The organism is Roseovarius amoyensis (assembly GCF_003260265.1).
GTDB lineage: Bacteria > Pseudomonadota > Alphaproteobacteria > Rhodobacterales > Rhodobacteraceae > Roseovarius > Roseovarius amoyensis.
Genome location: NZ_QITQ01000014.1, coordinates 1 through 54,474 on the forward strand (window position 1 = coordinate 1; position 54,474 = coordinate 54,474).

General features: G+C 66.0%; 60 protein-coding genes, 1 tRNA gene and 1 pseudogene (1 of these 62 only partly in view). 36 read left to right on the forward strand and 26 right to left on the reverse strand.

Annotation, left to right across the window (positions count from 1 at the left end; translation table 11 throughout):
* The coding region (locus DL899_RS12445; protein WP_239494700.1) for a GTP-binding protein at window positions 1-126 on the reverse strand (126 nt) is incomplete at its 3' end.
* A gap of 128 nt (window positions 127-254) precedes the next feature.
* Window positions 255-890: a hypothetical protein gene (locus DL899_RS12450; RefSeq protein ID WP_204355305.1), complete on the reverse strand. Its 636-nt coding sequence runs from the start codon at window positions 888-890 to the stop codon at window positions 255-257.
* A 141-nt stretch (window positions 891-1,031) separates the two neighbouring features.
* Here DL899_RS12450 and DL899_RS12455 point away from each other — a divergent pair, with 141 nt between their 5' ends.
* From DL899_RS12455 to DL899_RS20280, 3 genes and pseudogenes are all read left to right on the forward strand, one after another.
* Window positions 1,032-2,402, forward strand: a complete 1,371-nt coding sequence (locus tag DL899_RS12455) for a cytochrome P450 (protein WP_239494695.1) — start codon at window positions 1,032-1,034, stop codon at window positions 2,400-2,402.
* Window positions 2,403-2,677: 275 nt separating this feature from the next.
* A tRNA-Thr gene (locus tag DL899_RS12460) sits at window positions 2,678-2,753 on the forward strand.
* Between the two features lie 96 nt (window positions 2,754-2,849).
* A pseudogene (locus DL899_RS20280) lies at window positions 2,850-3,082 on the forward strand (hypothetical protein).
* 111 nt (window positions 3,083-3,193) lie between these two features.
* On the opposite strand, the gene DL899_RS12470 reads toward DL899_RS20280, so the two are convergent.
* Genes DL899_RS12470 through DL899_RS12480 form a run of 3 tightly spaced genes read right to left on the reverse strand, consistent with a single transcriptional unit; the run spans window position 3,194 to window position 6,767 of the window.
* A complete protein-coding gene (locus DL899_RS12470; protein WP_111734688.1) occupies window positions 3,194-4,693 on the reverse strand; it encodes a heme biosynthesis protein HemY in 1,500 nt (499 codons plus the stop codon).
* Window positions 4,694-4,716: 23 nt separating this feature from the next.
* A complete protein-coding gene (locus DL899_RS12475; RefSeq protein ID WP_111734689.1) occupies window positions 4,717-5,985 on the reverse strand; it encodes a COG4223 family protein in 1,269 nt (422 codons plus the stop codon).
* A gap of 47 nt (window positions 5,986-6,032) precedes the next feature.
* Window positions 6,033-6,767: a uroporphyrinogen-III synthase gene (locus DL899_RS12480; protein WP_111734690.1), complete on the reverse strand. Its 735-nt coding sequence runs from the start codon at window positions 6,765-6,767 to the stop codon at window positions 6,033-6,035.
* A 73-nt stretch (window positions 6,768-6,840) separates the two neighbouring features.
* Here DL899_RS12480 and tsaD point away from each other — a divergent pair, with 73 nt between their 5' ends.
* The 10 genes from tsaD (at window position 6,841) to DL899_RS12530 (ending at window position 16,225) form a co-directional block, all read left to right on the forward strand.
* On the forward strand, window positions 6,841-7,938 hold the full coding sequence (tsaD, locus tag DL899_RS12485) for a tRNA (adenosine(37)-N6)-threonylcarbamoyltransferase complex transferase subunit TsaD (protein WP_111734691.1): 1,098 nt from the start codon (window positions 6,841-6,843) through the stop codon (window positions 7,936-7,938).
* Window positions 7,935-8,897, forward strand: coding sequence for an NAD(P)H-dependent glycerol-3-phosphate dehydrogenase (locus DL899_RS12490; protein ID WP_111734692.1), 963 nt, complete (start codon window positions 7,935-7,937; stop codon window positions 8,895-8,897). Before tsaD ends, DL899_RS12490 begins: the two co-directional genes overlap by 4 nt.
* Window positions 8,898-9,167, forward strand: a complete 270-nt coding sequence (locus tag DL899_RS12495; RefSeq protein ID WP_111734693.1) for a YciI family protein — start codon at window positions 8,898-8,900, stop codon at window positions 9,165-9,167. It begins immediately after the preceding gene.
* Window positions 9,168-9,169: 2 nt separating this feature from the next.
* Entirely contained in the window at window positions 9,170-9,595 is a 426-nt protein-coding gene (locus DL899_RS12500; protein WP_111734694.1) for an EVE domain-containing protein, read from the forward strand.
* Window positions 9,596-9,669: 74 nt separating this feature from the next.
* Complete coding sequence (locus DL899_RS12505) at window positions 9,670-10,062, forward strand: putative zinc-binding protein (RefSeq protein WP_111734765.1); 393 nt, start codon at window positions 9,670-9,672, stop codon at window positions 10,060-10,062.
* A 294-nt stretch (window positions 10,063-10,356) separates the two neighbouring features.
* On the forward strand, window positions 10,357-11,238 hold the full coding sequence (locus tag DL899_RS12510; protein ID WP_111734766.1) for a flagellar motor protein MotB: 882 nt from the start codon (window positions 10,357-10,359) through the stop codon (window positions 11,236-11,238).
* A gap of 86 nt (window positions 11,239-11,324) precedes the next feature.
* A complete protein-coding gene (locus tag DL899_RS12515; protein WP_111734695.1) occupies window positions 11,325-12,626 on the forward strand; it encodes a flagellar hook protein FlgE in 1,302 nt (433 codons plus the stop codon).
* A gap of 36 nt (window positions 12,627-12,662) precedes the next feature.
* Window positions 12,663-14,102: a flagellar hook-associated protein FlgK gene (gene flgK / locus DL899_RS12520; protein WP_111734696.1), complete on the forward strand. Its 1,440-nt coding sequence runs from the start codon at window positions 12,663-12,665 to the stop codon at window positions 14,100-14,102.
* A gap of 3 nt (window positions 14,103-14,105) precedes the next feature.
* Window positions 14,106-15,116, forward strand: a complete 1,011-nt coding sequence (locus tag DL899_RS12525) for a flagellin (protein WP_111734697.1) — start codon at window positions 14,106-14,108, stop codon at window positions 15,114-15,116.
* Complete coding sequence (locus DL899_RS12530) at window positions 15,113-16,225, forward strand: flagellar basal body P-ring protein FlgI (RefSeq protein ID WP_111734698.1); 1,113 nt, start codon at window positions 15,113-15,115, stop codon at window positions 16,223-16,225. The genes DL899_RS12525 and DL899_RS12530 overlap by 4 nt, the downstream gene beginning before the upstream one ends.
* A 249-nt stretch (window positions 16,226-16,474) precedes the next feature.
* On the opposite strand, the gene fliP is transcribed toward DL899_RS12530, so the two are convergent.
* Genes fliP through fliF form a run of 4 tightly spaced genes read right to left on the reverse strand, consistent with a single transcriptional unit; the run spans window position 16,475 to window position 19,738 of the window.
* The gene (fliP, locus tag DL899_RS12535; RefSeq protein WP_111734699.1) at window positions 16,475-17,209 is read right to left on the reverse strand and encodes a flagellar type III secretion system pore protein FliP; all 735 of its coding nucleotides are present in this window, start codon (window positions 17,207-17,209) and stop codon (window positions 16,475-16,477) included.
* A complete protein-coding gene (locus tag DL899_RS12540; protein WP_111734700.1) occupies window positions 17,206-17,505 on the reverse strand; it encodes a FliM/FliN family flagellar motor switch protein in 300 nt (99 codons plus the stop codon). Before DL899_RS12540 ends, fliP begins: the two co-directional genes overlap by 4 nt.
* Entirely contained in the window at window positions 17,505-18,104 is a 600-nt protein-coding gene (locus tag DL899_RS12545) for an ABC transporter ATP-binding protein (protein ID WP_162685572.1), read from the reverse strand. Before DL899_RS12545 ends, DL899_RS12540 begins: the two co-directional genes overlap by 1 nt.
* Entirely contained in the window at window positions 18,104-19,738 is a 1,635-nt protein-coding gene (gene fliF, locus DL899_RS12550; protein ID WP_111734702.1) for a flagellar basal-body MS-ring/collar protein FliF, read from the reverse strand. Before fliF ends, DL899_RS12545 begins: the two co-directional genes overlap by 1 nt.
* A gap of 124 nt (window positions 19,739-19,862) precedes the next feature.
* Between fliF and DL899_RS12555 the strand changes: the two genes are divergently transcribed.
* The 10 genes from DL899_RS12555 (at window position 19,863) to DL899_RS12600 (ending at window position 29,793) form a co-directional block, all read left to right on the forward strand.
* Window positions 19,863-20,363 carry a flagellar basal body-associated FliL family protein gene (locus tag DL899_RS12555; RefSeq protein WP_111734703.1) on the forward strand — a complete coding sequence of 167 codons (501 nt, stop codon included), beginning with the start codon at window positions 19,863-19,865 and terminating at the stop codon, window positions 20,361-20,363.
* A 12-nt stretch (window positions 20,364-20,375) separates the two neighbouring features.
* Entirely contained in the window at window positions 20,376-20,867 is a 492-nt protein-coding gene (locus tag DL899_RS12560) for a hypothetical protein (protein ID WP_111734704.1), read from the forward strand.
* On the forward strand, window positions 20,864-21,451 hold the full coding sequence (locus tag DL899_RS12565; protein WP_111734705.1) for a MotE family protein: 588 nt from the start codon (window positions 20,864-20,866) through the stop codon (window positions 21,449-21,451). Before DL899_RS12560 ends, DL899_RS12565 begins: the two co-directional genes overlap by 4 nt.
* Before the next feature lie 43 nt (window positions 21,452-21,494).
* Entirely contained in the window at window positions 21,495-22,364 is an 870-nt protein-coding gene (motA, locus tag DL899_RS12570) for a flagellar motor stator protein MotA (RefSeq protein WP_111734767.1), read from the forward strand.
* Entirely contained in the window at window positions 22,364-24,556 is a 2,193-nt protein-coding gene (locus tag DL899_RS12575) for a hypothetical protein (protein WP_111734706.1), read from the forward strand. Before motA ends, DL899_RS12575 begins: the two co-directional genes overlap by 1 nt.
* Before the next feature lie 119 nt (window positions 24,557-24,675).
* Window positions 24,676-25,407: a transglycosylase SLT domain-containing protein gene (locus DL899_RS12580; protein ID WP_239494696.1), complete on the forward strand. Its 732-nt coding sequence runs from the start codon at window positions 24,676-24,678 to the stop codon at window positions 25,405-25,407.
* Between the two features lie 3 nt (window positions 25,408-25,410).
* Window positions 25,411-27,492 (forward strand): flagellar biosynthesis protein FlhA, encoded by a 2,082-nt coding sequence (gene flhA / locus DL899_RS12585; RefSeq protein WP_111734707.1) that lies wholly within the window; start codon window positions 25,411-25,413, stop codon window positions 27,490-27,492.
* Window positions 27,489-28,259, forward strand: coding sequence for a flagellar biosynthetic protein FliR (locus DL899_RS12590; RefSeq protein ID WP_111734708.1), 771 nt, complete (start codon window positions 27,489-27,491; stop codon window positions 28,257-28,259). Before flhA ends, DL899_RS12590 begins: the two co-directional genes overlap by 4 nt.
* A complete protein-coding gene (locus DL899_RS12595) occupies window positions 28,259-29,344 on the forward strand; it encodes an EscU/YscU/HrcU family type III secretion system export apparatus switch protein (RefSeq protein ID WP_111734709.1) in 1,086 nt (361 codons plus the stop codon). Before DL899_RS12590 ends, DL899_RS12595 begins: the two co-directional genes overlap by 1 nt.
* A complete protein-coding gene (locus tag DL899_RS12600) occupies window positions 29,341-29,793 on the forward strand; it encodes a hypothetical protein (RefSeq protein WP_111734710.1) in 453 nt (150 codons plus the stop codon). Before DL899_RS12595 ends, DL899_RS12600 begins: the two co-directional genes overlap by 4 nt.
* Before the next feature lie 10 nt (window positions 29,794-29,803).
* Here the strand turns inward: DL899_RS12600 and DL899_RS12605 are convergent, their stop codons facing one another.
* The 9 genes from DL899_RS12605 to DL899_RS12645 are packed head-to-tail and all read right to left on the reverse strand — an operon-like array spanning window position 29,804 to window position 34,367.
* Window positions 29,804-30,280, reverse strand: coding sequence for a flagellar basal body-associated FliL family protein (locus tag DL899_RS12605; protein WP_111734711.1), 477 nt, complete (start codon window positions 30,278-30,280; stop codon window positions 29,804-29,806).
* A gap of 10 nt (window positions 30,281-30,290) precedes the next feature.
* Window positions 30,291-30,995 (reverse strand): flagellar basal body L-ring protein FlgH, encoded by a 705-nt coding sequence (flgH, locus tag DL899_RS12610; RefSeq protein ID WP_111734712.1) that lies wholly within the window; start codon window positions 30,993-30,995, stop codon window positions 30,291-30,293.
* Window positions 30,996-31,032: 37 nt separating this feature from the next.
* Window positions 31,033-31,458, reverse strand: coding sequence for a flagellar basal body P-ring formation chaperone FlgA (flgA, locus tag DL899_RS12615; RefSeq protein ID WP_111734713.1), 426 nt, complete (start codon window positions 31,456-31,458; stop codon window positions 31,033-31,035).
* Window positions 31,458-32,243 (reverse strand): flagellar basal-body rod protein FlgG, encoded by a 786-nt coding sequence (gene flgG / locus DL899_RS12620; RefSeq protein WP_111734714.1) that lies wholly within the window; start codon window positions 32,241-32,243, stop codon window positions 31,458-31,460. Before flgG ends, flgA begins: the two co-directional genes overlap by 1 nt.
* A gap of 24 nt (window positions 32,244-32,267) precedes the next feature.
* Window positions 32,268-32,984 (reverse strand): flagellar hook-basal body complex protein, encoded by a 717-nt coding sequence (locus tag DL899_RS12625; RefSeq protein ID WP_111734715.1) that lies wholly within the window; start codon window positions 32,982-32,984, stop codon window positions 32,268-32,270.
* A 1-nt stretch (window position 32,985) separates the two neighbouring features.
* Window positions 32,986-33,255: a flagellar biosynthetic protein FliQ gene (locus DL899_RS12630; protein WP_111734716.1), complete on the reverse strand. Its 270-nt coding sequence runs from the start codon at window positions 33,253-33,255 to the stop codon at window positions 32,986-32,988.
* A 3-nt stretch (window positions 33,256-33,258) separates the two neighbouring features.
* Window positions 33,259-33,549, reverse strand: a complete 291-nt coding sequence (gene fliE / locus DL899_RS12635; RefSeq protein WP_111734717.1) for a flagellar hook-basal body complex protein FliE — start codon at window positions 33,547-33,549, stop codon at window positions 33,259-33,261.
* Between the two features lie 26 nt (window positions 33,550-33,575).
* Window positions 33,576-33,968, reverse strand: coding sequence for a flagellar basal body rod protein FlgC (gene flgC / locus DL899_RS12640; RefSeq protein ID WP_111734718.1), 393 nt, complete (start codon window positions 33,966-33,968; stop codon window positions 33,576-33,578).
* Between the two features lie 12 nt (window positions 33,969-33,980).
* On the reverse strand, window positions 33,981-34,367 hold the full coding sequence (locus tag DL899_RS12645) for a FlgB family protein (protein ID WP_204355307.1): 387 nt from the start codon (window positions 34,365-34,367) through the stop codon (window positions 33,981-33,983).
* A gap of 85 nt (window positions 34,368-34,452) precedes the next feature.
* On the opposite strand from DL899_RS12645, the gene DL899_RS12650 reads away from it, so the two are divergent.
* The gene (locus DL899_RS12650) at window positions 34,453-35,871 is read left to right on the forward strand and encodes a FliI/YscN family ATPase (RefSeq protein WP_111734720.1); all 1,419 of its coding nucleotides are present in this window, start codon (window positions 34,453-34,455) and stop codon (window positions 35,869-35,871) included.
* Between the two features lie 68 nt (window positions 35,872-35,939).
* Here the strand turns inward: DL899_RS12650 and DL899_RS12655 are convergent, their stop codons facing one another.
* The 6 genes from DL899_RS12655 to DL899_RS19885 all read right to left on the reverse strand — a co-directional run bounded on the left by DL899_RS12655 (window position 35,940) and on the right by DL899_RS19885 (window position 39,658).
* Window positions 35,940-36,734 (reverse strand): DUF1217 domain-containing protein, encoded by a 795-nt coding sequence (locus tag DL899_RS12655; RefSeq protein ID WP_239494697.1) that lies wholly within the window; start codon window positions 36,732-36,734, stop codon window positions 35,940-35,942.
* Window positions 36,734-37,138: a flagellar biosynthesis repressor FlbT gene (gene flbT / locus DL899_RS12660; RefSeq protein WP_111734722.1), complete on the reverse strand. Its 405-nt coding sequence runs from the start codon at window positions 37,136-37,138 to the stop codon at window positions 36,734-36,736. Before flbT ends, DL899_RS12655 begins: the two co-directional genes overlap by 1 nt.
* The gene (flaF, locus tag DL899_RS12665; RefSeq protein WP_338049658.1) at window positions 37,135-37,500 is read right to left on the reverse strand and encodes a flagellar biosynthesis regulator FlaF; all 366 of its coding nucleotides are present in this window, start codon (window positions 37,498-37,500) and stop codon (window positions 37,135-37,137) included. The genes flbT and flaF overlap by 4 nt, the downstream gene beginning before the upstream one ends.
* A gap of 98 nt (window positions 37,501-37,598) precedes the next feature.
* Complete coding sequence (locus tag DL899_RS12670; protein ID WP_111734724.1) at window positions 37,599-38,813, reverse strand: flagellin; 1,215 nt, start codon at window positions 38,811-38,813, stop codon at window positions 37,599-37,601.
* Between the two features lie 208 nt (window positions 38,814-39,021).
* A complete protein-coding gene (locus DL899_RS12675; protein WP_111734725.1) occupies window positions 39,022-39,375 on the reverse strand; it encodes a hypothetical protein in 354 nt (117 codons plus the stop codon).
* Complete coding sequence (locus DL899_RS19885; RefSeq protein ID WP_420820979.1) at window positions 39,365-39,658, reverse strand: rod-binding protein; 294 nt, start codon at window positions 39,656-39,658, stop codon at window positions 39,365-39,367. Before DL899_RS19885 ends, DL899_RS12675 begins: the two co-directional genes overlap by 11 nt.
* 115 nt (window positions 39,659-39,773) lie before the next feature.
* On the opposite strand from DL899_RS19885, the gene DL899_RS12685 reads away from it, so the two are divergent.
* Together DL899_RS12685 and DL899_RS12690 are read left to right on the forward strand one after the other, a co-directional pair.
* Window positions 39,774-41,195 carry a flagellar hook-length control protein FliK gene (locus tag DL899_RS12685; RefSeq protein WP_111734727.1) on the forward strand — a complete coding sequence of 474 codons (1,422 nt, stop codon included), beginning with the start codon at window positions 39,774-39,776 and terminating at the stop codon, window positions 41,193-41,195.
* A 27-nt stretch (window positions 41,196-41,222) separates the two neighbouring features.
* Window positions 41,223-41,897 carry a flagellar hook capping FlgD N-terminal domain-containing protein gene (locus tag DL899_RS12690; RefSeq protein ID WP_111734728.1) on the forward strand — a complete coding sequence of 225 codons (675 nt, stop codon included), beginning with the start codon at window positions 41,223-41,225 and terminating at the stop codon, window positions 41,895-41,897.
* 22 nt (window positions 41,898-41,919) lie between these two features.
* Here the strand turns inward: DL899_RS12690 and ubiB are convergent, their stop codons facing one another.
* Both ubiB and ubiE read right to left on the reverse strand, forming a co-directional pair.
* A complete protein-coding gene (gene ubiB / locus DL899_RS12695) occupies window positions 41,920-43,452 on the reverse strand; it encodes a 2-polyprenylphenol 6-hydroxylase (protein WP_111734729.1) in 1,533 nt (510 codons plus the stop codon).
* 4 nt (window positions 43,453-43,456) lie between these two features.
* A complete protein-coding gene (ubiE, locus tag DL899_RS12700; RefSeq protein WP_111734730.1) occupies window positions 43,457-44,200 on the reverse strand; it encodes a bifunctional demethylmenaquinone methyltransferase/2-methoxy-6-polyprenyl-1,4-benzoquinol methylase UbiE in 744 nt (247 codons plus the stop codon).
* A gap of 96 nt (window positions 44,201-44,296) precedes the next feature.
* Between ubiE and mutM the strand changes: the two genes are divergently transcribed.
* From mutM to gyrB, 10 genes are all read left to right on the forward strand, one after another.
* The gene (gene mutM / locus DL899_RS12705) at window positions 44,297-45,148 is read left to right on the forward strand and encodes a bifunctional DNA-formamidopyrimidine glycosylase/DNA-(apurinic or apyrimidinic site) lyase (protein ID WP_111734769.1); all 852 of its coding nucleotides are present in this window, start codon (window positions 44,297-44,299) and stop codon (window positions 45,146-45,148) included.
* A gap of 65 nt (window positions 45,149-45,213) precedes the next feature.
* Window positions 45,214-45,990 (forward strand): enoyl-CoA hydratase, encoded by a 777-nt coding sequence (locus tag DL899_RS12710; protein WP_111734731.1) that lies wholly within the window; start codon window positions 45,214-45,216, stop codon window positions 45,988-45,990.
* A gap of 379 nt (window positions 45,991-46,369) precedes the next feature.
* Window positions 46,370-46,633 carry a 30S ribosomal protein S20 gene (rpsT, locus tag DL899_RS12715; protein ID WP_111734732.1) on the forward strand — a complete coding sequence of 88 codons (264 nt, stop codon included), beginning with the start codon at window positions 46,370-46,372 and terminating at the stop codon, window positions 46,631-46,633.
* Between the two features lie 537 nt (window positions 46,634-47,170).
* Window positions 47,171-48,541 (forward strand): chromosomal replication initiator protein DnaA, encoded by a 1,371-nt coding sequence (dnaA, locus tag DL899_RS12720; protein ID WP_111734733.1) that lies wholly within the window; start codon window positions 47,171-47,173, stop codon window positions 48,539-48,541.
* A 166-nt stretch (window positions 48,542-48,707) separates the two neighbouring features.
* Window positions 48,708-49,826: a DNA polymerase III subunit beta gene (gene dnaN / locus DL899_RS12725; RefSeq protein WP_111734734.1), complete on the forward strand. Its 1,119-nt coding sequence runs from the start codon at window positions 48,708-48,710 to the stop codon at window positions 49,824-49,826.
* 56 nt (window positions 49,827-49,882) lie between these two features.
* Complete coding sequence (gene recF, locus DL899_RS12730; protein ID WP_111734735.1) at window positions 49,883-50,998, forward strand: DNA replication/repair protein RecF; 1,116 nt, start codon at window positions 49,883-49,885, stop codon at window positions 50,996-50,998.
* Window positions 50,995-51,426, forward strand: a complete 432-nt coding sequence (locus tag DL899_RS12735) for a GFA family protein (protein WP_111734736.1) — start codon at window positions 50,995-50,997, stop codon at window positions 51,424-51,426. The genes recF and DL899_RS12735 overlap by 4 nt, the downstream gene beginning before the upstream one ends.
* Window positions 51,427-51,443: 17 nt before the next feature.
* A complete protein-coding gene (locus DL899_RS12740) occupies window positions 51,444-51,875 on the forward strand; it encodes a VOC family protein (protein WP_111734770.1) in 432 nt (143 codons plus the stop codon).
* Entirely contained in the window at window positions 51,872-52,492 is a 621-nt protein-coding gene (locus DL899_RS12745) for a LysE family translocator (protein ID WP_111734737.1), read from the forward strand. The genes DL899_RS12740 and DL899_RS12745 overlap by 4 nt, the downstream gene beginning before the upstream one ends.
* Window positions 52,493-52,590: 98 nt before the next feature.
* Window positions 52,591-54,474, forward strand: the 5' portion of a protein-coding gene (gene gyrB, locus DL899_RS12750) for a DNA topoisomerase (ATP-hydrolyzing) subunit B (RefSeq protein WP_111734738.1). Its footprint extends 534 nt past the window's final position; the window shows 1,884 of its 2,418 coding nt (coding positions 1-1,884); its start codon is at window positions 52,591-52,593; the stop codon falls past the right edge of the window.

The following is a 54,474-nucleotide window of genomic DNA, read 5'->3' on the forward strand; positions in this document are numbered from 1 at the left end:
ATACGCCTTGAACTCACCAAACTGCTTGGTGATCGCCGCCGTCAGCGTCGTCTTGCCGTGGTCAACATGCCCGATCGTGCCGATGTTCACGTGCGGTTTCGAGCGGTCAAACTTTTCCTTTGCCATGTCTCAAGGCGCCCTGTGCTGTTGGAGGGGCCATGACGGCCCGCGTGAATACTAAAAGACTGCGCGCGCACATATTGGGTTGCGGCGGGGAAATCAAGCCTTGGTGGCTGTTACGGGGCGCGTCGCGTTCAGCCGTCCGCCGGCGCATCCCCGGCCGGGCCGGCATCATCGGGCGCGACATCACCGGCAGGGGCGGCGGGTGCGGGGGCGCGCGCTGTTGCCTGCGTGCCCTCGAACCAGCCCTGGGTGCGCTTTTGCGTCACCAGCCAGGCCTCGATCTGCCGAACGGCATTGCGCACCAGCGTTTCCATCTGCTCTTCGCGGGTCCGGGTATGGCCCGACCCGACCACGGTGTCACCCGAGAGTTCCTCAAGCACGGTAAATCGCTTGGGCTTGGGGTTCAGCTTGCGCGCCTTCGCATCGTCCCAGACGGTGACCTGCACCAGCAGCACCGATTTCGGCGCCGCCACCACCGGCACGCCGGGCAGGGCCAGGACATAGCCGTCGACGCTGACGCCGAGGTGATAGAGCCGCGTGCCCTCGTATCCCGAAAAACGCCGGTCGATGGCCGTGCTCATCGCCTCTATCCATTCTTCGGCGCCGGCCTCGCGCGAGAATGGGCCCTGCACGAGGTTGGGCGCGACGACGATATTGTGCCCCAGCCGGAAATCGCCCAGGTCGGGGCGCGGCGCATTCTCGCCACCGGTGCTCGCGCAGGCCGCGAGCACCATCAGGACAAGGCAGAGACACAGGCGGCGCAGCATTGACAGTCCTCCCCAGGGCGGTCGGTTCAACCCCGATAGCGCAGCCGCGCCCGCATCGCAATCTTGCCACTGCTCGTCCGGCAGGTTTGCCGCCCGCCGCACGCCCGCTATATCATGGGCACCGGGAAAGGGAGCCCCGCCATGACCGTGCAGACAGCCCACGACGCAGTGCCGGCAAAGGTGCCGCTGGTGACCGAACCGATGGGCATCCTCGGCAGCCTCGGCGCGGTGCGGCGCAACGTGCTGTCGATCATCCCCGACATCGCCACCCGCCAGCCGATGGTTTCGGGCCGCACGGCCAAGCGTTGGCACATGGTGATGGACCCCGGCGCGATCCGCCGCATCCTGCTGGAAAACCTGGACAACTACCCGAAATCGCTGGTCACCAAGAACCTGCTCAAACCCGCCATCGGCGAATCGCTTTTTATTGCCGAAGGGGCGCATTGGCGCTGGCAGCGGCGCACCGCTGCGCCGGCCTTTTCCCATCGCAACGTGATGAACCTGGCCCCGGTGATGACGGCCGCCGTCGTACGCAGCGCCGAACGCATCGAAGGCACGCAGGGCCGCGCCGTGGACGTGGCCGCCGACATGGTGCGCACCACCTTTGACGTGATCGCCGAGGTGACGTTTTCGGGTGACGGCAGCTTCGACGCCGATGGCGTGCATCGCGGCATCGACGCCTATATCGCCGAGGCGGGGCGTGTTTCGCTGCTCGACATCCTTGGCGCGCCCAACTGGGTGCCGCGCCCGGGGCGGCTGTTGTCGTCGCGCGGGGCGGTGCGCGAGATGCACCGCGTGGCGGATGAGGCGATCGAGGCAAGGCGCATCCGCGGACCCGGCCCGGTGCCCGACCTGCTGGACCTGCTGCTGGCGGGCGAAGACCCGGAAACGAAACGCCGGATGAACACCGCCGAGCTGCGCGACAACCTGCTGACCTTCATCGTCGCGGGGCACGAAACCACGGCGCTGACGCTGGGCTGGGCGCTCTATCTCTGCGCCTTCGACCCGCAGGTGCAGGATGCCGCCCGCGCCGAAGTGATGAACGTGCTGGGCGCTCGCCGTTCGGTGACGGGCGAGGATGTCGAGCATCTGCCGCTCATTCGCCGGATCATCAACGAGGCGCTGCGCCTCTACCCGCCGGCGGGCATGATTTCACGCACCGCGATGGCCGCCGACACGCTGTGCGGGCGCGAAATCCGCCCCGGCGACACGATCATCATCCCGATCTACGCGCTGCACCGAAACCGGCTGTTGTGGGAGGACGCGGATGCTTTCCGCCCCGACCGTTTCACCGATCGCAAGCGCATCGAACGTTATGCCTATCTGCCCTTTGGCGACGGGCCGCGCATCTGCATCGGCGCCTCTTTCGCCCTGCAAGAGGCGGTGATCGTGCTCGGCACGCTGCTGCGGCGGTTCCGTTTCACGCCGGTCGCGGGCAAGGCACCCGCACCGGTGATGATCCTGACCCTGCGCCCCGAAGGCGGCGTTTGGCTGGAGGCTGAGGCGGTTTGAAAGGCCGCCCGAACAGCGCCGAATACGGCGGGCTGGCGCTTTGCCTACGCGAACAGGTCATCTGCGGCTGCACGTGCCTTGGCACTCTTCGCGCCATCCCATGAAAGATGACCCGTGACCGTAGTGACTGGTTCTACTATCGTAGACGCCGAGAGTGACGAGCCGACTGATGCCGAGAGTACTGCCAGCTGCGATGTGCATGGCGGCGACGACGGGATCGCGTTCTGAATCTGTCTTGAAGGGACCGCCTGTTGCGTTTAAACGGGCGGTCGCGTGCCCCATTAGCTCAGCTGGTAGAGCAGGTCCTTCGTAAGGACAAGGTCGGCGGTTCGAGTCCGTCATGGGGCACCACTTTCCTCCTTGCCAAATCACCCAGATACCCTGCATCATACACTCGAACAAAATAGGATCACGAAGCCGCGAGAATGAGGCGATGACCGCATACGCATCCGCGCCGCTGACGAAGACTTCGCAGACGTGCGCCTTGATATTGTTCGGTTTGCTGATCCCGATGGCGACCGCCGCGCGCCCGTTTGTTCACTGACGAGAATGTTGAACTCTGTTCGCTGGAAGAACTCGAACTGATGATAGCATCTACCTACGAGACGTGGCGTGAGGTGCTTGAGGAGCGGGAACGTGCAGAACGTGGTCGGGCGACCGGCACCGGGCCGCTGATCTAAGCCGCACCTGCAAATTCTCGAAACACCTAAAGTTTTGATAATTTTGTAGAAAACGTCAAGCAGAGCACTCATTACGAATGGCGTGCCCTGCCGACCGCCACGGGAAAACACCTATTTTCTATCTTCGGTGTCCGTTTCCTCAGGCGGATCGCTCACGAGTTCGGCGTCGGTGACTGTTGTCTCGTCGGTCGTGTCTGGCGTGTCCGCGTCGTCGCTCGCCTCGCCCTGGTCCTCGATTGCGCCGACGATCAGCGGCAGCATCTCGATGCCCGTGGCGCTGCCGGTGGCGGCGGCGGGCGGGGTGCGCCAGCTGAGCGTGTCGAAGGCGTGGCAGTTCTCGCAGGCGGGCACCCATTCGGCGTGGATGTGGTGGCACTTGTCGCAGACCCACTGCGGCCCGCGGGGGGCGGCCAGGGCGCGGGCCAGCCAGCCCTTGACCACCGCGTCGGGCGCGCCTTCGCCGCGTTCGATGGCGGCCATCAGCGTCAGCACGCGGGCGTCGGGGTCTTCCTCGGCCAGGTTGCCCAGCGCACGGCGGGCGGCGGGAAAATCCTCGGCCGCGAGTTGCAGCTCGGCCTCGATCAGCCGGGTTTCACGGTGATCGGGATGCGCCGACAGCAGCTTGCCGAACCGTTTCAGCCTTTGTTGCGGGCTCTCGTCCGGCTCGATCTCGGCAAATACGGCCGCCAGGTCGGGGTGGGGCTGGGCGGCCCAGGCCTTGCGGACGATCCGCGTGGCATGGCGCTTGGAGCCGTCGCGCAGATAGGCCCGCGCCGCCATCGCCGCCGCCGGCACCAGGTCGGGCGACAGGCGGTTGGCCTCGATCGCCTGTTCGCGGGCCTCGATATCCTTGCCCTCGTCCAGGACGTCGCGCGCCTCGGTCAGGGCCAGCACCGCATCGCGGCGCTTGTGCACGTCGCGGGGCAGAGCGCCGTATTTGAGCTTGGCGCGCAGCGTCTCGCGCGCACCGGACCAGTCGCCGGTTTCGGCCTGAAGTTCCAGCAGCGTATCCTGCACTTCCTGGTGGCGGGGCTTGAGCGCAAAGGCGGTCTGCGCCAGTTTCAGCGCGGTCTCGGTGTCGCCGTCGGCCAGCTTTTGCCGCAGGATGCCACGCACGCCGACAAAGCGGGTCTTTTCGTTGGTCAATAGCTGCTTGTAGACCTCTTCGGCCTTCTTGCGGTCGTCGGTCATTTCGGCCGCCTGTGCGATCAGCAGATTGGTCAGCGCAGGTTTCTTGAGATAGCGTTCGGCGCGGCTGGCCTTGGCCATCGCAACCTGCCCCTCGCCCGAGGCGAGCGCCATCATCCCCTCGGACAGGGCGCGATAGCCCTTTTCCTGGCGATTGCGGTCAAAATAGCGCGAGATCGCGGTTTCATCCCCGTTGATGAAGCGCAGGACCGCGACCAGCAGCGCGACCAGCTTCAGCAGCAGCCAGACCGCCAGGATCAGAACGATCAGCGCCACGACCGCGGTGAGCGGGGTCAGGTTGAACTCTTGCCCGGCGATGACGATGCGCACGCCGCCCTCGAGTTCGAGCAGATAGATCGCGGCAAAACTTGCCACCGCGACGAGGGCGATGAATACCGCGATCTTGATGATGGACCAAAGCATAGGCGTGCGCCTTTTCTATGTCGTCAGTTCAGCTCTTCGCTCAGTTTCTGAGCCGCAGCCACCACCGCCATCCGGCTTCGGGCGTCTGTGGCCCAGTCGGCCAGCTCAGTGCGGGCGGCATCCGGCAGGGCGTCGATCTCGGCCAGCGCGTCGGTCAGCCGGCCATCGCGCATTGCCGCCTCGGCGCGTGACAGGATCGCGTCGGGGTCGCCCCCCTCTCGCGGCTCCAGCGAGCGAACCCCCAGTACGTTGCGCAGAAAGGCAGTGGCGCCACCTGTTTCGCCGGTCTCGACGGCGGCGGCGCGGCCAGCCGCCAGCGCGGCGCGCGCGGCATCGGGAAACCGTGCCTGCAGATCGGCCAGGGTGGCCACGCCATCGGCAGCGCCGTGCGTCAGGGGGTCGGGTATGGTGACACCCGCCGCCTGCAGATCGGCCAATGCGGAGGCATAGCTGCTGCCGGTATCCAGCGCCGTCAGGATGCGCGCCAGCGCCGCCCGGCGCATGGTGGCCTGAGCGGTTTCCTCGGCGTTCTCTTCCTTTTCCTCTGCCTGCGCGATCATCCCGGCGATTTCTGCACGCTGGGCTGCCATCGCCTGTTGCAGCTTTTCCAGCTCTGCCTCGTAGGCGGCGACGGCGGCGTCTGATGCACCTTCGGTCAGCGATTGCGATGACAGGCCCTCGACCCGGTCGGCCAGCTCGCCAAGGCGGTTTTCGGTATCGGTGATGCGGGCCGACAGCGCGCCGAGGGCATCGCGCAGCTCTGCCTGCCCGGCCTCCAGCCCCGATGTGTCAGGGGCCTCGGTGGCGGCGAGTTGCGCCGACAGCGCGTCGATGCGCTCGGCCTGGGCCTGCAGTCCTTGCGAGGTTTCGGTTTTCAGCGCCTCGATATCGGCCTTGCCGGGCAGGATGCCTTCGGAGCTGAGGTAATAGCCCGCACCCAGCCCGATCGCGCCGGCGACCACCCCACCCAGCAGCAACGGAAAGAAACCGCCCTTGCGGATCACGACCTGTTCGGGCGCTGCCGGGGGTGGGGGCGCGTCGCTGACGGAATCAGGCGTTTCATCCGTCGTTTCCGTGTCGGTGATGTCGGTCTCGGCTGCGTCCGGTTCGGCGTTGACGCCATCGTCCGGCTCTGCCGGTGTTGCATCGGGTTCGGCGCCGTCGTCCCCTTCGGTGACGGGGGCGTCGGTTTGCGGCGCGCCGGCCTCGACCGGGGGGGAATCGCCGCCTTCGGTCTTGGCCGGATCACGACCCTCTGAAGACGGGTTCGACGACGTTGTTTCTTTCGCCAATGTCCTGACCTTTGTGGAACCGCTCTCGCGTGATATGCCGATCAAGTCTACTTGGACCCGGTGCCAGTCTCAACCCGCTTCACCGCGTCGACAAGCGCCAGGGTCGCGGCCAGCATCGCCTCGGCAGTGGGGGCGTCGGTCACGATCAGTTGCGCGGCGCGGTCCGGCGGCACGCGGTCGGCGGCGTTGCGGCTGATCGCGGCGATATGGAGCGGGGCGCCATGCGACGCGGCCTCGAACAACAGCGCCGCGCTGCGGGGCGAAAACAGCGGCAGGATCACGGGCGCATCGCCGGAAAGCAGGGCTTTGGCCTTGGCATTCAGTGGTTGTTGCCGCTGCCGGTAGACCACGGTTTCGTCCGTCTCGTACCCGGCGGCGGACAGCTCCGCCACCAGGTTGGCGGCGACGTGTTCACCGCGCAGGTAATGGATGGGGCCGTGGGGGCGATCGGCAAGAATACGCGCAAGCAGCGCCCGCGCGTCCCCGCCGCCATCCACGGCCGCAAACCCGGCGGCGCGCGCGGCGGCGGCGGTGGTGGCACCGACGCAATAGCAGACAGGCCGCATCACCTGTGGCAGATCAGCCAGGGCGGAAACCGCGTGAACCGAGGTCAACACCAGCGTGCCGGTGCGTGACAGGTCGGGCAGCGCGCCCGCCACCCGTTCGATCCGCAGGATGGGCGATGTCACGATCTGCACCCCGGCCCCCAGCCGCGCGCGCAGTTTCGCGGCAAAATCGACGGCCGCCGGTTCGGGCCGGGTAATCAGGATCGAAAACGCCATCAACGCCGCCACAGTTGTTTGTGCCCCCCCGCGGTGTTACCTGCCAGAGAGAGAGGGCGCAACGGACGGCGCGATGACCACACCGCTGACAATCCTGGGGCTGGAAAGCAGCTGCGACGATACCGCCGCGGCGGTGCTGCGCATGGCGCGGCCGGGGCAGGCAGAGGTGCTGTCGTCAGTGGTGCACGGTCAGGGCGACCTGCACGCCGCCTTTGGCGGGGTGGTGCCCGAGATTGCCGCGCGCGCCCATGCCGAAAAGCTGGATCATGCGGTGCGAGAGGCTCTGACACAGGCGGATATTGGGCTGGATTGCATCGACGCCATCGCGGTGACGGCGGGGCCGGGGCTGATCGGCGGGGTGCTGGCCGGGGTGATGTGCGCCAAGGGACTGGCCGCCGGTGCCGGGCTGCCGCTGGTCGGCGTCAACCATTTGGCCGGTCACGCGCTGACGCCGCGGCTGACCGATGGTGTTCCCTATCCCTATCTCGCGCTGCTGGTTTCCGGCGGGCATTGCCAGCTCTTGCAGGTGCGCGGCCCGGACAATTTCACCCGCCTCGGCGGCACCATCGACGACGCCCCCGGCGAAGCGTTCGACAAGGTGGCGCGCCTCTTGGGCCTGCCCCAGCCCGGCGGGCCCGAGGTCGAACGCGCGGCAAAGGCAGGACATGCGGGGCGGTTTGCCTTTCCGCGCCCGCTGCTGGACCGGCCGGGGTGCGACATGTCCTTTTCCGGGCTCAAGACAGCGGTGCTGCGCGCGCGCGACCGGATCGTGGCCGAAAAGGGCGGGCTGACCCGCACTGACAGGGCCGACATCTGCGCCGGGTTCCAGGCGGCGGTGGCCGATGTGCTGGCCGAAAAGACCCGCCGCGCGCTGGCAATCCATACCGAGGGGCTGTGCGGGCGTACCGTGCTGGCCGTCGCGGGCGGGGTTGCGGCGAACACCGCGATTCGGGCCGGGTTAGAGACTGTTTCAGCCGAATTCGGGGCCGATTTCGTTGCGCCGCCCTTGGCGCTCTGCACCGACAACGCGGCGATGATCGCCTATGCGGGGGCAGAGCTATACGCTGCCGGGCGGCGCGATGACATGACGCTTGCCGCGCGGCCGCGCTGGCCGCTGGATGCGGGGCAGCCGGCCTTGCTGGGCGGCGGACGCAAAGGGGCCAAGGCATGATCAGGGTGATGGGTGCGGGTGCATTCGGCACGGCGCTGGCGGTGTCGCTGGCCGAACGCGGGCCGGTGACGCTGTGGGCGCGCGATGTGGGCCACGCGCAGGAAATGGCGCGCGCCCGGCGCAACGACCGCCGCCTGCCGGGGATCGACCTGCCCGACGCGGTGACAGTGGTTTCGGGTCCGATAGAGCCGAGCAAGGCAGAGGCAACCCTGCTGGCGGTTCCGGCGCAAACCCTGCGCAGCTTTTGCACCGAACATGCCGGCGGCCTGGCCAATGGCGCGCCGCTTGTCACCTGTTGCAAGGGGGTTGAGCTGGCCACCGGCCTGCGCCCAAGCCAGGTGATTGCCGAGGTGCTGCCGGGTGCGGCCTGCGCGGTGCTGACGGGGCCGTCATTCGCCGGGGATATCGCCCGTGGTCTGCCCACCGCGCTGACGCTGGCCTGCGCCGATGCGGCGGTGGGGCAGCGGCTGCAGGCGGGGCTTTCAACCTCGGTCTTGCGGCTCTATCGCAGTTCGGATGTGATCGGCGCCGAACTGGGCGGCGCGCTCAAGAACGTGATCGCCATCGCCAGCGGCGCGGCGATGGGTGCCGGGCTGGGCGACAGTGCCCGCGCCGCGCTGATGACCCGTGGCTTTGCCGAGATAGTGCGCGCGGCAGAGGCGATGGGCGCCGCGCGCGACACGCTGTCGGGGCTGTCGGGGTTCGGCGACCTGGTGCTGACATGCACCTCGGAACAGTCCCGAAACTATCGTTTTGGCCTGAGTTTGGGTCGAAACGAGGCATTCGACCCCGGCGTCACGGTCGAAGGCGCCGCCACCGCGCAGGCAGTCTGCGACCTGGCCGCGCGCGAGGGGCTGGACCTGCCGATCACGCAGGCCGTGATGATGCTGGTTTCGGGCCGATTGCGGGTCGAGCAGGCGATGGATATGCTGCTGAAAAGACCATTGAAGGAAGAATGAATGCTCGTCGCTCTTATCGCCCGTGACAAGCCGGGCGCGCTGCAGACCCGGCTGGACAATCGCGAGGCGCACCTTGCCTATATCAAGCAGACCGGCGTCGTCGCCCAGGCCGGCCCGTTCCTGGACGGGGATGGCGCGATGTGCGGCTCGCTGGTGGTGCTGGACGTACCCGACATGGCCGCGGCTGAACGCTGGGCCGAAGACGACCCCTATGCCAAGGCCGGGCTGTTCACATCGGTCGAGCTGATCCGCTGGAACAAGGTGATCTGACAATGCGCTATTGGCTGTTCAAATCCGAACCGTCGACCTGGGGCTGGGATGACCAGTTGGCCAAGGGTGATGTGGGCGAGGAATGGGACGGCGTGCGCAACTATCAGGCCCGCAATTTCATGCGTGAGATGAAAGTGGGCGATCTGGGTTTCTTCTATCACAGCCAAAAGGAAAAGGCCGTGGTCGGCACCGTCGAGGTGATCGCCGAGGCCCACCCCGACAGCACCACCGACAATCCGCGCTGGGAATGCGTCGATATCCGGGCGGTGGAAACGGCCCCCAATCCGGTGACGCTGGAGACAATCAAGGCCGATCCGCGCCTGTCGGAAATGGTCCTGGTCCGCAATTCGCGCCTGTCGGTGCAGCCGGTGACGCCAGAGGAATGGCGCATCGTCTGCGATCTTGCCGGGCTTTCCGCGACCAAATGACGCCTGCCCGCCTGGGGCCGTGACTGGCACCCTTGCCGAGCCGTCAGGTTCTGACGATGCCGGAGTGCGAAACCATGACTAAGAAACCCGATGAGACCCTGCCGCTGGTCTATGCCTGCTCGGGTTGTTCCAGCGCGGCGCAGATGGCCAACGACCTGGCGCTGAGGCTCGACCGTTCCGGCCTGGCCGAGATGTCGTGCATCGCCGGGGTGGGCGGGGACGTCAAACCGCTGGTGCGCACCGCGCAATCCGGCAGGCCGATCCTGGCGCTGGATGGGTGCCGGCTGAATTGCGTCAAATCCACCCTGGCCCGACATGGGGTGGAACCCGCGCGCCATGTCATGCTGGCTGAACACGGCGTGCGCAAGACACTGCACGCCGATTACGACATGGAAGAGGCCGACCGCGTCTATCAGGGTCTTGCGCGCGACCTGGCGGTGCAGCCCCTGATGGCGGATGCGGATTGACGGTCTGAAAACAGTAAACGAAATCAACGGAGGATGCCGGACAGACGACCGGCACCCCCCGTTCCCCACGTGCTCCCTACACACCACACGCGAAACTGAATTGAGGTTGCGGCCGTCCTGGCCCTTGCCGGTATTCTAGCTCATCGGCCTGCGTCGGCCAAACCCTCGATATCTGCAATTCGCCTAAAATCAGTCCGAACCGCGCCGCCGCGCGTTAGCAACAAGTTGAAATGTTAAGCCATTGCTAATGCTCGCCATGCTAGCCCGGTTCCGGGTGGTGAAATGGTGGTGAACATGACTGCGCCGGGTGACAACGCTGCGCCGATCATCATCAGACGGAGAAAGGTCATCAAGGCTGGCGGCCATCATGGCGGCGCCTGGAAGGTGGCATACGCCGACTTTGTGACCGCGATGATGGCATTTTTCCTGCTGATGTGGCTGTTGAACGCAACGACGGAAAAACAACGCAAGGGGATCGCGGACTATTTCAGTCCGACCATTCCGATCAACCGCATTTCCGGCGGTGGTGACGGGGATTTCGGCGGTGACAGCCTGTTTTCGGAAAACAGCCTTGCGTATAATGGCGTCGGCGGCAGCCGGCGCGCGGTCAGCGAGGAAGAACGCAACCGCGGCGACCTGGGCCTGAGCGGCGAGGGTGCCGAGGGTGCGCCCGAACCGAACCGCCCGAGCGCCGAACCAGCCGGAGAATTCGCCGCTGTCAGCGAACACCTGCAGGGCCGCAGCGGCGAAAGCGAGGTCTCTGCCCAGATGCTGCGCCACATGCGCACCCGCGTCACCGACGAGGGACTGATCATCGAGCTTTTCGATCTGGACGGCGCGCCACTTTTCGACCCTGACACCGCCGAAACGACACCGCTGCTGCGCGATCTGGCCGCGCTGGTGGCGTCGGCCGCTGGGTTGGTCACAAACGGTGTCGCGGTCGAGGCGCATACCCGCGCACGCCCGATCGTCGCCGCCGAAAACCCGGCCTGGAATCTGTCAGCCGCACGCGCGAATGCCATGCGTGCGCTGCTGGAAGAACAGAAGCTGGAGACCGGGCGCCTGCGCCGCGTGACCGGCCACGCCGACCGCGAACCGGCGATCACGAACCCGCTGGCGATCCGCAACAACCGGATAGAGGTGATCCTGCTGCGGTCGGATACGCCGCGCGAATGATGCGGATTTTAGCTGTTAGCCTGCTGTTAAATCATCGCCCCTAGCCTGTGTCGTGAACGTATCCGATACAGCAGAAAGGTGTATCCATGACGATTTCCTCTTCGCTGAACGCCGGCGTCTCCGGGCTCAACTCCAACGCGATCCGCCTGGCGGCCATTTCCGATAACATCGCCAACTCCGGCACCTACGGCTACAAGCGGGTCGAGGCCGATTTCGGCTCGCTCGTGCCATCGACTTCGGGCGGCGCCTATTCGGCCGGCGGCGTACGGGCCACGACCCAGCGCCTGATCGACGACTGGGGCTCGCTGATCACAACCGACAACGCCACAGACCTGGCGGTGAACGGGCGCGGGATGCTGCCGGTGGCCATGCTGAGCGAGGTCAATGTTTCCGGCAGCGACGCACAGATGCTGCTGACGACGACCGGATCGTTCCGCACCGATGCCCAGGGGCGGCTGGTCACCGAATCGGGGCTGGTGCTGCTAGGATGGCCGGCCAATCCTGACGGTTCCGTTCCCGAATTTCCGCGCGATACCGACAACGGGCTGGAACCGGTCCGCATCAACGCCAGCCAGCTCAGCGGTGAACCCACCACGCGGATCGGCCTTGGCGTCAACCTGCCGGCGACCGCCACTCAGTCGGATTCCACCGGCGCCAGCCAGACCCTGTCGGTGGAATATTTCGACAATATCGGCATATCGCAGAGCCTGGATTTCGAATTCACGCCGACAGTGCCAGCCAGCGGGTCGTCGAACGAATGGACGATGGTGCTCACCGATTCGGCGCAGGGCGGCGCGGTGGTCGGCGAATATGTCCTGACCTTCGACGATGCGCGCACCTCTGGCGGCACACTGTTGTCGGTGACCGCCACCACCGGCGGCGCATATGACGCGAACACCGGTTCGGTCATCATCAATGTCGATGGTGGCCCGATGGAACTGTCTCTCGGCATGCTGGGGTCCGCCGACGGTCTGAGCCAGCTATCCGACAGTTTCGCGCCGCTCTCGATCGACAAGGATGGCACGCCGGTCGGCACGATGGTGTCGGCAGAAGTCGACCAGAACGGCTATGTTCATGCCTATTTCGACACTGGCGCGTCCCGGATCATCTATCAGGTTCCGCTGGTGGACGTGCCCAACCCCAACGGGATGGTGGCGATGGGGCACCAGACCTATCTGCCCTCGCCCGATAGCGGGCCGTTCTTCCTGTGGGATGCAGGCGGTGGTCCGACCGGCGAGGTTGCCGGCTATGCGCGAGAGGAATCAGCCACCGACATCGCCGGCGAACTGACTGCGATGATCCAGACCCAGCGCGCCTATTCGTCGAACGCCAAGGTCATCCAGACCGTCGACGAAATGCTGCAGGAAACCACCAATATCAAACGCTGATCGGCGGGTATGGCGGACTAACCAAAAGGATAACCGATGAGTATTTCAAGCGCCCTGACCAACGCGCTGAGCGGGCTGACCGCCAATTCGGGGCAGGCGCAGGTCGTCTCGGCCAACATCGCCAACGCCCTGACCCCCGGATACGCGGCGCGCTCGATGGAACTGTCGGCGCGGGCGGTGGGCGGTTCCGGCGGGGTGGCAATGCAGGGGGTCGTGCGCAGGGTGGACCCCGGATTGCTGAGCGCCCGGCGCGGCGCCGATGCCGAGCTGGCGGATATCGCGGTCAGGGCCGGGTTTCAGGCCGATCTGGAACAGTTGGCGGGCGGCCCCGACCAGCCCGATTCGCTGACCGGCCGGCTGGCCGCGTTGCAGGCGGACCTTGTCACCGCTGCCGCCGCACCCGAGGACGAGACCCGCCTGCAGGCAGTGGTGCAACAGGCCGGCACCCTGGCCGACAAGCTCAACGACATGTCGCAGAGCATCCAGCAATGGCGCAGCGATGCCGAAGCCGGGATCGAACAGGCGGTCTCGAGCGCCAACGTGCACCTGCACGAGGTTCACGCGCTCAACCTGCGCATTTCCGAAGCGGCCAGCACTGGCCGGCCCACCGCGGGTTTCGAGGATCAGCGCCGCGTCGCGCTTGACCAGCTGGCGGAACTGGTCCCGTTCCGTCTGGCCACACGCGACCATGGCGCCGTTGCCATCTATACCACCGATGGCGCGGTGCTGCTCGACAGCCGCCCGGCCGAACTGGGCTTTCAGGCCGTCAACGCGATTGTGCCCCACATGACCGTCGAAAACGGGCTGTTGAACGGCCTGACGCTGAACGGCCGGGCAATTGCGCCGCCATCCGGTGGCGGCCGGATCGCCGGGCTGTTCGAGTTGCGTGACGAAATGGCGACCGATGCGCAGGCGCAGCTGGATGCGCTGGCGCGCGACCTCGTCGAACGGATGCAGGACCCCGCGCTCGACCCCACCCGCGCGCCCGGCGATGCCGGGCTGTTCACCGATGCGGGCGCGACCTTTGATCCGGCCGATGAAACCGGTCTGGCGCAGCGCATATCGCTGAATGCCCAGGTCGATCCAGATGCGGGCGGGGCCGTGTGGCGTCTGCGCGACAGACTTTACGCCAGCGCACCGGGCGATTCCGGGCAGGCATCGCTGTTGCACGACCTTTCCGCCGCGCTTGACGGGCGGGGCGCACTGGCGTCAGGCGAACTCGGCGCGACCGAACGCAGCTTTTCTGGCCATGCCGCGACACTGGTGTCGCGTATCGGCCAGGACCGTCTCTCGCTTGACCAGAACATGGCATCGACGGCGGCGCAACAGGCTGGCCTGCTTGAGGCCGAGCAGGCGATGGGCGTCGATACCGATGCCGAGATGCAGCATCTGCTGCTGATCGAACAGGCCTACACCGCAAACGCACGGGTGATCGAGGTGATCGGAGGGCTGATAGATGAACTGCTGGGGATCTGAGACATGACACTGACCTCGATTGGCGATCTGTCGCGCGGCTTTGCCCTGAAACGCCAGAGCGTGGCGCTGAAACAGGCCCTGACACGGCTGGGCACCGAGGTCTCGACCGGACACGCCGCCGACCCGGTTGCGCAACTGGGCGGCAACACCGCCCGGCTGTCACGGATCGAACATGACCTTGCTCTTGCCTCCAGCTATCGCGACACCGTCTCGGCGGCCCGGACTACCGCCGAGACGATGCAGACCGCGCTGCAGCGCATCGGGGACGATACCGATGCGCTGGTCGATACCCTGGTGCTGGCCGGAGCGGATGCACGCCCATCGGGAATCACTCTAGCCACGGCCGAGGCCGGTGCGACGCTCGAAGGCATGGTTTCGGCGCTTAATACCGGGGTAGCCGATCGGCAGCTCTTTTCCGGCGCCGCCGTGGACACCGCCCCGCTGATCCCGGCCGGTGATATCCTGGCGCAGCTGCGCATCACGATGGCCGCCGCCAGTACCCCTGCCGATGTAGAGGCGGCCGCCGATGCCTTTTTCGACACCTCCGGCGGCGCCTTCGAGACACTTGTCTATCGCGGCGCGGCGAACGATCTGGCCCCTGTCGACCTGGGCGCCGGCGAAACCGCAACTTTGGACCTGCGCGCCGATGACGCTGCGTTCCGCGACACGCTGAAATATACCGCGCTCGCCGCGCTTGCCGGTGATAGCGGGCTGACCTTGACCGAGGATGCACGCCGCGGCGTGCTGGACCGGGCCCTTGACGGCCTGCTGGGTGCCAGGGATGCGCTATCGGGCAGGCAGGCCACGCTGGGGCTGGCCGAAAACCGCATCGCGCAGGCCGACGCGCGGATCGGGGCAGAGACCGCAGCGCTTGAAATAGCGCGCAACACACTGTTGTCGGTCGACTCCTACCAAGCCGCAACCGAGTTGGAGGCCGTGCGCCTGCAGCTCGAAACCGTCTATTCCGTCACCGCCCGTCTTTCCCGTCTCAGTCTGGTGAATTTCCTGTCATGATCCGCATCCTTCTGTCCGCTGTCATCCTCTGCTTCGTGGCGCTTTCGGGCGGCCCGGCCCCCGCCACCGCGATCAGGATCAAGGACCTGGTCGATTTCGACGGCGTGCGCAGCAACGACCTTGTCGGTTACGGGCTGGTGGTGGGGCTGAACGGCACCGGCGATGGCCTGCGCAACGCGCCCTTCACCGAAGAGATCATGTCGAACATCCTCGAACGGCTTGGCGTCAACGTCACCGGCGAACAGTTCCGGCCCAAAAATGTCGCGGCCGTGCTGGTGACCGCCAGCATGCCACCCTTTGCGCGCGCGGGCTCGCAGATCGACGTCACCGTTTCGGCCATCGGCGATGCCGACAGCCTGCTGGGCGGCACACTGGTGATGACCCCGCTCAACGCCGCCGATGGCGATATCTATGCCGTTGCGCAGGGGGCGATCATCGCCGGCGGCGCATCGGCCCGGGGCGAAGGTGGCAGCGTGGTCGAAGGTGTGCCCACCGCCGGAATGATCCCGTCCGGCGCACGGATCGAGCGCGAGATCGACTTCGAACTATCGAGCCTGGACCAGATCAGGCTGGGCCTGCGCGAGCCGGATTTCACCACAGCAGCCCGGATCGAGACCGTGATCAACAGGGCGTTTGGACGCCGGGTTGCCTTGATGCTTGATCCGGGAACGGTGCGGCTGGATATCGACGCAACAGGCAGCCGCTCGACGGCGCATGCGCTGCGCCAGGTCGAAAACCTGCTGGTCGAGCCCGAGCGCAAGGCGCGCGTTGTCGTCGACCAGCGGTCAGGCACCATCGTCATGGGCGAGGATGTGCGCATCTCTCGGGTCGCGGTCGCCCAGGGAAACCTGACACTCAGGGTCGAAGAGGCGCCGCTGGTGTCGCAGCCGAACCCGTTTTCCGAGGGCGAAACCGTCATCGTGCCGCGCACCCGGGCCGAACTGGAGGAAGATCCGGGGATCGGTCTGGCCGAGGTCGCCGAAGGCACCAGCCTGTCGCAGGTGATCGCCGGGCTGAACGCGCTGGGCACCTCGCCACGCGACATGATCGACATCCTCAAGAGCATCAACGCCGCCGGGGCGCTGCACGCGGAATTCGTGGTTCGCTGAGCGCGGCACCGGGCTGCCGCAGGGCCGGGCACCAGCGTGCCGCACGCGCGTTGCGGTTCAGGCTTGTTATCGTGCCTAGCGTCGGGTCTTGGCTGCCCGCTGATGTGCGTGTCTTGCTGGCCTGTCGCCGGGGTTCACCATCACAAAGCCGAGGCATGGAGGGATATTTCAGGAGAGGCCCGGACTGGCGACGCGCGGTTTCGAACGCGTCAGGTCAGCGGTTGCGTAGGTATCCCTTGGGCAACGGCCTCAGAAATAGCCCCGTACCAGCGCGTCGGCGATCAGCGTCCAGCCATCGGCGACGACGAAAAACGCCAGCTTGAAGGGCAAAGAGACCACCACCGGCGGCACCATCATCATCCCCATCGACATCAGGATTGCAGCCACCACCAGGTCGATGATCAGGAATGGCAGGAACACCAGGAAACCGATCTGAAAGGCGCGCGCGATCTCGGACAGGAGGAAGCTGGGCACCAGCACTGACAGCGGCGCGTCGGCGGCGGGCACGGGCGTGCCGCCCTGCGGCCTGAGCGCGCTGAGGGTGGCAAGGGTGTCAGGGTCGACGCGGCCGGCCATGAAGGTGCGGAACGGTTCCAGCACCAGCGGGATCGCGGTTTCGGTGTCCGTCCGGCCATCCAACAGCGGGTCGATGCCCGCCGTCCAGGCCTGCGTGAACACCGGTTCCATCACGAAATAGGTCAGGAACAGCGCCAGGCTGACTATCAGCATGTTGGGCGGCGATTGCTGCAGGCCAATACCCTGCCGCAGGATCGCCAGCACCGTGACGATGAAGGGAAAGCAGGTGATCATGATCGCCAGCCCCGGCGCCAGGCTGAGCACGGTGATCAGCACGATCAGCTGGATCGTGCGCAGCGAAAGCGATTCGCCATCGCCCAGCGACAAGGTGATGTCCTGCGCCATCGCCGGCGACGACACCAACAGCACCAGGCCCGCCGCCAGCATGAGGGGGATGATCCGCCTCATTCGATGCCGTCATGCAGGTCGGCGACCTCGGTCAGCCGCACCGCCAGTTGCCCCGCGGCGTCGCCATCCATCTCTTCCAGCTCGCCTCGGGCAATCAGGCGATTGCCGACATAGAGCTCGACCGGGTCATTCACGCGCCGGTCAAGCGGCAGCACCGCGTTCCGTTCCATCCGCAGCAGTTCGCGGATCAGCGGCCGTGTCTTGCCCACCGAGATGGTGATCTCGATCGGAACCGTCGAAAAGGGGCTGCGCAGATCGGGTCCAGGGGCCGGTTTGGGGGTGTCTGCATCGTCCATCAGGCGGTCTCCTTTGCGGTGGGGGCGGTTTCCTGAAAAAAGCTGTCGGTGGCATCGCGAATCCCGTCCAGGACTCCTTGCAGGTCAATCTCGCGTTCGGTGGCGTCGCCGATGCGCAGTTGCACCTGCCCTTCGGCCAGCGTGTCATCCTGCCGGATCGCGATCGGAAATCCGGCATCCTGTGGCAGCACGGCCTGCAGGGCCGCGGCGCTGGCCGGGGCGGTCGTCAGGATCACCGGCTGCGGGCCACAGGCGGCGATCTCTTTCTCGATCAGGGCGGCCACGCGCATGCCAAGCGTAGCGTGGGCCAGTTCAGGCAGGACGACGTTCACCGTCTGGCCGATCAACGGCCGCATGGCGGCGACTAAGCCGGCATAGGCCTCGTCATAGGTAAAGGACAGGTCGCGGATGTTGCGGGCGAAATCCTCTGACAGGTGGGTGCTGCTGTCCTGCTGGGCCTTGGCGGAATCGTCCCACCCGGCCTGATAGCCCCGTTCGAAGGCCTCGAGCTTCAGCTCCTCGACCTTCACATCCGACAACACCGCGCCGGTGTTGCCGCCGCTCTCGGTAAAGTCCTCCAACAGGTCAGAGAGGGGCATCAGGCGTGTTCCTCCTCTCCTTCGAGCCAGGTGCGCAGGATCTCAACGGTTTCTTCGCGCCGCTCACCGATCAGCCCCCGCAGCCGTTCGGCCGGGTCCGTGCCGGATCTGTCCGCACCCGGCAGGCGAATGTCGGTCCCATGGGGCGCCGCTGCGCCTTGCGTGCAGGAAATGAGCGCCATTCCCGCCAGATCGCCCTCGCTCGTGTCAATCTCGCCGGTCAGCGCCATGGGGGCCTCATCCGACCCCGGCGGCGTGTCGGTGGCCGGGTCGGGCGCCGCCAGCCGCTGAACGGCCCCGCCCGCTGGACGCGCCAGCAGAGGCCGGACGACAAAAAGCCCGAGAACCAGCACGACGACCGCCAGCACCACCAGTTGCACCAGCGTCATCGCATCCATACCAGACCCCGAAAAAATACTGTCGTCAGCAAGGGTTCCGGCGGACTGCGCCTGTTCGAACTGCATCGACTTGATGGTGATCGCATCCCCGCGGGCCGGATCGAACCCCACGGCAGAGGCGACGAGTTGTTCCAGGGCGGCAAGCTCTTCCTCGGGGCGGGGGGTGACGACCGGCTCGCCGTTCTGATCCGGCGTGGCCATGCCGTTGACCAGAACCGCGACGGTCAGCCGCTTGATTGCGCCCGGCACCTCGACGATCTGTCTTTCGGTCTCGGACACCTCGTAATTGACCCGCTCGCGGGTTTCGCTTGCCTGGCTGGTGGTGCTTTCGGCACCGGCGTCGCCCTCGGGCAGGTTGGAGGCGACGGTAACCCCGCCGCCATCGCCCGAAGATGCATCCTCCCGCTCTTCGGTGTCGGTGCTGATGGCGACGCGGCTCTCGGGGTCGATCACCCGCTCGCGCAGCGATTCCTGCCGCGTCACCGTCTCGACGCTGACCTCAACCACCGCGTTGCCGGGCCCGACCCGGGCGGCCAGCAGCCTTTCGACCCTGTTCCTGAGCGTTTCGGCAAGCCCGTCAGTGGCGCCGGCGGGCGACCGGTCGGTATCGCCGACCAGTTCGCCATTGCCGTCGATGACAGAAACATCGTCTGGCGACATGCCGGCCACGGCCGAGGCGACGAGGTATTTCAGCGCCCGCGCATGCGCCGCCGTGATCTGGCCCGAGCTGGCCGACACCGCGACCGAGGCCGTGGGCCGCAGGTCGCGCCGGAACGGGCTGGTGCCGGTCTGGGCGATATGCACCCGCGCCGAGGCCACCGCCGGATGCGACACGATGGTGCGGGCAAGCTCCCCCTCCTTGGCGCGCCAGTAGGCGGCGTTGAACATCTGCGAGGTGGTGCCAAAGCCCGACAGCCCGTCCAGCAGCTCGTACCCCTGGGCAGAGTTGCGCGGCAGCCCCTCGCTGGCCAGGGTCATGCGCAGTTCGTCCCGGCGCCCGGCATCGACGAATATCGCCCCGCCGCGCACCTCGTAGGTGACGCCGCGCTGTTCCAGCGCGCTGACAACCTCGCCCGCGGGCCCGGCCTCCAACCCGGCGTAGAGCAGGGCCATTCCGGGCGTCGAAGCCATCCGGGCCATCGCCAGAACGGCGGCGAACATGGCAAGGGTGGCAATGCCCACGATGACCCGGCGGCGGGGATCGAGCGCATTCCACAGGGTCACGATCTGCTGCAAGATCAGGTTCCTCCTTCACGGCGTTCTGCACGTGCGTTGCGGTCATTCTTTGCCGATCAGGCTTAACAATCGGTTAGTTCCTGCCGGCCTATAGTCCGCCTGCAACCAGCAACGGGATGTGGCGATGGCCGATACGGACGAAACCGATGGCGAGAACGTCAAGAAAAGGTCGAAAGGGCCGGTAATTCTGGCTCTTGTGCTGGCGCTGGCCGGGGCCGGCGGGGGGTTCCTGGCGGCCTATTCAGGGTATCTGCCCTGGGGCGAATCGGCGGGGGCGGAGGGCGCGCACGCCTCCGCCCTCTCCGACGCTACGCCCGTCGTGCCGGACGATGTTGATTTCGTGGCGATCGAGCCGCTGGTCGTCTCGCTGGATGCCGGCAGCGGGTTACACTTGCGGTTTCGCGCCCAGCTGGAAGTTCGCAGAGCATACAAGTCCGAGGTCGAGCACCTTCTGCCGCGGGTGGTGGATGTGCTGAACGGCTATCTGCGCGCGGTCGATATCGCCGATCTGCGCAACAATTCCGCATTGGTTCGGTTGCGCGCGCAGATGCTGCGCCGGGTGCAGATGGTCACCGGCGCCAATCGGGTCAGCGACCTGCTGATCATGGAATTCGTCGTGAATTGAGGGGGTGCAAGGATGGAACTCATTGCCGATATTCTGCTGATCGCCGGCGCGCTGGGCGCCGGGGCCTATTGTTATGTCCTGTCGCAGCGGCTGCGCCGGTTCAACGATCTGGAAAAGGGGGTTGGCGGCGCGGTCGCGGTGCTGTCGGCGCAGGTCGACGACCTGACCCGCACTCTGGGCGCAGCCCGCAGCGTTGCCGGCGATTCGACCAGGTCGCTCGAAGGGCTGACCGACCGGGCCGAAACGGTGGCTCGGCGGCTGGAACTGCTGGTTGCCTCGATGCACGATATTCCCCAGCCTGCGCAGGAGGAGGGGGCGCGCGAACCGGCGCGCCCGATCCTGCGCCGGCATGAACAGCAGGCGACCCCGGCAGAGGGGCAGGACGATGGCCCGACAGTGGCAAACGACCACCCCGATTCGGATCCGCCCGATGATGAGGCGCCCGCCCCTGCCCCGGTTTTCCTGCGCCACACCTATGCCCCCACCGACGAGGCCGCGGAATGAGCCGGCGACGCCGAAGGGTCGGGCGCGGCACGCTGTTCGTCATCGCCGGTCTGCTGGTCGGATCGGCGCTGATTCGCATCGGTGACGGGGCGGGGCAGGCGCTGGCCCTCGTGCCGGCCGAAACAGGTGTTGCGGCCGATCATTTGGCGGCGGCGGGCCCGGCCTGCAAGACGCCCGAGGATCTGCGCGCGATGCTGGCCGCCTTTGCCGAGCGCGACGCCCGCCTGGCCGCGCAGGAGGCGGCGCTGGAAAACCGGATGCAGGCGCTGCGCGTGGCCGACACCGAAACTGCAGAGCGGCTGGCAAAGCTGGAGGCGGCAGAGGCATCGCTGCGCGAGATGATCGCCCTGGCCGACAGCGCGGCGGAGACCGATCTGGACCGTCTGACAAGGGTTTACGAGGCGATGAAACCCAAACAGGCCGCCGCCCTGTTCGAGCAGATGGACCCGGTCTTTGCCGCCGGTTTCCTTGGCCGGATGCGCCCCGAAGCCGCGGCCCAGGTCATGGCCGGACTCAGCCCCGAGGCGGCGCATCTCTTCAGCGTGGTGCTGGCCGGCCGCAACGCGGAGGCGCCGCGCGAATGATGGTCTCGGGAATGGATTGCCGGGTCAAGGGATGGAGGGAACGATGATCGTGATCATCGGTATCGTGGTGATCTTCGTGATGGTTTTTGGCGGTTACATGGCCGCCGGAGGCAAGCTGGGAATCATCCTGCATTCGCTGCCTTTCGAGATGATGATAATCGTCGGCGCGGCCACCGGCGCCTTTCTGATCGGAAACGAGATGAGCGCGATCATGCACACCGTGCGGGACATGGCGAGGGTCATCAAGGGCCCGAGGTGGAAGCCCGACGATTATCGCGACCTGCTGTGCCTGCTCTTTGAACTGATCCGCCTCGCGCGGCAAAACCCGGTTGCGGTCGAGGAACATATCGAGGCCCCCGCACAATCGGCCATATTCGGCCGCTACCCCCGGATATTGGCGGATGGCGAGGCTGTTGCACTGATCAGCGACACCATGCGCGCGGCGTCGATGAATTACGATGACCCCCACCAGGTCGAAGAGGTGCTGGACAAGCGGATGGAGGCGTACATGCAGCGTGCCCTGCATTCCAGCCACGCGCTTCAGATAATGGCCGATGGGTTGCCGGCGCTGGGCATCGTCGCCGCCGTGCTGGGCGTGATCAAGACCATGGCCGCCATCGATCAACCGCCCGAGATCCTGGGAAAGATGATTGGCGGCGCGTTGGTTGGCACCTTTCTGGGCGTGTTCCTGTCCTACGGGCTGGTCGGACCCTTCGCCGGCAAGGTGCGCGCCTCGGTCGAGGAGGACGCGCATTTCTATCACCTGATACGCGAGGTGCTGGTTGCCAACCTGCACAACCACGCTACCAATATCTGCATCGAGGTCGGCCGCCAGAATACGCCGGCGCCAAATCGCCCCAGCTTTGACGACCTTGAACAGGCGATCAAGGCCGTCAAGCAGGATGCCGCCTGATGCGGGGGTGGTTGCTTGCCGTCATTCTGGCCTGCTGGTCCGGGGCCGCGTCTGGGCAGACGGTTTCGGTGCGTTCGGGGGAGCACGCGGATTTTACCCGCCTGGTGATCAAGCTGCCCGAACGGGCGCCCTATACCCTGACCGGGTCCGGGGTGCAGACCGACCTGGTGATCGACGGGCAGGATTATGAGATCGACACCTCCGCCGTCTTTGACCGCGTGCCGAAAACCCGCCTGACCGGGATCACGGCATTGCCCGGGCACACCGGGCTGCGCCTGTCCCTCGCCCCCCGTTACGAGGTCAAAAGCTTCTGGTTCGGCGATGCCTCGCTGGTCCTCGATATCAGGGAGGGGGAGCAACCGGCAAAGCCCGTCCGACTGCGGCCTTTGCCGGTGCCGCCGCCGCGGCCAGGACATGCCTTGCGGCTCTTGCAGCGTGATCTTGACAGACGGTTGCCGATGAAAGGGCCGCCCGCGTCCCCCAATGGCCCGGATCTGGGGATCAGCCGCGATCTGCTGCTCCGCCAGGTCGGTCGGGCGGCCTCGCAGGGTCTGCTGACACCAATGGCCAGGCGCATCCCGCCCCCCGCGGCGCCGCAGGCCACACCAGAGCCTGTGCCGCAGAAAACCGCCGCCCGGGCCAGGCCATTACCGCCCGGCATGCATCTGCACGCGCAAACAGCTATCGACCGGGACATGGGCGCGGTGCTGGCAAGACTGGGGGCCGCAGGCGCGCAAACCTGTCTCGATCCCGAGCGGGTCGACGTTGCGGTCTGGGGGGGTAATGCTTCGTTTCGACAGCAGATCGGCCCGCTGCGAGCGCGGCTGTTGGGCGAATTCGACAAACCCGACAAGGCGGCGGTGCTGCGGCTGACGCGGCTCTATGTTCATTTCGGCTTTGGCGCCGAGGCCCGGCAACTGCTGGCCGAGGTCGGCGGGTCTGCCGCCGCCGATCCCGTTCTGGAGGCAATGGCGGCGATACTTGAGGATGGACATGCCGGGGCGGATTCGGCCCTGTCGGGACAGACGGACTGCGGGCCGATGGTGGCGCTGTGGTCGGTGCTGTCCTACCGGGAAATGCCGGCTGGTATTTCGCTGAACGGCGACGCGGTGCTACAGGGGCTGACCGCCCTGCCGGTGCATCTGCGGGCCTATCTCGGCCCGGTGCTGGCCAGACGACTGCACGAAGCCGGCTATAAGAGAGAAAGCGCGCGCGTGCGCCGCATCCTCAACCGTGTCGAGGCAACGACCACTGCCGAGGTCCGGCTGATGGATGCCGAAATTGCCCTTTCCCAAGGCCTTGACGCCCCCGCAGAGGCCACGCTTGGCACAGTTGTGGCCGGCAATGATGCCCCGTCTGCGCAGGCGCTCTTGCGTCTGATCGACGCGCGGCTGCGACGCGGGGCGGAAATCTCTTACGAGACCGCCCAACTGGCCGGGGCCTATGCGGTGGAATACAGGGGGCAGCCGCTGGGCACCGATCTGGCAGAGGCACACCTTGCGGCGCTGGCGTCCTCCGGCGCCTTTGACGAGGCGTTCGCGGTGCTGGATCAGGTTCCTGACGCAGATGCTGCCGGGCGGGCAGCAAGTCGTGCGCGTCTCAGCGGTATCCTGGCCAGCAAGGCATCGGACTATGATTTCCTGCATCACACCCTGTCCGGGTCGGCAGCACCGCCCGATGGGCTGGACGCTGAAATTGCCAATGTCATGGCTGACAGGTTGATATCACTGGGCTTCCCGACCGAGGCGGCCCGGTACGTTGCCCCCCCCGCGACCGGCCCGGAGGAAGATCTGCGCAAGCGTCTGCGGGCGCGTGTCGCATTGGCCCAGGGCCGCCCCCGGCAGGCCGAGGCAAAGCTGTTGGGCCTGTCTGACAAGGCAGCGACCCGCCTGCGCGCCGAGGCCCGCGCCAGGGCTGGCGATCACCAGGCTGCGCAGGAACTGTTCGACGCCGTGGGTGAACCGGACGCGGCGCAAGCCCAGGCCTGGCTGGCCCGTGACTGGGTAGCCCTGCTTGATTCGAAAGACACCACGCACGCCGCCATCGCGCGGCTGAAACTAACCCATGCCGAGGCGGAGCAGGACGGCAACAGCCAGGGTGTTCTGGCCCGAAACGCGGCCATGATCGAGGGCAGCCAGGCCGCGCGCGCCGCATTAGCGGCCCTACTGTCGGCCCATCCGCCGCCGCAGTGAAGCGGCAAAAGGCCGGCCGCAAAACCTGCATCGCGGTTACCGGATGGTAACCCAGGCGCGCGTAACCTTTCGCCACGGGGCAGAACGCCCGCGACACCACCGATGCCGGAGAACCCGCCTTGACCCGATTGCATGCCCAGCATTCGTTCCGTTTCAGGCCGGCCGCGTGGGTGGCCGCATGTCTGTGCGCGCTGTGCCTCACCGGCCCGGCGGCGGCCTCGGTTTCCGGCCTCTGCGATGCCGCCGCCCGGCGTGCTGCGCGCGAAACAGGCGTGCCGGCAACGGTGATGCTGGCGATTACCCGTACCGAGACCGGGCGCGCCCGCGCCGGCCGACTGGAACCGTGGCCATGGACGGTGAACATCGCAGGTATCGGGCACTGGTTCGACACGCGTAAGGCGGCGCAGGATTTCATCGACCGCAAGCTGGCGGAAGGGGCGCAGAGCTTTGATATCGGCTGCTTTCAGATCAATCATAAATGGCACGGCGCCGCGTTTGATTCGGCCGCGCAGATGTTCGACCCGATCACCGGCGCCCGCTACGCGGCAACATTTCTGAGCCGCCTGCATGGCGAGCTGGGCGACTGGTCCCTGGCTGCGGGGGCTTATCATTCCCGCACCGAAACCCATGCCCGCCGCTATCGCGTCCAGTTCGACCGAATTCTCTCCGCGGTGTCAAAGGACGCACCCGAAAGCACGCCCGCCACCCCGGCGCAGCGTCGTGTCGCCCTGCTGGCACAGCGCACCACGCTGCCGCTGGTATCGAAACCTGGCGGGCGCGGGCGCAATGGCTCCCTAGTGCCCATCGGGGGCGGGCGCGCGGCCTTCATTCCGCTGGCCGGCAGGTTCTGAGCGATGCCGGCGGTGACCATACGCAACATCTTTCAACCAACCGTGCTGCTGGCGCTGGCGCTGATGGCGGTGATCGTGATGATGATCCTGCCGATGCCCGCCTGGGTGCTGGATGTGGGGCTCGCCGGGTCCTTCGCGCTGGCGATCCTGATTTTCACCCTCACGCTGTTCATCGAGCGCCCGCTTGATTTCTCGGCCTTTCCGACGGTCTTGCTGGCATCGCTCATGCTGCGGCTGTCGCTCAACGTGTCCTCGACCAAGCTGATCATCGGGCAAGGGCACACCGGCACCGATGCCGTCGGCGAGGTGATCGAAGGGTTCGCCGATTTCATCATGGGTGGCAGCGTGTTCCTGGGGCTGGTGGTCTTTGGTGTGCTGCTGATCGTCAATTTCATGGTCATCACCAAGGGGGCGGCGCGCATGGCGGAGGTCGGCGCGCGCTTTGCCCTCGACGGCATGCCGGGCAAGCAACTCGCCATCGACAGCGACATGTCCGCCGGCGCCATCGACCATGCCGAGGCCAAGGAACGCCGCGAACGCGAGCAGCAGGAGACCACCTTCTTTGGCTCGCTCGACGGCGCGTCGAAATTCGTCAAGGGCGATGCCGTCGCGGGCTTGCTGATCACGCTGCTCAACCTGGTGATGGGGCTGATCATGGGGACGGTGGTACACGGCATGCCGCTTTCCACCGCGTTCGAGACCTATGCCATCCTCACCGTTGGCGACGGGTTGGTGACGCAGATCCCGGCGGTTGTGATCTCGATCGCATCGGCGCTGTTGTTGGCGCGCGGCGGCACCCATGGCGCGACAGACCTGGCGCTTGCCACGCAGCTGGGCCGTCATCCGGCGGCGCTGGCAACGGTGGCGGTGCTGATGGCGCTGTTCGCTCTGGTGCCGGGGTTGCCCTTTGTGCCCTTCATCCTGGGCGGGGCCGGGCTGGGGGCGGTGGCGGCGTGGATGTACCGCCGCGACCGTGCCGCACAAGCCGCCCCGGCAGAGATGCCGCCGTCCGCCCCGGCAGAGCGGTCGATGGGCGAGATACTGGATCTCGACGATGTGCATGTCGAATTCGCACCGGACCTGGTGCATATGGTGCTCGATCCCGGTACCGGGCTGGATGCGCGCATCTTGAACATGCGCCGCTTCGTCGCCACGAAATACGGCCTGATCCTGCCAGAAATCCGCCTGACCGACGACCCCTCGCTGGGCAACGGGGTCTATGTGATCCGCATCCAGGGGGTCGAACAGGCCCGCGCCCGGCTGATGCCCGCCCGGGTGCTGGCGCTCGATCCCGATGCCAACCCCGACCTGCCGCCGGGCGAGGCGGTGGCAGAACCTGTCTATGGCGCCCCCGCCCGCTGGATCGACGCCGGGGCCGAGGACGACGCCGCCCTTGCCGGCACCACTTTGGTGCGCCCGGCCGAGGTGCTGGCGACCCACCTTCTTGAGGTGATAAAGCGCAACCTCAGCCGCCTTCTGACGATGAAATCCATGCGCCGGCTGCTGGACGAGATGGTCAACCTGCCCGACCCCGCGCGTGCAGAGGCCAACCGCAAGCTGCTGGAGGAACTGATCCCCGACCGGGTGCCCAGTGACCTGTTGCATTCGATCCTGCGGCTGCTGCTGGCCGAACAGGTGTCGATCCGCAACCTGCCCCTGATACTGGAGGCCACGGCCGAGGGCCGCCAGCGCCACACCCAGCCAGAGGCCATCTGCGAGCAGGTGCGCCAGCGGCTGGGTTTCCAGATCGTCGGCGGGTTGCGGCGCGAGGATGGCACGCTGCCGCTGATCCAGCTGGCACCGGATTGGGAAGCGCGGTTTTCGACCTACCAGATGGAGGGCGAGGGCGGACGCCCCGATGTCGCCCTGCCGCCCGAATTGTTCAATGCGCTCGCCCAGGGCGTACGCGAACAGGTGACGAAGGCGGGCGAAGAGGGCGCCTTTCCCGCCATCGTCTCATCCGCGCTGAGGCGGCGGTTCCTGCGTACCGTGCTGGCCGCCAAGGGCATCACCAACCCCGTCCTGTCGTTCGAGGAAATCGGCATTGATGCGCAGCCGGCGCTTATGGGTGTGGTGCCGGGATGACGGCGCTGGCCGAGTTGGGGGGCATCGCCGGGCAGGTGCTGTGGCTGCATGCCATCGTTTTCCTGCGGGTCGGGCCGGTGATGTCGCTCTTTCCTGGTTTCGGCGACCAAAGCGTGCCGGTGCGTATCCGCCTGATGCTGGCGCTGATGCTGACCGCCGTTACCGCGCCTGCGGTCGCACCGGGGCTGGGGGCCCTGGCCGAGGCGCCACCGCCAGTACGGCTCATGCTGACGGAAACGGGTATCGGTCTGCTGCTCGGGATCGGGCTGCGGCTGTTCATCATCGCGCTGCAGACGGCAGGTGCGATGGCGGCGCAGGCGATGTCGCTGTCGCAGATCGTCGGCAGCGCCGGGGCCGAGCCAATGCCGGCGATGGGGCATCTGCTGGTCATGGGCGGGCTGGCGCTGGCCTTTACGCTGGGGCTGCATGTGCGCGCGGCGCAGATGATGATCCTGAGTTATGACCTCCTGCCGCCCAGCCTGGCGCCCGCCGCGTCGGCGGTCGTGGAATGGGGCGTGGCGCAGGTGGCCCATGCCTTTGGCCTCGCCTTCACCCTGGCGGCGCCCTTCGTCATCGTTTCGGTGCTCTACAACCTGACGCTCGGCATCATAAACCGGGCGATGCCGCAGCTGATGGTGGTTTTTGTCGGCGCGCCCTTCATCACCGGGGCCGGGTTGGTGATGCTGATGCTGCTGGCGCCATTGATGCTGACCCTGTGGATGGAGGCGCTGTCAGCCTTTGTCGCCAATCCTCTGGGAGGCGGCTGATGTCCGGGGCCGACGACGATACCGAAAAGTCGCACGAACCCACCGAGCACAAGCTGCTTGAGGCGCGCAAGAAGGGCGATATCGCGCGTTCGGCTGACCTGACCACCGCCGCCGCCTATGGCGGGCTGCTGTTGGCGCTGCTGTCGGCCGGGCCTGCGTCGGTAACGCGGCTGGGCGATGTCCTGGCCGGGCTGATCGGGCGCGCCGACCCGCTGGCGCGGCTTGTCTTCGACGGGCCCGCCGCGGCGCCGGTCGGTGGGCTGTTGATCGCCGTGGCGGGGGCGCTTACGACAGTGCTGCTGATGCCGCCCGCCTTTGCGCTGTTGTCGGTGATCGGCCAGCGCGGCCTTGTGATGGCGCCCGACAAGCTGCGTCCGCGCCTGTCGCGCATCGACCCGATCCAGAACGCGCGCAAGAAATACGGGCCATCCGGCCTGTTCGAATTCGCCAAGAGCCTGGCCAAGCTGCTGCTTTACTCGGTGGTGCTCGGTGTCTTCCTGGCCGCACGGATGTCGGACACGGCCGGTGCCCTGCATGCCGAGCCGCACCTGATCGGCGCGCTGATGACGCGGATGGTAGTGGAATTTCTGGGCATAGTGCTGCCCGTCGCGCTGGCCATAGGCGCGGTTGATCTGATCTGGCAGAACTTCGACCATCGCCGCCGTCTGCGCATGTCGCACAAGGAATTGCGCGACGAGCACAAGAACCACGAGGGCGATCCCCATTTCAAGCAGGAACGCCGCCAGCGCGGCCAGCGCATTGCTGCCGGCCAGATGATGCGCGATGTGCCGCAGGCAGATGTGGTGATCGTGAACCCGACGCATTTCGCCGTGGCGCTGAAATGGTCGCGCCTGCCCGGTTCGGCGCCGGTCTGCGTCGCCAAGGGCGTGGACCACGTGGCGCACGCCATCCGCGACCTGGCGCAGGAATCGGGCGTGCCCATTCGCAACGACCCGCCGACGGCGCGGGCCCTCTATGCCACCACCGCGATCGGGGAAGAGATCGAGTCGGAGCATTACCGTGCCGTCGCCGCCGCGATCCGCTTTGCCGAACGCATGCGCGCACGCGCAAGGACCTTTGGGTGACGCGCGATCCGACAGCGGAACTGGCCCGTCTGACGGCCCTGGTCCGAGATGCCGAAGCGGCGCGGATGCGTCGGCTGACGGAGGAAGAGACACGCATCAGGGCGGATCTGGCCGCGCTGGATGCCGTCCGCCGCGAGGCGCAGGCGCTGCCTGCAGACGCGCTCGCCGCGCCGCGCAGTGTCGGTGCGGACATGCTTTGGCAGGCCTGGATCGGCCGCAGGCGCGAAGATCTGCAGATACGCCTGGCCCGTATTCTGGCGCGCAAAGGGGCGGCCATGCGGGGGCTGCAGGTAGCGCATGGCCGCTGCGAAGCGGCCGAAAGCCTGCACGAGCGGGCGCGGAGCGCGCGCACCGAAGGGCAGGAAAAAGCACAAATTGCACAGCAACAGAGCCTGTTTTCCCTATTGCGGGGCAGTGCCGCCGCGCGTCTGCCAGACGACGGGTGCTGAGCCCGTTCTGCTAGAAATCCTGCCGCGCGATGTCGACGATCAGCACGTTGCGCACCACGTCGCCCAGAACATCGTGCGCGGTTTCGGTCAGCGCCATCCGCAGCACGTCAAGCGTGTTGCCATCGGTGAACATGCCCGCGAACCCACCCATGTTGGCGTGATCGAACAGCACCTGCAGCAGGGCATCGCGCAGCTTGGGTTCGCGCGCATAGACAGTGTCGCGCTCGCCCTGCTCAATCTCGATGCTGAACGACATCACCACCAGTGAATTGACCTGCGCATCCTTGACCACCGGCACGACGAACTGGTTGTTGAGCTTGACATACTCCGCCCCGCCGATGGTTTCGGGGCTGTCGTGTTCCGGCTCTGGCGGGGCGGTGTGCCCGGCCTCCAACTGTTCTGCCTGAGGTCGCAGGGCCAGGCCGCCGCCGATGCCGCCGGCCGCGCCAAGCAGGCAAAGGACCAGGGGAAGGATCAGGTTTCGCATTTCGTCCCCCTCAGAACGGCAGGATCATGTCCAGAACCTGCTGGCCATAGCGCGGCTGCTGAACATCGGTGATCTGGCCGCGCCCGCCGTACGAGATTCGTGCCGAGGCGATCTTGTCATAGGTGATTTCGTTACGGCGCGAGATGTCGGCGGGGCGCACATAGCCCTGCACCATCAGTTCGCGCAGCTCGAAATTGACCCGCACCTCTTGCGTTCCGGCGATTTCAAGCACCCCGTTGGGCAGCACGTTCGTCACCGTCGCGGCGATGCGCAGGGTCAGTTCCTCTTGCCGGCGCACGGTTCCGTCACCGCCCGAAGATCCGGACGAGTCGAGCGAGACCGCCTCGCCCATGCTGGCGCCATCGGGCAGATCTTCGTCGATGCGCTGCGGCAACCCGAAAAGATGGGGAATTTTCAGCGTTTCCGCTCCGTTGCGCGACCGCGACGTGCGGTTTGAAATCGACGCCTCGTCGTCAATCTCGATCACCACGGTCAGGATGTCGCCACGGCGCATTGCGCGACGATCGCCCAGCAGCGAATGCTGGCCGCCGCTCCAGGTCGAGGCGCGGTCGACCCGGGCATCGGGCTCGGCGCTGAGCGGCAGACCGGGATAGAGCATGGCGGCGTGTTCGTCGCCCTCGCGCGCCTCGGAAAGGCTGGGCGGCCGGCCGAGGTGATCCATCCGCCCGCAGGCGGCGGGCAGAAATAGCAGCATGACCAGGAAACGGATGAGAAATGGCAAGCCAGACCTCCTATGGTGAGACATGAATGCGGCCGTCCGCGCCGACGCGGCCCGACACGGTGTTGCGCGACGCGAGGTTCATCGCCCGCACCGGTTCGCCCACACCGGCGCGCGACAGCGAACGCCCCTCGGCCAGGATCAGCAGCCCGCCGTGGTTGAAAACCAGGGTGACGATCTGGTTGCGCTCGACCAGCGCCGGCGCCCCGACATCCGCCAGCCGGATCGGTCGCCCGGCGTAAAGCGCAACGCGCGCCTCCTTGCCGACCAGATCGGCCGGGTGCGCCGCGACGCCGGGCATTTCGCCCGCCTTCAGGGTGATGTCCTGTTTGCCGATCACCTCTTGCGCCCGGATCGTGCGGACCGAGACGATCATGTCGGCGGCGGCGCCCCCGGGCGGGAGGGCGAGCAGGGCTATGGCGCAGGCGACCCGCAGCATCAGCGCACCTGCGTCGTCGCGCCGAGCATCTGGTCGGCGGCCGAGATCACCTTGGCGTTTAGCTCATAGCCGCGCTGGGCCTCGATCAGTTCCGTCACCTCGCGCACGGCATCGACGGAGCTGTCCTCGAGATAACCCTGGCGGAGCGTGCCCAGCCCGTCACGCCCCGGCGTGCCGGCAAGCGGCTGTCCTGACGCCTCCGTTTCCAGGAAAAGGTTGCCGCCCATCGCCTCCAGCCCCTTGGGGTTGGTGAAACCGACCAAGTCGAACTGGCCCAGCAGCTCTGCCTCGGGCGTGTCGGTGAAATAGGCGTAAACCTCGCCATCGGCGTTGATCGACAGGCTGCGGGCATCCGTGGGAATGGTGATTTCAGGCGCGACAGCGAAACCGTCGGAGGTGACGATCAGCCCGTCGCCCGAACGTTTCAGCGCCCCGTCGCGGGTAAAGGCCCCCTGGCCCGAGGGCAGCGTTACCTCGAAAAAACCGTTGCCGTCTATGGCGATGTCCAGGTCGCCGCCTGTCTGTGACAGCGCCCCTTGGGCCAGCTGTACCGTCACCGCCGCCGGGCGCACGCCAAGGCCAAGCTGAACACCAGTGGGCAGAACCGTGCCGCCAAGCGCGTTGATGGTGCCGGCGCGGCTTTGCTGTTGATAGTGCAGATCGGCAAATTCCGCGCGGCGGGTGTTGTAGCCGGTGGTCGACATGTTGGCGAGGTTGTTGGAAATGGTCTCCACCCGCATCTGCTGGGCGGCCATGCCGGTGGCGGCGATTTTCAGGGCGCGCATGGGCGGTCTCCTTTATCCGGTGGTTTAGCGGCGGGTCAGGGCCTGCATGGCCTCGCGCAGGCGTTCATTGTCGGCGTCGAGAAAGCTCTGCCCCAGCTCATAGGCGCGCTGGACCTCGATCATGCGGGCGACCTGCAGGATCGGGTCGACATTGGAGCTTTCGAGCGAGCCTTGCAGGATGCGGCCACCCTCGACCGGCTCGACCCCGCTTTCGGTGCGAAACAGCGCGCCGCCCTCGCGTACCAGGTCGGTCGGGTCGGTGGGACGCACCAGCCCGATCTGGCCCAGCGGCCGGCCCGCCGCACTGATGATGCCGTCGGTGGCGATGCTGAAATCCGTCGTGTCTGGCGGCACGAAAATCGGCGCACCGCCATTGTCCAACACCCGGTGGCCGGCTGGTGTGACCAGATCGCCCTCGGCCGAGGCGGCAAAGCTGCCCGCCCGGGTCAACCGCTCGCCGGCGTCGGTTTCGACCAGGAAAAACCCGGGCCCCTCGATCGCCATGTCGAATTGGCCGCCGGTTTGGGTCAGCGCGCCCTGCTGAAGCGATATGTTGCGTGCCGAGGCGTGCGCCATCGACAATGACGGCCCACCACGGGCGTTGTGGACGTATTCCGCGAAAATGACCCCTTCCTGCCGGTATCCGGTGGTCGAGGCATTGGCGATGTTGTTCGCCACGACCTGCATTTCCGACAACAGGCCGGTCTGGCGGGTCAGCGTGGTATAGGACAAGGTGCTCATGTCAGCCCCCGATGATCAGCGGGACAAGCCGCGTCTGGAAAAAGCCGACCAGGGTTTCGGTCATGAACCCCATGGTCAGCCAGAACACCGCGACGATGGCGGCGAGCTTTGGCACGAAGGTCAGCGACATTTCCTGGATCGACGTCAGCGCCTGGAAGAGCCCGACCACGAGGCCGACCAGCAGTGCAACGCCGAGAATCGGCAGCGAGATGGCGGTGGCCACCCACAGCCCCTGACGCATCGAATCGAAAAGGATCGCCTCTTCCTGCATGGCTCAGACCGGCATCCGCAGGATTTCCTGGTAGGCCTCGACGACCTTGTCGCGCACCGTAACCACGGTTTCGACCGCCAGTTCCGACTGCGCCAGCGCTTGGACCAGGGCGTGCGGATCGGCCTCGCCGGTCATCGCCGCCCTGGCCAACGCCTCGCCCCGTTCGAGGGTTGCGGCGAAATCGAGGGCGGCGTCTTTTGCCGCCTCGTCCGGGCCGGGCGTCGTGTTTTCAGGCTCTGTTGCCGGGCGGGCCGCGGTGTATCTCTGTGCGGCTCCGATTGTGCCGATATCCATTCTGGATCTCCTTGATGTCTGATTTTCTATCTGCGCAGCAGATCGAACAGGTTTTTCGACATGGTTCGCGCCTGTTCGAACATCTTGAGATTGGCCTCGTAACTGCGCTGTGCCTCACGTGCGTCGGCCAGCTCGATCACCAGATTGACGTTTGAGCCGGTGTAATAGCCATCGTCATTGGCCAGCGGGTGGGACGGGTCGTAGATGCGCTGTGGTTCCGTCGGGTCGAGGCGCACGCGCCCGGCCTCGACCCGCCCGACTGCCCCGCCGGCGTCGTGAACCGATTGAAACGGCACCGTCTTACGCCGATAGCCGGGCGTGTCGGCATTGGCGATGTTCTCCGACAGGTGCCGCAGGCGTTGCGACTGGGCCCTGAGGCCGCTGGCGGTAATCGAAAGCGCATCTGAAAATTCGGCCATGTCGCGCGCCCCCTACCGGCGGCCCAGGGCGCTGCGCAGGATGCCCAGCGACGAGCGATAGATGGCCAGGGCACGGTCATGCTGGCGCATGGTGTCGGCGGCATGGACCATCTCGGTTTCGAGCGAGACGGAATTTCCGTTCGGGTCGGGCATGGCATCGCGCCGCTCGTCCACGGTGAACGGCTGTGCATCGGCGGCACCGAGATGGGTGGAGCGGGTGGCACGCAGGCCGAAACCGGCGCTGTCCGCCTCTATCACCGCCTGAAAGGACGGAATGTCCCGGGCGGCATAGCCCGGCGTGTCGGCATTGGCGATGTTGCGCGCGAGCACGGTCTGCCGGGTGCCGGCATGTTCCGCCATCGCATGGGCCATGCGAAAGACCGCAAGATTTTCAAACATCAGGGCTTCTCCCTCGATTGGCTTCAATCAAGGCTTAACCGCGATTCGTTTAGAAACGGTTGTCGGAACATGACCGGAGCGAACGATGCCCAAACCTGCCCTGGCGGCCCTTCAGGCCGAAATTGCCGCACTTTGCCCCCAGCATGCTGTCGGGCGGGTGGCGGCCATCGACGGCAACCTGCTGCGGCTGACCGGCCTGTCGGACAAGGCCCGGCTGGGCGACCTGCTGCGCCTGCCGCGCAAGGGCGCGCCGCCGCTTTGGGGCGAGGTGCTGACGCTGACAGCCGAGTATGTGACCATGCTGCCGGAAGAGCCGCCAACAGGCATCTCGCTGGCTCAGCGGGTGCTGCTGGAACGGGCGGGCGAGATCGCGCCGGACGATGGTTGGATCGGGCGAATCATCGACCCGTCCGGCCAGGCGCTGGATGGACGGCCAATCATGCGCGGGCTGGTGCCGCGGTCCTACCTGGCGCCACCGCCCGCCCCGGCGGGGCGCCGTGCGCTGGGCAAGCGGATCGAAACCGGAATGGCGGTATTCAACACGCTCCTGCCCATCGTGCGCGGGCAGCGCGTGGGGCTGTTCGCGGGGTCGGGCGTGGGAAAAAGCAGTCTGCTGGGGCATCTGGGCCGGCACATGCAGGCCGACGTGGTGGTGTTCGCGCTGATCGGCGAGCGCGGGCGCGAGCTGCGCGAATTCACCGAGACCGTGCTGGGGCCCGAGGGGATGCGCCGCTCTGTCGTCGTCGCCGCCACCTCTGATCGCTCACCCCTGGTGCGACGGCGCTGTGCCTGGACCGCGATGACGGTGGCCGAGCATTTTCGCGATCAGGGGGCGCATGTGCTGCTGCTGGCCGATTCGGTGACTCGTTTCGCCGAGGCCCACCGCGAGATCGCGATCGCGGCAGGTGAATTGCCGGCGCTGCGCGGCTATCCCGCCTCGACCGCGCACCAGATCATGTCACTGGCCGAACGGGCCGGGCCGGGGGCCGGGGGCACGGGCGACATCACCGCGTTGTTCAGCGTGCTGGTCGCCGGGTCTGACATGGATGAACCGGTGGCCGACATCCTGCGCGGGGTGCTGGATGGGCATGTGGTGCTTGACCGCAGCATCGCCGAGCGCGGGCGTTATCCGGCCATCGACCTGTTGCGTTCGGTCTCGCGCAGCCTGCCGCGCGCGGCAACCGAAGAGGAAAACACGCTGATCCGGCGCGCCCGTTCCCTGTTGGGCGCCTACGCGCGCTCGGAAACCATGATCCGGGCCGGGCTCTATGCTGAGGGCAGCGACCCCGAACTGGACATGGCGATGCGGGTTCAGGCCGAGTTGGACGCGTTCTTGGCTGAAACAGAAACTGTTTCGGCCAAGAACAGCTTTGATCGGCTGGCGCTGATCCTGCGGCGGGCGGGGGCGCCGGCCCGGTCGGGCGATGCCCGGCCAATGGCCGAGAGCCTGGGGCCGAAGGCCGCCGCCGGCAGGGGGGTCGCAGCGATCGCGCCGGCGGGATAGGCCTAGTGGCGGTGCGAAATGCCGCTATCGCGCATCATGCCGGGTATTTCCGATTGATACGGGGTGCCTTAACCGCGTCCGGCCTGCAGCAGCGTCAGGGCAATGCTGTGCGATGACATCGAGGCGCCGGCCTTGATCTGGTCGCGCTGCAGGTAGGTTTCGACCAGCTTTTCGCGGGTTTCGGCCTCGGCAAAGGCGTCGAGGCTGTCGATACCCAGCTTGTCCCGCGCGGCCTGTTTGAAGATATCGAGCTGACGATCGAGATCCATCTGCACGATCCCGTCCGGCAGGCCGAGCGCGGTTTCGAACACGCTGCGCAGCGGCGGCGTGCCCAGGATGCGAAACCAGCGCGTGTCATTGGTGGCGTCGTCGGTGCCGATATCGGCCATTTCGCGGGCCGCGTTCATCGCCAGGCGCAGGCTTTCATCCTGTTCGCCCACGGCCACCTCGAACGCGCGCTCCCGAAACAGGGCGGTGATTTCGGCGCCAAAGCCTGCCTCGTTCCTGCGTGGGCCAGCCGTGTCGCCAAAGCCGAAAGCCGCGCTGAACTGGCGATAGCGATCATCCGACAGCTGGTTGGCCAGCGCGTCGGGGTTTTCTGCCCCGCCTTCCAGCACCTTGCGGATCAGATAGCGGCCGTCGATTTCGTCCTGCAGGCCGAAGGCACCCAGCGCCACGCGCAAGAGGCGGCGGTCAGCGACCAGCTCTTCAGCGGTCTGCACGGTGGCGATCCGGGCCTCGAAGTAATCGGTGTCGCGCATGGTTTGTGGGGCGGTATCAAAGGCCACGCGCTGGGTATCCATGGTGCGGTTCAGCATGTTCCAGCCGGGTAGACCGGCAAGCGGCAGGACCGGGCGGAACATCAGCCGACCCGATGCGCCAGCAGGCGGTCCTCGCGCGGCAGGAGCGCGCGCAGCGATTTCAGCGACTGGTAATGATTTCCCTGCAAAAGCGCGCCGCTGGCGCGGGCCAGGGTCGCACGGCTGTCGGGATCGGTGAAAACCTGACTCAGTTCCTCGATCCGGCGCAGCAGTTGCAGGTGGGCGTCTTCGGGCTTGAGATCGCCCGAGAGTACCAGCTGGGTGGCATAGCAGGCGCGCCGAACGGGGGTATTGGCCTGTTCCGGGTGAATGGCGTCCCGCAGGCGCAGGACATTGGCATTGGACGTCACGATCGACACCCGCGACCGGCGCCCGCCGTTCTCAAGCACCGCGCCGTTGATCAGGACCCTTTCTCGCGGTCCCAGTTTCAGGACCAGCCCGCTCATGTCGTGCCATCCCTGCCGGCAAGGCCGCGCATCACCGCAGTATTGATCTCGATCAGCGGCTCGACCGCCGCGCCGGCGCGCAGCACCCGCCCGCTGTGAACCCGGGTGAATTCGGCCAGATAGAGGATACGGGCCCGCAGTTCAGGCGGCAGCAAGTTGCCATCGCCGACCGCATCGGTAGCGAGAATTGTCCAGAGCCTGCGGTTGTCGTGGATGGCCGCGGCAATGTCGCGGAACCCGGCGGGTGACCGAGACACGGCGCGCAGCCGGCCGGTGATACGGGCGAAGGCGTCGTATTCGGCCCCGCGCGGCGTTCTGATCGGATTTGCGGCCGTGCGATAGGCCGCCTGTGCTTGCTGCATCGCGTTCACCTGGGGCTCCTTTCAGATATGGCTCGGAATTGAGCGTTGGACGGGGACGGGGACGCCAGATTGACGTCCCCGCACATGAATGGTTCCGATCAGCCGCGGAACAGCGACAAGAGCGACTGTGGCGCCTGGTTGGCGATCGACAGCGATTGCGTCGCCAGCTGCTGCTGCACCTGAAGGGCCTGCAGGCGCGCGGATGCCTCTTCCATGTTGGCGTCGACCAGCGCACCGATCCCCGTGGTCAGCGAGTCGGTGAGGCTCGAGATGAAGTTGTTCTGGGTCTCGATACGTCCTTCGGCCGAACCGAACGCCGCCGCCGCATCGATGGCGGTGCCGATCAGTGTCTCGATGGTGCCCAATGCTGCGGTCGCACCCACGCCGGTCGACACGTCGATCCCGGCAAGCGCGCCCAGCCCGCCAGAACCGGCATTGGTGAACTGGCCGGAAACGAAAAGCGAATCGCTGCCGTTGTTGGTGATGGTCAGCGTGCCTGCGCTGGCGATGTTGTAGTCCACCGTCACATCCGCGCCCGATTGCTCGATCTGGGTCTTGAGATTGACGGCAACAATATCCTCGACCGAGGTGCTGGCGATATCCTCCGCGGAGATGGTATAGGACACCTCCGTTTCGCCCAGGCGCATGGTGATCCGGTCGCCCGCGTCATAGGTCGGATTGACGATCACCACAGTGCCGGCATCGTCTGTGCCACCATTGCCGTCGAGTGCGAAACCAAAGCTGTCGGCACTGTCGGCGGCAAGCCCGTCGGAGCCGGTAAAGGCGGCCTTGGCGGTATATCCGCCGGTGGCGAGGTCCTGCCCGCTGACGGAGATCGACGAGGCGGTGACGTTGCCGGAACCGTCGCGGTCGAGCGAGGCCAGGATGCTGGCGCTGGCGGTGTTGCCGTCGATCAGGTTCAGGCCGTTGAATTGCGCCGCCGAGACAACCGAACTGATCTGGTTCTTCAGCTCGGTCACGTCGTCGTTGATCTTGGAGCGGTCGACGTTGTCTTCCTGCGCGGCGACGATCTTGGTTTTCATCTCGGTCAGCAGGTCGGTCACGGTTTCGGCGGCGTTGCGGGCCACGGAAACGGTGGCTTCACCCAAGGCCAGGCTTTCGGAGACGGCCTTGAACCCGGCGACGTCGGATTCCATGACCTTGGACACCGCAAAGATGGCGGCGTTGTCCTTGGCACTGGCCACCTTCTTGCCGGTCGAGATCATGTCCTGGGTGCTGGCCAGGTTGGAGTTGATCGACTTGAGGGTTTGCAGCGCCACCATGGCGCCGTTGTTCGTCAGAATGCTGGACATTGCATTTTCCTTTATCGGTATCGGCACTTTGTGCCACTTGAATATCCGCCGCCATAAAAGACGGCCTCGAACAGTCGTTCTGATCTTTGCGGTCGGCCGCTGGGCCGCCGCGCCACCCGTTGCGAATGCCGTGTCAGGATGGCGGCCCAGATGCTAACGGAGTGCTAAGTGCAGCCGACCATATCCAGCGAATTTGAGACAAATCGTGTCAGACGCGTTTCTCCATCCTTCCGGACGTTTCGCCACCGATCAGGCGGCGCCGGCCCGTCTCGTCATAGGTTTCGAACGCATGATGCAGCTGGCGAAGGCCGGTGATGCGGTCGCTCGCGCGGCGGACACCCTGTAACGCGCCATCGAACAGGGCCTGATTGCGGATGGCCTTGTGCCTAAGCCCGTCAAGCGTGGCGCGCTCGTCCACACCGGACGCATTCAGCCGGTCGATGAGACGGGCCTTTTCATCGAGCAGCGGTGCAAGATGGTCGAACCGGCCTGACAACAGTGCCGCGCGCTCGCGCTCCAGCAGGTCGTCAAGGGCGGGCAGGACGGCGGAATCAATGCTCATGCGAGGCCTCCATCATGGCGTTGAAGAAATGCTCGGCCAACCCCAGCCCGCCGGCCCGGACCATCTGCATCGCGATCGCATCGCGCTGGAATGAGGCGAACTGCGCCTCTCCGGTGCCGCCGGAAAAATCGCCCTGGCGTTCACCTAGGCCGGCGGCCTTGAGCATTTCCGACAGAAAGCTCGCCTCGAGCTTCAGCGCCGCCTCTCGTGCGGCGCGGGCATTGGGCGGGCTGGCCGCATCCGGTGCGGAGTGCAGCAGGGAGGGAGGTGAAATTCCGATCACGGCGATATCTCCAATTCAAGACATTTCGGCGCCATGGGACCGCAAAGCAGTAAAGAAACCGGTAACCGGCTTTTGCGATGCTCACCCCATCGCGGAAGAATCCCGGAGAAGGCGCATGATCATTCATTCCAACGGCCCGGATGCGGCCCCGGCAAACGGTGCCGGTACAGCCCCCGTCGATGACGTGGGGCCGGAAACGGGCGCGCGCATCGGTGATGCGCTGCCGGCGCATGGCTTTGCCGATGTTTTCGCGGGGCTGATGCGAGGGGCGCTTTCGCCGGAATCGAAAGAGGCCGACACCGATGCCACGGCTGAAACTCCTGGCGTTGAAACGCCTGAAGACACGGAGGACGCCACAGAGATCGCCGGGAACGTGGCTGTGCCGCCGCCGGAACTGGCTGGGTCGGTCCAACGGTCGATGCCGGCGGCGTTGGACAGCGCTTCGGAAACGCCAGCCCCGACGGTGTGGGGGCATAATCAACACCCCGCTGCCGGGGTGGAAATGGGCGCGCCCGGCAAGAAAGACAGGCAGGGCGCGCGCGCGACTGCCCAGACCAATCCGGGCCTTGTTGTCGATGGGCGCGCGCGTGGCGATTCAAATGGGCTGAACAGAACCGACAGTGCGCCGCAATCGGCGATGGCAGAGGGCAGGCCGATGGCGCTGCAGGGCGGCCCGACATCCGCAGGGCCTGTACCGCCAATTCAGGCGGCAGCAATACACACTGGCCAGAATGCGGGCAACATCCCGGATACGACAAGCGGGGCAAGCGTGCTGGCCGAAGCGACGCGGCATACGCAGGCCTCGCCCACGCCTGCCGACCCCGCGACCGCTGTCACCAGGGCGGGGCCGCAGGAGCGGCCCGTGATGCAGCCAACCGAATCGGCGTGGGTGACGGAGGGCGCGCAGGATATGTCCGAACCTGCGCCTGCGCCCCCCGCACCTGCCGTTGGAAATCCCGCCGCGAATCGCGCGGTCCTTGCCTCCAGTCCGGCAGTGACGCCGGAAAACCCTGCGCAAGCCGCATTTGATCCGGTCGGGGCGGATGCTCTGCAAGCGGCGGATGTTGCGCGCGCTGACCGCCCCGGCGCCGCACCCGTCACTGGCCAGACGGCTCATGGCGCGCCCAACCCGCCCGCGCGGGCCATTACCCCCCAGATCGCCGCCGCGGTTCAGGCCAGCGGCGACCGCTCGGTCGAGATCGTGCTCAGCCCCGTCGAACTGGGCAAGGTGCGGATCACGCTCAGCCCGGGCGAGGCCGGGATGGCGGTCAACATCCTGGCCGACCGGCCCGAAACGCTGGACCTGCTGCGCCGTCATGCCGACCTGCTGGCGCAGGATTTCCGCGAGCTGGGGTATGGGGGAACCGAGTTTTCGTTCGGCTCCGACAGCCGGTCGACGGGGCAGGAGCGCGGTGCGGTGCCCGGTGCCGCCGCCGCCCAGGGCGATTCGGGGCTGCCTGTAACCGCGCAGGATGACACCCCCCGACAGCTGGCGGGTCGGTTGGCCCCGGACGGCCGCATGGACATCCGGCTTTAGACACCCAATTCGCTGAAAGGAGAGATCATGGATATCGCCCAGACCAACGCTGCCCAGTCGGCAGGTGCCACCCTAAATCGGGCCAGCACCCCGGCATCCGACAAGGCGGTGCTGAGTTCCGATTTCGAGACGTTCCTGACCATGCTGACCGCACAGATCCAGAACCAGGACCCGCTTAACCCGATCGATTCGACCGATTTCGCCACCCAGCTTGCCACTTTTTCCAGCGTCGAACAGCAGGTGCGCAGCAATGACCTGCTGGCGGTGCTGGGCGAACAGATGCAAGCGATCGGCGTTTCGCAACTGTCGAACTGGGTGGGCATGACCGCCCGCGCCACGATGCCGGTCATCTTTGACGGCAGCCCTGTCACAATCACCACTGCGGGCCAGGCGCAGGCCGATACGGCAGAGCTGGTGGTGCGCGACAGCTCCGGCACGGTGGTTCAGCGCCTGCCTGTCAGCCCCGCAAGGCAAGAGATGGAATGGGCCGGCGTCACCGATGTGGGCAGCCCGCTGTCCGCCGGCACCTACGATCTGAGCGTGGAATCATTCGTTCAGGGCGATCTTGTCGCAACCGCGCCGGCCTATGTTCACGGCCGCATCATCGAGGCGCGAAACGAGGATGGCTTGCCATTGCTGGTGATGGCGGGCGGGCAGGTGGTGACCCCGAACGACGTGGTCGGTCTGCGCGAGGGAGATTGAGAGTACTCTCGGACCCGGGTGATCAGCCCAGCATCACCGCCGCCAGCACCGCCGCACAGCCGGCCACAAAGCCAGCCGCGGCCCATGTGGGGCCGGTCAGGCGAGAGGGTTTCGGCGCCTCGGGCGCGGGTTGGGATTGGCGGATCAGCGCCGCCTCGACCAGTTGCGGCAGGCGGGGCCCATATCGGCCCAGTACCGCCAGCGTGCGGCCGATGTCGCGCAGTGCCGCGCGCGGGCCGATGTTCTTGCGGATGTAATCCTCGACCACGGGATGCGCGACTTGCCAGATGTTGATCTGCGGATTGAGCGAACGCGCCACCCCCTCCACCACGACCATCGTGCGCTGCAGCAGGATCAGCTCGGTCCGGGTTTCCATGCCAAAGCGTTCGGTCACCTCGAACAGGTAGCTCAGCAGGTTGCCCATCGAGATACGGGTCGCGTCCATGCCGAAAATGGGCTCGCCCACCGCGCGCAGAGCGCGGGCGAATTCGGTCACGTCGCGGTCGGCGGGTACGTATCCGGCCTCAAAATGCACCTCGGCCACGCGGGTGTAATCGCGGCGGATAAAGCCATACAGGATCTCGGCATAGACCTTGCGGGTGTATTCGTCGATATGGCCCATGATGCCGAAATCATAGGCGATGATGTCGCCGTTCGCGCTGACCTTGAGGTTGCCCTGGTGCATGTCGGCGTGAAAAAACCCGTCGCGCAGCGCGTGACTGAGGAACAGCTGCAACACCCGTTCACCCAGCTGCACCCGGTCATGCCCGGCGGCATCCAGCGCGTCGTTGTCGCCCAGCGGAACGCCCTCGGCCCAGCCCATCGTCATCACGCGCCGACCGGAATATTCCCATTTCATCTCGGGCAGGACGAAACCGTCATCGCCGGCGGTATTGGCGGCGAATTCCGAGGCGGAAGAGCTTTCGAGCCGCAGGTCAAGCTCGCCCATCACCACGCCCTCGAAATGCGCGATCACGTCCGACGGCCGCAACCGGCGCGAGGCGGGCGAGAGGAACTCGATCATTGAGGCGGCGAAATAGAAGGCGTCGATATCCTTGCGAAAGGCGCGTTCGATCCGCGGGCGCAGCACCTTGACGGCGACCGCTTCGCCGGTGCTGCGCAGCCGCGCCTTGTGAACCTGCGCGATCGAGGCGGCGGCGACGGGTTCGCTCAAATCCTCGAACATCTCGTCGACGGGGCGGCCCAGCTCGTGCTCGATGCTGCGGCGCGCGGTTTCCAGCGGAAAGGGCGGCAGCTTGTCCTGAAGGATACGCAACTCGTTCGCCAGGTCCTCGCCGACGATGTCGGGCCGGGTCGAAAATACCTGCCCGAACTTGATATAGGCCGGGCCCAGCGCCGTCAGCGCGCGCAGCGCCGGCGGCGTGGCCGGGTCGCCGCGATAGCCCAGCCACTGAAACGGCCAGGCCAACAGCCGTAGCGCGACCCGCACCTGCGGCGGCGCGTCCATCGCATCAAGAAACACCCGCATCGCGCCGGTGCGTTCCAGCGTCGCGCCGGTGCGGATGAGGCGCATGATATTGTGCGGTCCGCGCATGGGTCTATATCTTCCAGCCGGAATGCAGGCAGGCAACGCCGAAGGTCAGGTTGCGATAGGCGGTGTTTTCGAAACCGGCCTTGCGCACCATGCCTAGGAACGTTTCCTGGTCAGGAAAGCGGCGGATCGATTCCACCAGGTATTGATAACTGTCGCGGTCCTGCGCGATGACCTGCCCCAGCCGCGGAATGATGTGAAAGGAATAGAGATCATAGACCTTGCGCAGCAATTCGTTGGGCACCTGGCTGAATTCCAGCACCATCAGCCGCCCGCCCGGCCGCAGCACGCGAAACGCCTCGTGCAGCACCTGTTGCGGGTCGGTCATGTTGCGGATGCCGAAACTGACGGTGTAGACGTCAAAGCTGTTGTCGGCAAAGGGCAGCGCCATCGCGTCGCCCACCACCCAGTCCAGCTGACCCGCCATCTGTTCGGCCTCGGCCCGCTGGCGCCCGGCGATCAGCATTTCCTCGGTCAGGTCCAGCACTGTGGCATTGCCTTCGCCGGCACGTTTTAGAAACCTGAACGAGATGTCGCCGGTGCCGCCGGCCACGTCCAGCAGGCGCTGGCCCGGGCGCGGTGCCAGCCAGTCCATCATCGCGTCCTTCCAGACGCGATGGATGCCCATCGACATGGCGTCGTTCATGACGTCGTACCTGGAGGCGACCGAGCCAAAGACACCGCGCACGCGGCCGGCCTTTTCCTCTTCGGGGATTTCCTGGAATCCGAAATGGGTGGTCTTGCGGGTCATCCGGGTTATCGGGCCTTGCCGTTTGCGATCGTCGCCCTTCTTATAGGCTGGCCGGAGCGGGTTACAATCCGCGCCGTCACGGGCGGAAAGGGAAACATGCCTGAATTGCCGGAGGTTGAGACGGTTCGTCGCGGGCTGGACCCGGTCCTGACCGGTCACCGGATCGTGCGCGCGCAGGTCAACCGCCCTGATCTGCGCTGGCCGTTCCCGCCGAACATGGCCGGGCGGCTGACCGGGCGGCGGGTGCAGGCGCTGCGGCGGCGGTCGAAATACATCTTGGCCGATCTCGACGGCGGCGAGTCGCTGCTGGTGCATCTGGGCATGTCGGGCCGCATCCTGGTGTCGGGCGATCCGCTGGGCGCATTCGTGCACGACCACCCCGCGCCAGAGCGCCACGACCACGTGGTGTTGGACATCGACAGCGGCGCGCGCATCACCTTCAACGACCCGCGGCGTTTCGGCGCGATGGACCTGCTTGCCACCGCGACGGCCGACTCGCACCCGCTGCTGGCCCGGCTGGGGCCCGAGCCGCTGGGAAACACGTTTCACGAGGCGCACCTAGTGGCTGCGATGAAGGGTCGCAGGACGCCGGTCAAATCGGCGCTGCTGGATCAGCGCATCGTGGCCGGGCTGGGCAATATCTATGTGTGCGAGGCGCTTTACCGCTCCCGCATCTCGCCGCTGCGGGGCGCCGGCGCGATATCAGAGGCGCGGCTTGGCACGCTGACCGGGGCGATACGCGAGGTCCTGCAAGATGCTATCGTGGCGGGCGGATCGTCGTTGCGCGATTTTCGCCGCGCCGATGGCGAGCTGGGCTATTTTCAGCACAGTTTCGACGTCTATGGCCGCGAGGGAAAACCCTGCCGCACCCCCGGCTGTGCCGGCACCATCCGGCGCGTGGTGCAGGCGGGTCGGTCGACCTTTTACTGCACGGCCTGTCAAAGATAAGGTTGAACCAGTTCGCCAAATGACTATGGAATCGCCCCTGACTGAAACAAGCGAAAGCGGAATTCATGGCCTATGAGACGATCATCGTCGAGATAGAGGATCACGTCGCCCTTATTACGCTGAACCGTACCGATGCGCTCAATGCGCTGAACGATCAGCTGATGAGCGAATTGGTCACCGCGCTGCAGGACGCGCAGGCAAACGACAAGGTGCGCTGCATCGTGATCACCGGCTCGGAAAAGGCATTCGCCGCCGGCGCCGACATCAAGATGATGGGCGAAAAGGGGTTCGTCGATGTCTTTATCGGCGATCTGTTCACCCCCGAATCGGATGCCATCATGCGCATCCGCAAGCCGATCATCGCTGCCGTTTCGGGCTATGCGCTGGGCGGAGGGTGCGAGCTGGCAATGATGTGCGATTTCATCATCGCCGCCGACACAGCCAAGTTCGGCCAGCCCGAGATCAACCTGGGTGTCATCGCCGGGCTGGGGGGCACGCAGCGGCTGACCCGCGCCATCGGCAAGTCGAAGGCGATGGACATGAACCTGACCGGCCGCTTCATGGACGCCGAAGAGGCCGAACGCGCCGGGCTGGTCAGCCGCGTCGTGCCAGCCAAGAAGCTGAAGGAAGAGGCGTTGACCGCCGCCGGCAAGATCGCTGAAAAGTCTATGATCGCGGTCATGACGGCAAAGGAATCAGTGAACCGCTCTTTCGAGGTGCCGCTGCGCGAGGGGCTGTTGTTCGAACGCCGCGTGTTCCATTCGCTCTTTGCCACCGAGGACCAGAAAGAAGGCATGGCCGCCTTTTCTGAAAAGCGCGAGCCGCAGTTCCGCGACAAGTGACGCGAAAGACTTACCCAGGGATGCCGGCCCCCGCCAATGGCGGGGGTTTGCCGTTCTGGGGATGGCATGTCGCCGGGCGGGCCGTGCCGCCCCGGAGCGCGGCACGGGTGAGTCGCAGGCCTTGTGTCGATTGCGTCACATCCGGATGAAAATGAGGCTTTGCCGACCGGGCCGAGACAGGCAGCGCAAACATTCAAGAATCACCTGCTGCCCAGCGGATTTGGCCCTTTGCATTCGCGGCAATCTCGGCTATATGCGGCGGTCATATATGCGCGTGGGGCCCGCTCTGGCCAGATTCAGCCCGGTTAAAGACCTGCCGGTTCGGGAATGCCTGCGTGCGACACGAAACGCAAAGACCCGAACAAAGGTTTGAAAATAAATGGCTAACTCGCCCCAGTCCAAGAAACGCGCCCGCCAGAACACTCGCCGTCTGGCCGTCAACAAGACCCGGCGTTCGCGAATCCGTACCTATCTGCGCAAGGTCGAAGAGGCGATCGCCTCGGGTGACAAGGATGCCGCAAAGACCGCGCTGCAGGCCGCTCAGCCCGAGCTGATGCGCGGTGTGACCAAAGGCGTCTTTCACAAGAACACCGCATCGCGCAAAATGTCGCGCCTCTCGGCCCGCGTAAAGGCGCTTGGCTGAAAATCTCGTGCTAAACGTTTGATCCTGAAAGGCGCCCCGTGACGGGCGCCTTTTTGGTTTATGTTGGACCCATCAATTTCATGTAGATTCTTTTCCGGCAACCGCCCTGTCAAGGACGAAGATAAGTTGCCGCCGCCGCCGGGCTGTTGCTACGGTCACAGGGCGATTCCGCCAGGGGGGACAGGCTGCCACTGTCGCTGGGACGGACGTGAGCGGCCTTGAACGTACCGCCACGTGACGTTGCCCAAGCGTTCAGGTTTTTACGTCGGTTCTCTTTTCAGAGACGACAGGCCAGGTCCGATCACAGGCGCGCGCACCTGATAGTTCAGGCCCACTCCGCACATTTGGGGCTGCGGAAATGTTGGGTCGAAAAAATGTCGGGGCGCGGCGTCTGGCAGGTCCGAAAGGAACTCGGATACTCGCTGCATCCGGCAGCGGGTATCTGGCCTGTGACTGATCCCTCATGCGTGGAACGCACCGGTGCGAGTAAGGGGCGTCGCACTGGTGAATGGATGCACAGTCGCGGAATGGGGACAGATGACACAAGAACAATGGGGCCAGCTGAAGCAGGAACTGCTGAGCACAGTCGGAACGCATAATTTCAACAACTGGATCGAACCTCTGGAGCTGGTAGAGGTCCGGGACGGGGTCGCCACCTTCACAGTGCCGACCAGCTTTCAGGGGAATTACGTTTCGCGCAATTTCGGTGATCTGATCCTGTTTCAGTTGAACACCGTCGCGCCGGATGTCCGCCGCGTGCATTTCCGGGCGTCCGCAAATGCCGGTGCCAACGGCGGTGCGCAACAGCCCGCCGCCGCCAGGCCAGAGCGGGCCCCGGCACAGGCGTCAGCCCATGCCGACGCGCAGGTGCCCGCCGCGCCGCTGGACGAGCGGTTTACCTTTGATACCTTCGTCGTCGGCAAGCCCAACGAACTGGCCCACGCCGCCGCCCGCCGCGTGTCCGAGGGCGGGCCGGTCACCTTCAACCCGCTGTTCCTTTACGGCGGGGTCGGGCTGGGCAAGACCCACCTGATGCACGCCATCGCGTGGGAATTGCAGGCCCGCCGGCCCGAGCTGAACGTCGTCTACCTGTCGGCTGAACAGTTCATGTACCGCTTTGTGCAGGCGCTGCGCGACCGCCGGATGATGGATTTCAAGCAGATGTTCCGCTCGGTCGACGTGCTGATGGTCGATGATGTGCAGTTCATCGCCGGCAAGGACAGCACGCAGGAAGAGTTCTTTCACACCTTCAACGCGCTGGTTGACCAGAATCGGCAGATCATCATCTCGGCTGACCGCGCGCCGGGCGAGATTGCGCAGCTTGAGGACCGCATCAAGTCGCGCCTGCAATGCGGGCTGGTGGTCGACTTGCACCCGACCGATTACGAACTGCGGCTCGGCATCCTGCAGTCCAAGGCCGAACGCTATCGCAACGACTATCCCGGCCTGCAGATGGCGAATGGCGTGCTGGAATTCCTGGCCCACCGCATCAGCACCAATGTTCGGGTGCTCGAAGGCGCGCTGACGCGGCTGTTCGCCTTTGCCTCGCTGGTGGGGCACGAGATCACGCTGGAACTGGCGCAGGACTGTCTGGCCGACATCCTGCGCGCGTCCGAGCGCAAGATCTCGATCGAGGAGATTCAGCGCCGAGTGGCGGAACACTACAACATTCGCATTTCCGACATGATCGGCCCCAAGCGGGTGCGCAACTTTGCCCGCCCGCGGCAGGTGGCGATGTATCTGTGCAAGCAGATGACCAGCCGGTCGCTGCCGGAAATCGGCCGCCGCTTTGGCGGGCGTGACCATACCACGGTGATGCATGGCGTGCGCCGGATCGACGATCTGCGTCAGCAGGACGCCCAGATCGCCGAAGACCTGGAGCTGTTGCGCCGCACGCTGGAGGGGTAGGAACAGCCGCGCCGACGCCGCGGACCCGGCCACCCCCGGGAACCGCGACGCGGCGCGCCCTTGACCCCGTTCCCGAATGCACTGAAAACCGCATGAAAAGGCTTGAGCGCGCAGGGGAGTTTGCTACGGTGCGCTTCCCCACCGTCTGGACACAGGGAGCGAGGGCATGAAACTCAGCATCGAACGCGGGGCACTGCTGAAAGCGGTGTCACAGGCCCAGTCGGTGGTCGAACGGCGCAATACGATCCCGATACTTGCCAACGTCCTGATCGAGGCCGAGGGCGACCAGGCCCAGTTCCGAGCCACCGACCTGGATATCGAGGTGGTCGACAAGGCCCCGGCCAAGGTGGAACGCGCCGGCGCGACCACGGTATCGGCGGTAACCCTGCACGAGATCGTGCGCAAGCTGCCCGAGGGGGCGCTGGTGACGCTGGTCGACGATGGCACCTCGGGGCGGCTGACGGTGGCGGCGGGGCGGTCGAACTTTGCCCTTGCGACCCTGCCGAAAGAGGATTTCCCGGTGATGGCGACGGCGGAATACGCCTGCAACTTCGCCGCCCGCGCGCCCGAGCTGCGGCGCCTGTTCGACAAGTCAAAATTCGCCATCTCGACCGAGGAAACGCGCTATTACCTCAATGGCGTCTACATGCACGTCTCCGAAAGCGATGGCGGCAAGGTGCTGCGCTGCGTGGCCACCGATGGCCACCGCCTGGCCCGTGTCGATGCCGACCTGCCCGAGGGCGCGGCCGACATGCCCGGTGTGATCGTCCCGCGCAAGACCGTGGGCGAGCTGCGCAAGCTGCTGGATGACGACGAGGCGCAGATCGCGGTTTCGGTTTCGGAAACCAAGGTGCGCTTCGCCACCCCCGAGATCGTACTGACGTCAAAGGTGATCGACGGCACGTTCCCCGACTACACCCGCGTCATTCCCACCGGCAACACCCGCAAGCTGGAGGTGGACGCGAGTGATTTCGCCCGCGCCGTCGACCGGGTGGCGACAGTCAGCTCGGAACGATCGCGCGCGGTCAAGCTGACGCTGGACGAGGACCGCCTTGTGCTGTCCGTGAACGCCCCCGACAGCGGCAACGCCGAAGAGGAACTGGCCGTGGCCTATGGCGACGAGCGGCTGGAGATCGGGTTCAACGCCAAGTACCTGCTGGAAATCGCCAACCAGATCGACCGCGAGAACGCGACATTCCTGTTCAACTCGGCTGGCGACCCGACGCTGGTGCGCGAAGGCAACGACACCAGCGCCATTTATGTCGTGATGCCGATGCGCGTCTGAATCGGCGGCGCCGATGCCTGTGGCGCACGTGTCTTCGGTAAGATGAAAGGGCGGCAATGCCCGATCTGTATCTGTCGCGCCTGACCCTGTCGCATTTCCGGTCCCATCAGGCTGCGGCGCTGGCGTTCGATGCGCGACCTGTGGCGCTTTATGGGCCCAACGGCGCGGGCAAGACCAACATCCTCGAGGCGGTATCGCTGTTTTCGCCGGGTCGCGGCCTGCGGCGGGCGGCGGCGCAGGACATGGTGCGCCAACCTGACGGTCCGGGCTGGAAAGTGACCGGCGTGCTGCATTCGCTCGAGCAGGTGCACGAGATCGAAATCTGGTCCGAGGGCGGCCAGCCCCGACAGTTGCGCATCGACGGCAAGACGGCGGCGCAGGCGGCGCTGGGGCGCATCGCGCGGGTGCTGTGGCTGGTGCCCAGCATGGATCGGCTGTGGATCGAAGGGGCCGAGGGGCGGCGGCGCTTTCTCGACCGCATGACGATGAGCTTTGTTCCCGACCACGCCGAGGCCACGCTGGCCTATGAAAAGGCCATGCGCGAACGCAACCGCCTGCTCAAGGACCAGGTGCGCGACGGCCATTGGTATGTGGCGCTGGAACGACAGATGGCCGAGGCGGGCCTTGCCATCCACCGCAACCGGCAGGTGGCGCTGGAACGCCTGAAGGCGGCGCAGGATGCGGCCGAAACCGCCTTTCCCGCCGCCGGGCTGGAACTGCTGCCGGGAGAGGGCGGAATGCCGGAGACGGAACCCGACCTGCGCGATGCCCTGCATACTGGCCGCGCGCGCGACATCGCCGCCGGGCGCACGCTGATCGGGCCGCACCGCGCCGACCTGGGGGCTGTCTATACCGCCAAGGGGGTGCCGGCGGCGGCCTGTTCGACGGGCGAGCAAAAGGCGCTGCTGATCTCGCTGATCCTTGCCAACGCCCGCGCTTTGGCGCAGGAATTCGGCGCGCCGCCCCTGCTGCTGCTGGACGAGGTCGCGGCCCATCTCGACGCCGCCCGCCGCGCCGCGCTTTATGACGAGGTCTGCACCCTGGGTGTGCAAGCTTGGATGACGGGCACCGGGCCGGAACTGTTTACGGACCTGGGCGCACGCGCGCAGTATGTCGAAGTGACAGAGACCGGCTGTGAAAGCCGCGCCGAACAGGAGGTATCGACACCATGACCCACAATGCCGACATCAGGACCGGCGGTTGCCTTTGCGGGGCGGTGCGGTTCACGACCAAGGGCCCCGTGCGAGAGGTCGTCGCCTGCCATTGCGGCCAGTGCCGGCGTCAGACCGGGCTGTATCATGCCGCCACCAGCATCCCCAATGACCGCCTTTCGGTCGAGGGGGGCGAGGCGATCAGATGGTATCGCACCTCGGATCACGCCCGGCGCGGGTTCTGTTCGCCCTGCGGCTCGGCCCTGTTCTGGTCGCCCGATGAGGGGGATTTCACCTCGGTCCTCGCCGGGGCATTTGACGAGCCCTCGGGCCTGAAACTGACAGCGCATATCTTTTGCGCCGACAAAGGCGATTTCTACGAGATCACCGACAGCCTGCCGCTATATCCGGGCTCGCGTGGCGGTCCGCCAGCGGCCAGCAAGCCATGAGCGCGGCAAAGACCCCCCTGCCCGCCCAGCGCGTAACCCTGATCACCCTTGGCGTGGCCGACCTGGACCGCGCCAAGACGTTTTACGCGTCGCTCGGCTGGTCCCCGGCCGAGGAACAGGATGGCGTGGCGTTCTACCAGTTGCAGGGCCTTGTTCTGGGCCTGTTCGGGAAAGCAGCCTTGGCCGCCGATCAGGGCCGGGCGGGCGCGGCACTGGGCACCGGGGCGATGACACTGGCGCAGAACTTTGGCACCGAGGCAGAGGTCGACAACGCGTATCAGGCGGCGCTCGATGCCGGCGCAACACCGCTCAAGCGCCCCGAAAAGGTGTTCTGGGGTGGTTACTCGGGCTATTTCGCCGACCCTGACGGACATGTCTGGGAACTGGCAATGAACCCGTTCTGGCCGCTATCGGATGATGGCACGTTGACCCTGCCGGACGCCGAATGACCCTCTCGCCTGTCGATCTGGCGCTTTATGCCGGGACGCTTTTCATCCTGTTCATCACGCCGGGGCCGGTCTGGCTGGCGGTGATGGCGCGCACGCTTTCGGGGGGTGCGCGGGCGACGGTGCCGCTGGCGCTGGGCGTGGTGGCGGGCGATGTGATGTGGTCGTTTCTGGCGGTCCTGGGCGTCAGCTGGGTAGTGTCGGCATTCGGCGGAGTCATGGCCGCGCTTAAGCTGGTGGCGGTGGTGCTGTTTGCCGGGATGGGCGTGATGCTGATCCGCCACGCCGACCGGACCATCGCCGCCGACAGCCGCCTGACACGGCCGGGCGCCTGGGCCGGGTTCATGGCCGGGCTGGCGGCGATCCTGGGCAACCCCAAGGCGATATTGTTCTACATGGGAGTGCTGCCGGGGTTTTTCGACCTGACGCGCGTCACCCCGGCCGATATTGCCGCGATCGTGGTGCTGTCGGCGCTGGTGCCGTTCTTGGGCAATGTCGGACTGGCGATGTCTCTTTCGCGGCTGCGCCGGCTGATGACGTCACCCAAGGCATTGAGACGCACCAACATCGCGGCGGGGTGCCTGCTGATTGCGGTGGGCGTCGCGATCGCCATGACATGAATGCATGACCGGCCCGCGACACAAAATATTGTGGTCCCGGACGTGACATTGCCTGTGGGAAATCGTATAAAATCACAGCTTACACAAGGGTGGCTTGAATGGCAGAAGCAGTACCGGCGCAAGAAGAATATGGCGCCGATTCCATCAAGGTTCTCAGAGGGTTGGAGGCGGTTCGCAAACGCCCCGGCATGTATATCGGCGACACCGACGATGGTTCGGGTCTGCACCACATGGTCTATGAGGTGGTGGACAACGGCATTGACGAGGCGCTGGCAGGTCATGCCGACGTCGTGACCGTCACGATCAATGCCGATTCCAGCGTCTCTGTCACCGATAACGGCCGTGGCATTCCCGTGGAAATGCACGAGGAAGAGGGCGTTTCGGCGGCCGAAGTGATCATGACCCAGCTCCATGCCGGGGGCAAGTTCGACAGCAACTCCTACAAGGTGTCGGGGGGGTTGCACGGGGTCGGGGTGTCGGTGGTCAACGCGCTTAGCGACTGGCTGGAACTGCGCATCTGGCGCAACGGCAAGGAACACCTGGCCCGGTTCGAGGGGGGCTTTACGGTCGATCATCTGCGCGTCGTGGGCGACGCCAATGGCAAGCGCGGCACCGAGGTGCGATTCCTGGCCTCGACCAAGACCTTTTCGAACCTCGATTACAGTTTCGAGACGCTGGAACGGCGCCTGCGCGAGCTGGCGTTCCTCAATTCCGGGGTACGTATCGTGTTGCGCGACGAACGCCCGGCCGAACCGCTCGAATCCGTCCTGCATTACGAGGGCGGCGTGCGCGAATTCGTCCGCTACCTGGACCGCCACAAGTCGCCGATGCTGCCCGAGCCGATCTTCATGACCGGCGAACGCGACGACATCGGCGTCGAGGTGGCGATGTGGTGGAACGACAGCTATCACGAAACGGTGCTGCCCTTTACCAACAACATCCCCCAGCGCGACGGCGGCACCCACCTGGCCGGGTTCCGCGGGGCGCTGACGCGGGTGCTGCAGCGTTATGCCGCCGAAAGCGGGATCGCCAAGCGGGAAAAGATCACCTTTACCGGCGATGACGCCCGCGAGGGGCTGACCTGCGTCCTGTCCGTCAAGGTGCCTGACCCGAAATTCTCCAGCCAGACCAAGGACAAACTGGTCAGTTCCGAGGTCCGCCCCGCGGTCGAGGGGCTGGTCGGCGAAAAGCTGAGCGAATGGTTGGAGGAAAACCCGAACGAGGCCAAGATGATCGTCGGCAAGATCGTCGAGGCCGCGATGGCGCGCGAGGCCGCGCGCAAGGCGCGGGAACTGACACGACGCAAGACGGCGATGGATGTGAACTTCCTTGCCGGCAAGCTGAAGGACTGTTCCGAAAAGGACCCCACCAAGACCGAGCTTTTTCTGGTCGAGGGTGACAGCGCCGGCGGCTCGGCCCAGACCGGGCGCGACAGGGGCACCCAGGCGGTCCTGCCGCTCAGGGGCAAGATCCTCAACGTCGAGCGCGCGCGCTTTGACCGGATGCTGTCGAGCCAGGAAATCGGCAACCTGGTGATGGCGCTGGGCACCGGTATCGGGCGGGACGAGTTCGACCTGTCAAAGCTGCGCTACCACAAGATCGTCATCATGACCGACGCCGATGTCGATGGCGCACATATCCGCACGCTGCTGCTGACCTTCTTTTACCGGCAGATGCCCGAGCTGATCGAACACGGGCACCTCTATATCGCGCAGCCGCCGCTTTACAAAGTGGCGCGCGGCAAGTCCGAGGTCTATCTCAAGGACCAGGCGGCGCTGGAGGATTACCTGATCCAACAGGGGACGGAGGATGCGATCCTGCGCCTCGGCACGGGCGAAAACATCTCTGGCCCCGACCTGGTGCGTGTAGTCGAAGAGGCCCGCCAGGTGCGCCGCATCGTCGATGCCTTTCCCACCCATTACCCACGCCACATCCTTGAACAGGCGACGATTGCCGGGGCATTCCAGCCAGGTGCCGCTGAT

What these genes read in the sequence shown, in the direction of transcription:
- fliP (WP_111734699.1), bottom strand. Translation starts at nt 17,209, where the DNA reads ATGAGGCGGATCATCCCCCTCATGCTGGCGGCGGGCCTGGTGCTGTTG.
- DL899_RS12745 (WP_111734737.1), top strand. Translation starts at nt 51,872, where the DNA reads ATGACCCTCTCGCCTGTCGATCTGGCGCTTTATGCCGGGACGCTTTTC.
- DL899_RS12505 (WP_111734765.1), top strand. Translation starts at nt 9,670, where the DNA reads ATGACTAAGAAACCCGATGAGACCCTGCCGCTGGTCTATGCCTGCTCG.
- DL899_RS12710 (WP_111734731.1), top strand. Translation starts at nt 45,214, where the DNA reads ATGGCCTATGAGACGATCATCGTCGAGATAGAGGATCACGTCGCCCTT.
- DL899_RS12470 (WP_111734688.1), bottom strand. Translation starts at nt 4,693, where the DNA reads ATGCTTTGGTCCATCATCAAGATCGCGGTATTCATCGCCCTCGTCGCG.
- flgA (WP_111734713.1), bottom strand. Translation starts at nt 31,458, where the DNA reads ATGCTGCGGGTCGCCTGCGCCATAGCCCTGCTCGCCCTCCCGCCCGGG.
- DL899_RS12515 (WP_111734695.1), top strand. Translation starts at nt 11,325, where the DNA reads ATGACGATTTCCTCTTCGCTGAACGCCGGCGTCTCCGGGCTCAACTCC.
- flgH (WP_111734712.1), bottom strand. Translation starts at nt 30,995, where the DNA reads ATGCTGCTATTTCTGCCCGCCGCCTGCGGGCGGATGGATCACCTCGGC.
- DL899_RS12560 (WP_111734704.1), top strand. Translation starts at nt 20,376, where the DNA reads ATGGAACTCATTGCCGATATTCTGCTGATCGCCGGCGCGCTGGGCGCC.
- DL899_RS12590 (WP_111734708.1), top strand. Translation starts at nt 27,489, where the DNA reads ATGACGGCGCTGGCCGAGTTGGGGGGCATCGCCGGGCAGGTGCTGTGG.
- rpsT (WP_111734732.1), top strand. Translation starts at nt 46,370, where the DNA reads ATGGCTAACTCGCCCCAGTCCAAGAAACGCGCCCGCCAGAACACTCGC.
- DL899_RS12455 (WP_239494695.1), top strand. Translation starts at nt 1,032, where the DNA reads ATGACCGTGCAGACAGCCCACGACGCAGTGCCGGCAAAGGTGCCGCTG.
- DL899_RS12575 (WP_111734706.1), top strand. Translation starts at nt 22,364, where the DNA reads ATGCGGGGGTGGTTGCTTGCCGTCATTCTGGCCTGCTGGTCCGGGGCC.
- ubiE (WP_111734730.1), bottom strand. Translation starts at nt 44,200, where the DNA reads ATGACCCGCAAGACCACCCATTTCGGATTCCAGGAAATCCCCGAAGAG.
- DL899_RS12480 (WP_111734690.1), bottom strand. Translation starts at nt 6,767, where the DNA reads ATGGCGTTTTCGATCCTGATTACCCGGCCCGAACCGGCGGCCGTCGAT.
- DL899_RS12605 (WP_111734711.1), bottom strand. Translation starts at nt 30,280, where the DNA reads ATGCGAAACCTGATCCTTCCCCTGGTCCTTTGCCTGCTTGGCGCGGCC.
- DL899_RS12510 (WP_111734766.1), top strand. Translation starts at nt 10,357, where the DNA reads ATGACTGCGCCGGGTGACAACGCTGCGCCGATCATCATCAGACGGAGA.
- dnaA (WP_111734733.1), top strand. Translation starts at nt 47,171, where the DNA reads ATGACACAAGAACAATGGGGCCAGCTGAAGCAGGAACTGCTGAGCACA.
- DL899_RS12490 (WP_111734692.1), top strand. Translation starts at nt 7,935, where the DNA reads ATGATCAGGGTGATGGGTGCGGGTGCATTCGGCACGGCGCTGGCGGTG.
- flgK (WP_111734696.1), top strand. Translation starts at nt 12,663, where the DNA reads ATGAGTATTTCAAGCGCCCTGACCAACGCGCTGAGCGGGCTGACCGCC.
- flbT (WP_111734722.1), bottom strand. Translation starts at nt 37,138, where the DNA reads ATGAGCGGGCTGGTCCTGAAACTGGGACCGCGAGAAAGGGTCCTGATC.
- DL899_RS12690 (WP_111734728.1), top strand. Translation starts at nt 41,223, where the DNA reads ATGGATATCGCCCAGACCAACGCTGCCCAGTCGGCAGGTGCCACCCTA.
- recF (WP_111734735.1), top strand. Translation starts at nt 49,883, where the DNA reads ATGCCCGATCTGTATCTGTCGCGCCTGACCCTGTCGCATTTCCGGTCC.
- motA (WP_111734767.1), top strand. Translation starts at nt 21,495, where the DNA reads ATGATCGTGATCATCGGTATCGTGGTGATCTTCGTGATGGTTTTTGGC.
- DL899_RS12500 (WP_111734694.1), top strand. Translation starts at nt 9,170, where the DNA reads ATGCGCTATTGGCTGTTCAAATCCGAACCGTCGACCTGGGGCTGGGAT.
- DL899_RS12495 (WP_111734693.1), top strand. Translation starts at nt 8,898, where the DNA reads ATGCTCGTCGCTCTTATCGCCCGTGACAAGCCGGGCGCGCTGCAGACC.
- DL899_RS12650 (WP_111734720.1), top strand. Translation starts at nt 34,453, where the DNA reads ATGCCCAAACCTGCCCTGGCGGCCCTTCAGGCCGAAATTGCCGCACTT.
- flgG (WP_111734714.1), bottom strand. Translation starts at nt 32,243, where the DNA reads ATGCGCGCCCTGAAAATCGCCGCCACCGGCATGGCCGCCCAGCAGATG.
- DL899_RS12675 (WP_111734725.1), bottom strand. Translation starts at nt 39,375, where the DNA reads ATGAGCATTGATTCCGCCGTCCTGCCCGCCCTTGACGACCTGCTGGAG.
- DL899_RS12525 (WP_111734697.1), top strand. Translation starts at nt 14,106, where the DNA reads ATGACACTGACCTCGATTGGCGATCTGTCGCGCGGCTTTGCCCTGAAA.
- DL899_RS12735 (WP_111734736.1), top strand. Translation starts at nt 50,995, where the DNA reads ATGACCCACAATGCCGACATCAGGACCGGCGGTTGCCTTTGCGGGGCG.
- DL899_RS12450 (WP_204355305.1), bottom strand. Translation starts at nt 890, where the DNA reads ATGCTGCGCCGCCTGTGTCTCTGCCTTGTCCTGATGGTGCTCGCGGCC.
- DL899_RS12685 (WP_111734727.1), top strand. Translation starts at nt 39,774, where the DNA reads ATGATCATTCATTCCAACGGCCCGGATGCGGCCCCGGCAAACGGTGCC.
- flgC (WP_111734718.1), bottom strand. Translation starts at nt 33,968, where the DNA reads ATGGCCGAATTTTCAGATGCGCTTTCGATTACCGCCAGCGGCCTCAGG.
- DL899_RS12540 (WP_111734700.1), bottom strand. Translation starts at nt 17,505, where the DNA reads ATGGACGATGCAGACACCCCCAAACCGGCCCCTGGACCCGATCTGCGC.
- DL899_RS12645 (WP_204355307.1), bottom strand. Translation starts at nt 34,367, where the DNA reads ATGTTTGAAAATCTTGCGGTCTTTCGCATGGCCCATGCGATGGCGGAA.
- DL899_RS12565 (WP_111734705.1), top strand. Translation starts at nt 20,864, where the DNA reads ATGAGCCGGCGACGCCGAAGGGTCGGGCGCGGCACGCTGTTCGTCATC.
- mutM (WP_111734769.1), top strand. Translation starts at nt 44,297, where the DNA reads ATGCCTGAATTGCCGGAGGTTGAGACGGTTCGTCGCGGGCTGGACCCG.
- DL899_RS12630 (WP_111734716.1), bottom strand. Translation starts at nt 33,255, where the DNA reads ATGCAGGAAGAGGCGATCCTTTTCGATTCGATGCGTCAGGGGCTGTGG.
- DL899_RS12625 (WP_111734715.1), bottom strand. Translation starts at nt 32,984, where the DNA reads ATGAGCACCTTGTCCTATACCACGCTGACCCGCCAGACCGGCCTGTTG.
- tsaD (WP_111734691.1), top strand. Translation starts at nt 6,841, where the DNA reads ATGACCACACCGCTGACAATCCTGGGGCTGGAAAGCAGCTGCGACGAT.
- DL899_RS12655 (WP_239494697.1), bottom strand. Translation starts at nt 36,734, where the DNA reads ATGTTCCGCCCGGTCCTGCCGCTTGCCGGTCTACCCGGCTGGAACATG.
- flaF (WP_338049658.1), bottom strand. Translation starts at nt 37,500, where the DNA reads ATGCAGCAAGCACAGGCGGCCTATCGCACGGCCGCAAATCCGATCAGA.
- dnaN (WP_111734734.1), top strand. Translation starts at nt 48,708, where the DNA reads ATGAAACTCAGCATCGAACGCGGGGCACTGCTGAAAGCGGTGTCACAG.
- DL899_RS12555 (WP_111734703.1), top strand. Translation starts at nt 19,863, where the DNA reads ATGGCCGATACGGACGAAACCGATGGCGAGAACGTCAAGAAAAGGTCG.
- DL899_RS12545 (WP_162685572.1), bottom strand. Translation starts at nt 18,104, where the DNA reads ATGCCCCTCTCTGACCTGTTGGAGGACTTTACCGAGAGCGGCGGCAAC.
- DL899_RS12595 (WP_111734709.1), top strand. Translation starts at nt 28,259, where the DNA reads ATGTCCGGGGCCGACGACGATACCGAAAAGTCGCACGAACCCACCGAG.
- DL899_RS12670 (WP_111734724.1), bottom strand. Translation starts at nt 38,813, where the DNA reads ATGTCCAGCATTCTGACGAACAACGGCGCCATGGTGGCGCTGCAAACC.
- flhA (WP_111734707.1), top strand. Translation starts at nt 25,411, where the DNA reads ATGCCGGCGGTGACCATACGCAACATCTTTCAACCAACCGTGCTGCTG.
- fliE (WP_111734717.1), bottom strand. Translation starts at nt 33,549, where the DNA reads ATGGATATCGGCACAATCGGAGCCGCACAGAGATACACCGCGGCCCGC.
- ubiB (WP_111734729.1), bottom strand. Translation starts at nt 43,452, where the DNA reads ATGCGCGGACCGCACAATATCATGCGCCTCATCCGCACCGGCGCGACG.
- DL899_RS12530 (WP_111734698.1), top strand. Translation starts at nt 15,113, where the DNA reads ATGATCCGCATCCTTCTGTCCGCTGTCATCCTCTGCTTCGTGGCGCTT.